At 51.6% G+C, this 57,456-nt stretch carries 55 protein-coding genes (2 of these 55 running past the window's edge); 6 read left to right on the top strand and 49 right to left on the bottom strand.

Annotated elements, in window-relative coordinates:
* The 13 genes from rnr to rpoN all read right to left on the bottom strand — a co-directional run.
* Positions 1–459 carry the 5' end (the start) of a ribonuclease R gene (gene rnr / locus HCN83_RS06110; protein ID WP_168005484.1) on the bottom strand. 1,857 nt of this gene lie to the left of the window's left edge, so the window shows 459 of its 2,316 coding nt (coding positions 1–459); the start codon lies at positions 457–459; its stop codon lies off the left edge, out of view.
* Between the two features lie 40 nt (positions 460–499).
* Positions 500–1,246 (bottom strand): alpha/beta hydrolase, encoded by a 747-nt coding sequence (locus HCN83_RS06105; protein WP_168005483.1) that lies wholly within the window; start codon positions 1,244–1,246, stop codon positions 500–502.
* Entirely contained in the window at positions 1,212–1,976 is a 765-nt protein-coding gene (locus HCN83_RS06100; RefSeq protein ID WP_168005482.1) for an alpha/beta hydrolase, read from the bottom strand. Before HCN83_RS06100 ends, HCN83_RS06105 begins: the two co-directional genes overlap by 35 nt.
* Before the next feature lie 134 nt (positions 1,977–2,110).
* Positions 2,111–2,341, bottom strand: a complete 231-nt coding sequence (secG, locus tag HCN83_RS06095) for a preprotein translocase subunit SecG (protein WP_168005481.1) — start codon at positions 2,339–2,341, stop codon at positions 2,111–2,113.
* Positions 2,342–2,438: 97 nt separating this feature from the next.
* A complete protein-coding gene (locus HCN83_RS06090) occupies positions 2,439–3,482 on the bottom strand; it encodes a Gfo/Idh/MocA family protein (protein ID WP_168005480.1) in 1,044 nt (347 codons plus the stop codon).
* A 532-nt stretch (positions 3,483–4,014) separates the two neighbouring features.
* Complete coding sequence (gene eno / locus HCN83_RS06085; RefSeq protein ID WP_168005479.1) at positions 4,015–5,298, bottom strand: phosphopyruvate hydratase; 1,284 nt, start codon at positions 5,296–5,298, stop codon at positions 4,015–4,017.
* Positions 5,299–5,406: 108 nt separating this feature from the next.
* Entirely contained in the window at positions 5,407–6,942 is a 1,536-nt protein-coding gene (gene gpmI, locus HCN83_RS06080; protein WP_168005478.1) for a 2,3-bisphosphoglycerate-independent phosphoglycerate mutase, read from the bottom strand.
* The gene (gene tpiA, locus HCN83_RS06075) at positions 6,935–7,693 is read right to left on the bottom strand and encodes a triose-phosphate isomerase (protein ID WP_168005476.1); all 759 of its coding nucleotides are present in this window, start codon (positions 7,691–7,693) and stop codon (positions 6,935–6,937) included. The genes gpmI and tpiA overlap by 8 nt, the downstream gene beginning before the upstream one ends.
* 24 nt (positions 7,694–7,717) lie before the next feature.
* Positions 7,718–8,902, bottom strand: a complete 1,185-nt coding sequence (locus HCN83_RS06070; RefSeq protein ID WP_168005474.1) for a phosphoglycerate kinase — start codon at positions 8,900–8,902, stop codon at positions 7,718–7,720.
* Positions 8,903–9,154: 252 nt separating this feature from the next.
* The gene (gap, locus tag HCN83_RS06065; protein WP_168005473.1) at positions 9,155–10,162 is read right to left on the bottom strand and encodes a type I glyceraldehyde-3-phosphate dehydrogenase; all 1,008 of its coding nucleotides are present in this window, start codon (positions 10,160–10,162) and stop codon (positions 9,155–9,157) included.
* 78 nt (positions 10,163–10,240) lie between these two features.
* On the bottom strand, positions 10,241–11,266 hold the full coding sequence (locus HCN83_RS06060; protein WP_168005472.1) for a sugar-binding transcriptional regulator: 1,026 nt from the start codon (positions 11,264–11,266) through the stop codon (positions 10,241–10,243).
* Positions 11,267–11,419: 153 nt separating this feature from the next.
* Positions 11,420–11,659, bottom strand: a complete 240-nt coding sequence (locus tag HCN83_RS06055) for a glutaredoxin family protein (RefSeq protein WP_168005471.1) — start codon at positions 11,657–11,659, stop codon at positions 11,420–11,422.
* 21 nt (positions 11,660–11,680) lie between these two features.
* Positions 11,681–12,985, bottom strand: coding sequence for an RNA polymerase factor sigma-54 (gene rpoN / locus HCN83_RS06050; protein WP_246238115.1), 1,305 nt, complete (start codon positions 12,983–12,985; stop codon positions 11,681–11,683).
* Positions 12,986–13,197: 212 nt separating this feature from the next.
* Between rpoN and clpP the strand changes: the two genes are divergently transcribed.
* Positions 13,198–13,788, top strand: a complete 591-nt coding sequence (clpP, locus tag HCN83_RS06045; protein ID WP_168005469.1) for an ATP-dependent Clp endopeptidase proteolytic subunit ClpP — start codon at positions 13,198–13,200, stop codon at positions 13,786–13,788.
* 739 nt (positions 13,789–14,527) lie between these two features.
* Here clpP and HCN83_RS06040 read toward each other — a convergent pair.
* The 7 genes from HCN83_RS06040 to HCN83_RS06010 form a co-directional block, all read right to left on the bottom strand.
* Positions 14,528–14,785, bottom strand: a complete 258-nt coding sequence (locus tag HCN83_RS06040) for an HPr family phosphocarrier protein (protein ID WP_168005468.1) — start codon at positions 14,783–14,785, stop codon at positions 14,528–14,530.
* A gap of 75 nt (positions 14,786–14,860) precedes the next feature.
* Positions 14,861–15,802: a DNA-binding protein WhiA gene (gene whiA / locus HCN83_RS06035; protein ID WP_168005467.1), complete on the bottom strand. Its 942-nt coding sequence runs from the start codon at positions 15,800–15,802 to the stop codon at positions 14,861–14,863.
* Positions 15,803–15,828: 26 nt separating this feature from the next.
* Entirely contained in the window at positions 15,829–16,773 is a 945-nt protein-coding gene (locus tag HCN83_RS06030; RefSeq protein WP_168005466.1) for a gluconeogenesis factor YvcK family protein, read from the bottom strand.
* A complete protein-coding gene (rapZ, locus tag HCN83_RS06025; protein WP_425483590.1) occupies positions 16,770–17,657 on the bottom strand; it encodes an RNase adapter RapZ in 888 nt (295 codons plus the stop codon). Before rapZ ends, HCN83_RS06030 begins: the two co-directional genes overlap by 4 nt.
* 21 nt (positions 17,658–17,678) lie before the next feature.
* Complete coding sequence (locus tag HCN83_RS06020; protein WP_168005463.1) at positions 17,679–18,149, bottom strand: NUDIX domain-containing protein; 471 nt, start codon at positions 18,147–18,149, stop codon at positions 17,679–17,681.
* Between the two features lie 223 nt (positions 18,150–18,372).
* On the bottom strand, positions 18,373–19,332 hold the full coding sequence (gene trxB, locus HCN83_RS06015) for a thioredoxin-disulfide reductase (RefSeq protein WP_168005461.1): 960 nt from the start codon (positions 19,330–19,332) through the stop codon (positions 18,373–18,375).
* 137 nt (positions 19,333–19,469) lie between these two features.
* Positions 19,470–20,468, bottom strand: a complete 999-nt coding sequence (locus tag HCN83_RS06010) for a tetratricopeptide repeat protein (RefSeq protein ID WP_168005459.1) — start codon at positions 20,466–20,468, stop codon at positions 19,470–19,472.
* A gap of 216 nt (positions 20,469–20,684) precedes the next feature.
* On the opposite strand from HCN83_RS06010, the gene HCN83_RS06005 reads away from it, so the two are divergent.
* The 3 genes from HCN83_RS06005 (at position 20,685) to HCN83_RS05995 (ending at position 23,347) form a co-directional block, all read left to right on the top strand.
* Entirely contained in the window at positions 20,685–21,236 is a 552-nt protein-coding gene (locus tag HCN83_RS06005) for a methyltransferase family protein (RefSeq protein ID WP_168005457.1), read from the top strand.
* Between the two features lie 98 nt (positions 21,237–21,334).
* Entirely contained in the window at positions 21,335–22,846 is a 1,512-nt protein-coding gene (locus HCN83_RS06000; protein ID WP_168005455.1) for a phytoene desaturase family protein, read from the top strand.
* Positions 22,847–23,107: 261 nt separating this feature from the next.
* Positions 23,108–23,347: a hypothetical protein gene (locus tag HCN83_RS05995; RefSeq protein ID WP_168005453.1), complete on the top strand. Its 240-nt coding sequence runs from the start codon at positions 23,108–23,110 to the stop codon at positions 23,345–23,347.
* A 248-nt stretch (positions 23,348–23,595) separates the two neighbouring features.
* Here HCN83_RS05995 and HCN83_RS05990 read toward each other — a convergent pair whose 3' ends face one another.
* From HCN83_RS05990 to secA, 29 genes are all read right to left on the bottom strand, one after another.
* On the bottom strand, positions 23,596–24,387 hold the full coding sequence (locus tag HCN83_RS05990; RefSeq protein ID WP_168005451.1) for an ion transporter: 792 nt from the start codon (positions 24,385–24,387) through the stop codon (positions 23,596–23,598).
* A gap of 374 nt (positions 24,388–24,761) precedes the next feature.
* Positions 24,762–25,397 carry a bifunctional phosphoribosyl-AMP cyclohydrolase/phosphoribosyl-ATP diphosphatase HisIE gene (gene hisIE / locus HCN83_RS05985; RefSeq protein ID WP_168005450.1) on the bottom strand — a complete coding sequence of 212 codons (636 nt, stop codon included), beginning with the start codon at positions 25,395–25,397 and terminating at the stop codon, positions 24,762–24,764.
* The gene (hisF, locus tag HCN83_RS05980) at positions 25,394–26,152 is read right to left on the bottom strand and encodes an imidazole glycerol phosphate synthase subunit HisF (protein WP_168005449.1); all 759 of its coding nucleotides are present in this window, start codon (positions 26,150–26,152) and stop codon (positions 25,394–25,396) included. Before hisF ends, hisIE begins: the two co-directional genes overlap by 4 nt.
* A 2-nt stretch (positions 26,153–26,154) precedes the next feature.
* Entirely contained in the window at positions 26,155–26,886 is a 732-nt protein-coding gene (hisA, locus tag HCN83_RS05975; RefSeq protein WP_168005448.1) for a 1-(5-phosphoribosyl)-5-[(5-phosphoribosylamino)methylideneamino]imidazole-4-carboxamide isomerase, read from the bottom strand.
* Positions 26,879–27,505, bottom strand: coding sequence for an imidazole glycerol phosphate synthase subunit HisH (gene hisH, locus HCN83_RS05970; protein WP_168005447.1), 627 nt, complete (start codon positions 27,503–27,505; stop codon positions 26,879–26,881). The genes hisA and hisH overlap by 8 nt, the downstream gene beginning before the upstream one ends.
* On the bottom strand, positions 27,502–28,092 hold the full coding sequence (gene hisB / locus HCN83_RS05965) for an imidazoleglycerol-phosphate dehydratase HisB (protein ID WP_168005446.1): 591 nt from the start codon (positions 28,090–28,092) through the stop codon (positions 27,502–27,504). Before hisB ends, hisH begins: the two co-directional genes overlap by 4 nt.
* A complete protein-coding gene (hisD, locus tag HCN83_RS05960) occupies positions 28,089–29,369 on the bottom strand; it encodes a histidinol dehydrogenase (RefSeq protein WP_168005445.1) in 1,281 nt (426 codons plus the stop codon). The genes hisB and hisD overlap by 4 nt, the downstream gene beginning before the upstream one ends.
* Positions 29,366–30,013 (bottom strand): ATP phosphoribosyltransferase, encoded by a 648-nt coding sequence (gene hisG, locus HCN83_RS05955; RefSeq protein WP_168005444.1) that lies wholly within the window; start codon positions 30,011–30,013, stop codon positions 29,366–29,368. The genes hisD and hisG overlap by 4 nt, the downstream gene beginning before the upstream one ends.
* Entirely contained in the window at positions 30,010–31,200 is a 1,191-nt protein-coding gene (locus HCN83_RS05950) for an ATP phosphoribosyltransferase regulatory subunit (protein ID WP_168005443.1), read from the bottom strand. The genes hisG and HCN83_RS05950 overlap by 4 nt, the downstream gene beginning before the upstream one ends.
* A gap of 187 nt (positions 31,201–31,387) precedes the next feature.
* A complete protein-coding gene (locus HCN83_RS05945) occupies positions 31,388–31,909 on the bottom strand; it encodes an acyltransferase (RefSeq protein WP_168005442.1) in 522 nt (173 codons plus the stop codon).
* A gap of 13 nt (positions 31,910–31,922) precedes the next feature.
* The gene (ppaX, locus tag HCN83_RS05940) at positions 31,923–32,573 is read right to left on the bottom strand and encodes a pyrophosphatase PpaX (RefSeq protein WP_168005441.1); all 651 of its coding nucleotides are present in this window, start codon (positions 32,571–32,573) and stop codon (positions 31,923–31,925) included.
* 15 nt (positions 32,574–32,588) lie between these two features.
* Positions 32,589–33,548, bottom strand: a complete 960-nt coding sequence (locus HCN83_RS05935; RefSeq protein ID WP_168005439.1) for a nucleoside recognition domain-containing protein — start codon at positions 33,546–33,548, stop codon at positions 32,589–32,591.
* Positions 33,549–33,579: 31 nt separating this feature from the next.
* Positions 33,580–34,368, bottom strand: a complete 789-nt coding sequence (gene lgt / locus HCN83_RS05930) for a prolipoprotein diacylglyceryl transferase (protein ID WP_168005591.1) — start codon at positions 34,366–34,368, stop codon at positions 33,580–33,582.
* Between the two features lie 42 nt (positions 34,369–34,410).
* Positions 34,411–35,349: an HPr(Ser) kinase/phosphatase gene (gene hprK, locus HCN83_RS05925; protein WP_168005437.1), complete on the bottom strand. Its 939-nt coding sequence runs from the start codon at positions 35,347–35,349 to the stop codon at positions 34,411–34,413.
* Positions 35,337–35,459, bottom strand: a complete 123-nt coding sequence (locus HCN83_RS18585) for a hypothetical protein (RefSeq protein WP_281351693.1) — start codon at positions 35,457–35,459, stop codon at positions 35,337–35,339. The genes hprK and HCN83_RS18585 overlap by 13 nt, the downstream gene beginning before the upstream one ends.
* A 26-nt stretch (positions 35,460–35,485) precedes the next feature.
* Positions 35,486–35,842, bottom strand: coding sequence for a phage holin family protein (locus HCN83_RS05920; protein WP_168005435.1), 357 nt, complete (start codon positions 35,840–35,842; stop codon positions 35,486–35,488).
* A complete protein-coding gene (locus HCN83_RS05915; RefSeq protein WP_168005434.1) occupies positions 35,839–36,039 on the bottom strand; it encodes a PspC domain-containing protein in 201 nt (66 codons plus the stop codon). Before HCN83_RS05915 ends, HCN83_RS05920 begins: the two co-directional genes overlap by 4 nt.
* Before the next feature lie 15 nt (positions 36,040–36,054).
* Entirely contained in the window at positions 36,055–37,167 is a 1,113-nt protein-coding gene (locus HCN83_RS05910; RefSeq protein WP_168005433.1) for a DUF4097 family beta strand repeat-containing protein, read from the bottom strand.
* Between the two features lie 144 nt (positions 37,168–37,311).
* On the bottom strand, positions 37,312–40,179 hold the full coding sequence (gene uvrA / locus HCN83_RS05905) for an excinuclease ABC subunit UvrA (protein ID WP_168005432.1): 2,868 nt from the start codon (positions 40,177–40,179) through the stop codon (positions 37,312–37,314).
* Positions 40,180–40,186: 7 nt separating this feature from the next.
* Positions 40,187–42,181, bottom strand: a complete 1,995-nt coding sequence (uvrB, locus tag HCN83_RS05900) for an excinuclease ABC subunit UvrB (RefSeq protein WP_168005431.1) — start codon at positions 42,179–42,181, stop codon at positions 40,187–40,189.
* 197 nt (positions 42,182–42,378) lie between these two features.
* The gene (locus HCN83_RS05895; protein WP_168005430.1) at positions 42,379–43,653 is read right to left on the bottom strand and encodes a PDZ domain-containing protein; all 1,275 of its coding nucleotides are present in this window, start codon (positions 43,651–43,653) and stop codon (positions 42,379–42,381) included.
* Positions 43,654–43,893: 240 nt separating this feature from the next.
* Complete coding sequence (locus tag HCN83_RS05890) at positions 43,894–45,402, bottom strand: S41 family peptidase (protein ID WP_168005429.1); 1,509 nt, start codon at positions 45,400–45,402, stop codon at positions 43,894–43,896.
* Positions 45,403–46,416: 1,014 nt separating this feature from the next.
* A complete protein-coding gene (locus HCN83_RS05885) occupies positions 46,417–47,991 on the bottom strand; it encodes a peptidoglycan DD-metalloendopeptidase family protein (RefSeq protein WP_168005428.1) in 1,575 nt (524 codons plus the stop codon).
* Between the two features lie 34 nt (positions 47,992–48,025).
* Positions 48,026–48,919 (bottom strand): permease-like cell division protein FtsX, encoded by an 894-nt coding sequence (gene ftsX / locus HCN83_RS05880; RefSeq protein WP_168005427.1) that lies wholly within the window; start codon positions 48,917–48,919, stop codon positions 48,026–48,028.
* Complete coding sequence (gene ftsE, locus HCN83_RS05875) at positions 48,909–49,595, bottom strand: cell division ATP-binding protein FtsE (protein ID WP_168005426.1); 687 nt, start codon at positions 49,593–49,595, stop codon at positions 48,909–48,911. The genes ftsX and ftsE overlap by 11 nt, the downstream gene beginning before the upstream one ends.
* Before the next feature lie 238 nt (positions 49,596–49,833).
* A complete protein-coding gene (locus HCN83_RS05870; protein ID WP_168005424.1) occupies positions 49,834–50,205 on the bottom strand; it encodes a c-type cytochrome in 372 nt (123 codons plus the stop codon).
* A gap of 79 nt (positions 50,206–50,284) precedes the next feature.
* Entirely contained in the window at positions 50,285–51,181 is an 897-nt protein-coding gene (locus tag HCN83_RS05865) for a YitT family protein (protein ID WP_205774514.1), read from the bottom strand.
* Between the two features lie 200 nt (positions 51,182–51,381).
* Positions 51,382–52,483, bottom strand: a protein-coding gene (gene prfB / locus HCN83_RS05860; RefSeq protein ID WP_168005422.1) for a peptide chain release factor 2 whose coding sequence is annotated in 2 segments (ribosomal slippage) — positions 51,382–52,410 and positions 52,412–52,483 — 1,101 coding nt in all. Because the reading frame shifts where the segments join, the coding sequence is not laid out codon by codon here.
* Positions 52,484–52,537: 54 nt separating this feature from the next.
* Entirely contained in the window at positions 52,538–55,078 is a 2,541-nt protein-coding gene (gene secA / locus HCN83_RS05855; RefSeq protein WP_168005420.1) for a preprotein translocase subunit SecA, read from the bottom strand.
* 224 nt (positions 55,079–55,302) lie between these two features.
* On the opposite strand from secA, the gene glcT reads away from it, so the two are divergent.
* Positions 55,303–56,151 carry a glucose PTS transporter transcription antiterminator GlcT gene (glcT, locus tag HCN83_RS05850; protein WP_168005418.1) on the top strand — a complete coding sequence of 283 codons (849 nt, stop codon included), beginning with the start codon at positions 55,303–55,305 and terminating at the stop codon, positions 56,149–56,151.
* 176 nt (positions 56,152–56,327) lie between these two features.
* Positions 56,328–57,456, top strand: partial view of a glucose-specific PTS transporter subunit IIBC gene (ptsG, locus tag HCN83_RS05845; RefSeq protein WP_168005416.1) — the 5' portion only. It continues 899 nt past the right edge of the window; the window shows 1,129 of its 2,028 coding nt (coding positions 1–1,129); the start codon lies at positions 56,328–56,330; its stop codon lies off the right edge, out of view.

Below are 57,456 nucleotides of genomic sequence, written 5' to 3'. Positions count from 1 at the left end.
ATCCGGCACTACAAATCCAAAGCCTTTCTGTTCCTGATACGTGCCGACAGTCTGAGTTGTCCCGCGGCGTAAAATACGCACGATCGTGCCTTCCTGGCGGTCTCCTCCAGATTCCGACTGAACGCGGACGAGCACTTCGTCGCTGTTCATCGCCCCGTTCATTTCACGCGGAGCGACGTAAATGTCATCGCCTTCGCCTTCCGTCTTTATAAACGCAAAGCCTTTCGGATGCATGATGACACTGCCCCGCTGCAAATTCATCCGCTCCGGCAGTCCGTAACGGTTTGTTCTCGTGCGCACGAGGTGTCCTTCTTCTTCCAGCTCATTCAGCAGTTTCACCGCTTCTTTAAACCGGTCAGCTTCTTCAAGCTGAAGTATTTCTTCTAATTCTTTCATTCCAAGCGGCTTATCCGCCTGCTTAATTTCGTCCAAAATGAGGTCTTTTGTTATATCCTGCATTATTGGTCTCCTTTCATGATGCGAGACCACTCATGAGTTATTATTCTGTCCAGTCCAGCGATTCAAGGAACGCGTAGATGTCTTCATGCAGCTGGTCTCGTTCTTTATCGAGTGTAATAACGTGGCCTGATTCTTCATACCACTTCAGTTCTTTATGGTCTGTCTCCACCGTTTCGTAGATGATGCTGGCACTGTTAATGTCAATCATTCTGTCTTTCTTGCCCTGAGCAACAAATGTTGGCGTGTAAATCTGATCGAGGTTTTCTTTTACTTCCTGATTTAAGCCTCTCAGCTTTTGAATCGTCTCTGTCTGTGTCCCGTCAAACGCCTTCATTTCTGCTTCAATTTCCTCTTCCGGCTTCTGCTCATTCTGCTTATACTTGCGGGCGTATTCTTCCACGCCTTTGAACATTTTTTCTTCACTTTGAATTTCCACCGGTGAGCACATTGTAAAAAGACCTTTTAACGGCACCGTATAGCCGAGCTTTAATGAATAAACGCCTCCGAGAGACAACCCGCCTGCTGCGATTTCTTCGTAGCCGTCATCTTTCAGCTTCTGATAGGCCGCCTGCACATCTTCCCACCAGTCTTCAGGTCCGGATTGTACCAGCTCTTCTGGTGGGACACCGTGGCCGGTCATATGCGGTGCATAGCACGTGTAGCCGCGCTTGTTCAGGTAGCGTCCGAGCATGCGGGTGTCTGCTGAATTTCCGGTAAAGCCGTGCAGCAGCAGCACCGCCCTCGGTCCGCCTTTAAACATGAATGGTTTCGGTTGAGCGATCTTCATCATCAGTCTTTATACTCCTTCTGTCTTCCGTTCCTGCAAGCTCAGGACTGTTCAGGAAATGTCCGAGCTTATTTAAAAATGCCTCTTTTTGATCGCCAAACCAGATATAATGCTTAGCATCTTCAAAAAAGAATATTTCCTTATCTTCTGAACGGATATTTTCATAAATATAGTCAGCACTTCTTGCCGGTACGAGCCCGTCCTTCTCTCCCTGGACGATGAGCGTCGGCACCGTAATATCAGCCAGCGCATGGCGCAGCTTTTTAACAAGACGTGCAAATTCCAGAGTGGCTGTTGCCGGGGTCCGCTTTATTTTATCACGGTAAAAATGGTATATGTCGTTTCCGTCAAGTTCTCCCTTAATGCCTTCCATCACCCAGCCTTTTACATCTTCCGCGATTTGGCGCGGGTTCAAGTAAAAGACGGCTGATGAGACGAGTACGAGCTTATCAATCGGATAATGGGCTGCAAGGTAGCCTGCAATCACACCGCCCATGGAAAAACCAATGACATATACTTTGTCACACCTGTTTATCAGTTCTTCCAGTGCTACCTTTGCTTTGTAGATCCACTCGCGATGGTCCGCTTCTTTCAGACCGTTTTTCGTTCCGTCGTGGCCGGGGAGTTCCGGGGTGTATACGAGCCAGTTATTCTGCCTCATATACTGTTGTATGTCCTCAACTTCCTGAGGTGTTCCGGTAAATCCATGGATAATCAGACAGCCTATCATAATGCGTCACCTTCCCGGGTTCGTCGTTTCCTGCTGTTATGAGCAGTTATTCCCGAAAAAAGGCTCTGTTAACCCGGGCCCCACAAAAAAAGAGGCCGTCCGGTTCAATTCCGGAACAGCCTCTGTCCTTGCGTTTACATAAAATAACCGAGCCAGAGAGCAAACACGAAGAAAAGAATACCAAGCACAACCGTTGCACGGCTGAGCACTGCTTCCAATCCTCTTGCTTTCTGCTTGCCGACCATCTGCTCGGCACCGCCTGAAATAGCTCCTGACAAACCGGCGCTGCGGCCTGACTGAAGCAAAACGACTGCGATGAGCAGAATCGATGTAATGACTAACGCCACTGACAGAAGTTGTTCCACGGAATACACCCCTTGTTAAACGTACATGAATACCTTTTGAAAATATAACACGAACTGCCGATTCACGCAAGAGCTTACGCAAACTGCCGCAAACCGTTCACCGGAATGAAACTGCCTTTCCCGTGGCTGCTGACTCATATAAGGCGTCCACGAGCTGCTGGACATAGGTGCCCTGATTCGGCGGGGCAGGAGCAGCTTTTTTATCGAGTACGTCCAGAACGTGCGTGAGCTGCCGGTCGTAAGCATCCCGGTCTTCCATTTTATCAAGAAATACCGGTGTCGTATCGAGCAACGCACCGTATTTTTCCCCATACATCCGGAATGGCGACGTATCCGCTCCTCCTTCATCCCCAAAAAAGGAAACGTTCAGCCGCTCCTGTTCAGCCGTATTCGCCGCGTAGGATGTTTCCAGCACGAGCGAACTGCCGTTTTCAAACCGGATCATGCCCGAGGCGAAATCTTCGACACTGAACGTATGTGGATCCCAGTCTCCAAGCAGTCCGACACCCGGTTTCCTCCCGAGCCGCTGGTGCGTCACGCCCATCACTTCCACTGGCTTTGGAAAGCCGCTGATGTACGCGGCAAGGTCGAGCATGTGAACCCCAACGTCAATCAGCGGGCCGCCGCCCTGCTTTTCCTTATCCGTAAATGAGCCCCAGCCGGGAATACCGCGCCGCCTGACCGCCTGTACGTTCATATGATAAATATCGCCAAGCTCGCCGCTGTCGACAGCCTTTTTCAAGACGATTGTTTCCAGCTGAAATCGGTGGTGAAACCCGTACATCAGATGACGATCCGCGTCTGACGCGGCTTTTTCCATCAGCGACGCCTCGGCAGCATTCATAGCCGGCGGCTTCTCACAAAACACGTGAACTCCTGCTTCAAACGCTCTCCTTACGGACGCTGCATGGTACGCGTTTGGAACGCAGATCAAGACGAGGTCGAGCTGTTCATTTGCATACATCTCTGCTTCTGACGTATATACTCCGGGAATATGAAAGCGCTCGGCCGCTTTCTGAGCTGTTTCATGCGTTCGTGATGTGACAGCGGCGATTTCCGCTCTTCCGTCCTTTAACAGCGCCGGAATATGAGCGGTTGTGGCAATCATGCCCGGGCCTACAATACCGATACGATAAGTCATGAAGATCCTCCGTTTCTTTCAGGTGCGGAACCTGAGACAGTCTTTCCAGTACCATTCGCTGTCTGAGATGGAAATTCCTCTTTCTGTGTAACTAGCTGTCATCTTTCGTTCTTGAGAAGCGCATCGTGCGGATGAAGTGACCTCCGCATTGATGTGGTGACGAGCCTCCTTGATAAATATTCCCGGCACTAATTTAACACGTTTTTCTCTATCATAAACAACGATAACATTCGGTCTGAGGATCAAACGTGAAGCGTCGAGAACGAAACAATTTTTGCTGTTTTACAAGAGGATGGCACATCAATATGTACAAAAAAAGATGAACGCTTTTTGGAAAAAGGGAGAATGACAAAGTACGAGGCCGAAAGCGTCCAGAATTAGGGGGCCAGAACGTTTCAAGCCAAAAGTTGAACACTTTCATTTCACCCGGTCAAATCCAGCTTCTGCAGATGGCGTCCGTCCACCTCTACCTCGGCATCCGACAGAAAAAACGCCGCCCCAGGTCACTCTGGAGCGGCGTTTCATATCATACTTATTTGTTTAGATTGTAGAATGCTGTTTTACCAGCGTATTTGCCGACGTACTGCAGCTCGTCCTCAATGCGGAGAAGCTGGTTGTACTTCGCCACGCGGTCTGTACGAGAAGGAGCACCCGTTTTGATCTGACCAGCGTTTGTCGCAACTGCGATGTCCGCGATCGTTGCATCTTCTGTTTCACCGGAACGGTGAGAGATAACGTTCGTGTAGCCGGCGCGCTTCGCCATTTCGATCGCTTCGAACGTTTCAGAAAGCGTACCAATCTGGTTTACTTTGATCAGAATGGAGTTGCCGATGCCTTCTTCAATACCGCGGGAGAGCTTTTCCGTGTTCGTTACGAACAGGTCGTCCCCTACAAGCTGAACTTTATCGCCGAGACGCTCAGTCAGCTTCTTGAAGCCGTCCCAGTCGTTCTCATCCAGTCCGTCTTCGATGGAAATGATCGGATACTTGTCGCAAAGCTCTGCGTAGAACTCTACCATTTCTTCAGACGTTTTTACAACGCCTTCACCTTTCAGGTTATACTTGCCGTCTTCGTAGATTTCAGAAGCAGCGACATCCATTGCAAGCTGAATTTCTTCACCCGGCTTGTAGCCTGCTTTTTCGATCGCTTCAATGATCGTAGACAGTGCTTCTTCGTTGGAGCCGAGGTCAGGAGCGAATCCGCCTTCGTCCCCTACAGCTGTGTTGTAGCCTTTGGAGCTCAGTACCTTCTTCAGGTTGTGGAAGATTTCCGCACCCATCTGCAGCGCTTCGGAGAACGTGCCAGCGCCGACCGGCATAATCATGAATTCCTGAATGTCGACGTTATTGTCAGCGTGCTCGCCGCCGTTCAGAATGTTCATCATTGGCGTCGGCAGCGTCTTCGCATTGAATCCACCGAGGTACACGTAAAGCGGTACGCCGAGTGCGTCAGCTGCTGCGTGTGCAGCTGCCATGGATACACCAAGAATCGCGTTTGCGCCAAGTTTTTCTTTATTTGGCGTGCCGTCGAGATCGATCATCAACTGGTCGATGCCGAGCTGATCGAGAACGTCAAAGCCGACGAGTTCCGGAGCGATCTCATCGTTGACGTTATCGACTGCCTTCGTAACGCCTTTGCCCATCCACGTGTCGCCGCCGTCACGGAGCTCTACTGCTTCGTATTCACCAGTGGACGCGCCGCTTGGAACGATTGCACGGCCAAATGCACCGCTTTCTGTGTGTACTTCTACTTCTACTGTCGGGTTCCCGCGGGAATCGAGAACTTGTCGTGCATATACATCTGTAATAATAGTCATCGTTGTATTCTCTCCTTTTATTAGATGTTGATGAAAGATTTGCTGCCGGCGTCCGCCCTGATCAGGACAAGGTGAAGCAGAGCGGTCCGCCTGCCGTTCTGACACAGCTTACTTTTTAATCAGGCTCTTGCCTGTCATTTCTTCAGGCTGATTAATCTCAAGCAGTTCGACCATCGTCGGTGCCAAATCGCCAAGAATGCCGTCTTCGCGAAGCGTCACGTTTTTATCCGTCACGATCACCGGCACTGGGTTCGTTGTGTGAGCGGTCATCGGAGACCCGTCTTCCATTTCCAGAACGTCCGCGTTGCCGTGATCGGCGGTGATAATCGTTTTTCCGCCTTTTTCTTCGATCAGATCTACAATTTTGCCGAGACACTCATCAACGGCTTCCACTGCCTTGATGGTCGGTTCAAGCTTGCCGGAATGACCGACCATGTCCGGGTTGGCAAAATTGAGGATGATCATATCGTGCTTATCGCTGCGGATTTCTTCGAGCAGCGCGTCGGTTACTTCGTACGCACTCATCTCAGGCTGCAGATCATACGTAGCTACTTTTGGCGAATCGATCAGCACTCGCTCTTCGCCGGGGTATTCCTTTTCACGGCCGCCGCTGAAAAAGAACGTCACGTGCGGATACTTTTCCGTTTCCGCGATGCGAAGCTGCTTTAAGCCGGCGTCAGAGACCGTTTCCCCGAGCACGTTTTTCATGCTCGTCGGCTTGAACGCTACCTTGCCCTGAATGGACTCGCTGAACTGCGTCAGGCAGACGTAATGAACGTTTTTCGGAAAGCGTTCACCGAGATCAAAGTCGTCGAAGTCGTTTTTCGTAAACACTTCTGACAGCTGAATCGCACGGTCCGGACGGAAGTTGAAGAAAATGATCGCGTCGTTGTCCTGAATCGTGCCGACCGGCGTTTCGCCGTCTTCTGTAATAACAGAAGGAAGGAAAAACTCATCGTGTACCTCTTTTTCATAAGAGGCTTCAATCGCTTCCTGTGTGCTCGAAAACGTTTCACCTTCACCATACACCATGGCCCGGTAGCTTTTTTCCACACGGTCCCAGCGCTTATCCCGGTCCATAGCATAGTAGCGCCCCTGAATGGTGGCCAGCTGCCCGGTGCCGAGCTCTTTCATTTTTTCTTCCAGCTCCTGCAGGTACTTAAGCGCCGTCGTTGGGCCGACGTCACGGCCGTCCAGGAATGCATGAACGTACACTTTCTCTACCTTTTCACGGTGGGCCATCTCAAGCAGTGCATACAGGTGCTTAATATGGCTGTGAATACCGCCGTCAGACACGAGGCCGTACAAATGCAGAGCAGTTCCGTTTTTCTTCACGTGATCCATCGCTTCCTGGAACTCTTCATTGTCAAAGAAGGAACCGTCTTCAATGGACAGGTTCACGCGCGTCAGACTCTGGTAAACGACGCGTCCGGCACCGATGTTCAGGTGGCCGACTTCCGAGTTGCCCATCTGCCCTTCCGGAAGTCCGACTGCTAAACCGCTTGCCTGCAGTGTTGCATGCGGATAGCTGTTCCAGTAGCGGTCAAAGTTCGGCGTATTCGCCTGGGCGACCGCATTCCCTTTCGTTTCGTCCCGGAGGGCAAAGCCGTCCAGAATAATCAATGCTTTTGGTGCTTTACTCATTTCCAGCCTCCACAAGTTTCAAGAAAGAATCTGCTTCCAGGCTTGCTCCACCGACGAGCGCGCCGTCGATATCCTGCTGGCCGAGAAGGTCTTCGATATTTGCAGGCTTTACACTGCCGCCGTACTGAATCTGCACAGCGTCTGCTGTATCAGCAGAAAACGTATTGGACAATACTTCACGTATCACGCCGCACGTTTCGTTGGCATCTTCAGATGAAGCCGTTTTGCCTGTTCCGATCGCCCATACTGGTTCGTAGGCAACGACTGTTTTCTGAACGTCTGATTCAGAGAGACCTTCCAGTGCGCCCTTCACCTGCGTCGTCACAACGTCGTTCGTCTTGTTGGCTTCGCGCTCCTCAAGCGTTTCTCCGACACAGATAATCGGCGTCAGACCGTGGCTGAGAGCAGCTTTTACCTTCTTATTCACAGACTCATCCGTTTCGCCGAACATGTCGCGGCGCTCCGAATGCCCAATGACCACGTACTCTACGCCCAGATCCTTAAGAGCTGCAGGACTTGTTTCTCCAGTGAACGCACCGTTGTCTTCAAAGTGCATGTTCTGAGCGGCAATTTTCAGGTCAGTGCCTTGTGCTTCCTGTACGAGTGCGTCCAGAAACAGGTCCGGTGAGCAGACGATCGCCTCGACCTTGGATGCCGATGGAATGCTGTTCTTTACTTCCTGTACGAATGAAACAGCTTCTGATTTTGTTTTGTTCATCTTCCAGTTTCCTGCAATAATCGGTTTACGCATTGAGACATTCCTCCTGAATTAAGCTTATTTGTCGTTCAGTGCTGCAACACCAGGCAGTTCTTTTCCTTCAATGAACTCGAGAGAAGCGCCGCCGCCTGTGGACATATGATCCATTTTTTCTGCGTAGCCGAATTTCTCGACTGCAGCGGCAGAGTCTCCTCCTCCGATGACTGTATACGTGTCCTCAGCGTCCGCAAGTGCTTCTGCAACGCCGATCGTGCCTTTTGCGAACGAATCAAGCTCAAATACACCCATCGGCCCGTTCCAAATGACAAGCTTGGAGTTCTTAATGACATCAGCGTACGCTTTAATCGTTTCCGGGCCGATGTCGAGTGCTTCCCAGTCTGCCGGAATATCGTCGATGGAAACGACTTTTTTGTTCGCATCTTCACCAAAGTCATCCGCTACCATGACATCCTGCGGCATGTAGAACTTGACGCCCTTTTCTTCCGCTTTTTGCATAAACTGCTTTGCCAGATCAATTTTATCTTCTTCCAGCAGGGATTTACCAATTTCTTTGCCTTGCGCCTTTACGAACGTATACGCAAGTCCTCCGCCAATAATGAGGTTATCTACTTTATCAAGCAGATTGTCGATAACACCGATTTTGTCTTTCACTTTTGCTCCGCCGATGATGGCTGTAAACGGCCGTTCCGGCGATTCAAGTGCTTTTCCGAGAACGTCAAGCTCCTTCTCCATGAGAAGTCCTGCAACAGCAGGCAGATGCTCGGCAATTCCTGCGGTGGAAGCATGGGCGCGGTGGGCTGCACCGAACGCGTCATTGACGTAGATATCAGCAAGCTCCGCGAACTGCTTTGCGAGACCGCCGTCGTTTTTCTCTTCTCCAGCTTCAAAACGCACGTTTTCAAGCAGCACGATGCCGCCTTCGTCAATATGTTCCACCGCCTGCTTCGGCTCCTCACCGTAAACGGCATCCGTTTTGACTACTTCCCGCTCCAGAAGGTCACTCAAACGTTTCGCTACCGGGTCAAGCCGCAGCTCCTCAACCGCCTCTCCTTTCGGACGTCCGAGGTGGCTTGCCAGAATCACTTTCGCTCCCTGGTCAGCCAGCATCTTGATCGTTGGCAGAGCCGCCCGGATTCGCGTATCATCGGTTACTTCCCCGTCCTTCATCGGAACGTTAAAGTCCACCCGGCAGAATACACGTTTTCCTTTAACATCGATGTCACGCACAGATTGCTTGTTCATCGCATATAACCTCCTTCAGTCTTATGTGACAGGCAGCGCGAAAAAAGCGTGTCAGCTTACATTTCGCTGCCTCCGAGAAAAGTCCTGCTTTTCAGAAAGCTTTTCTTATATTCCCTTTTGCAGTCAGGCGAGACATACAACATACCGCGAGCGGTGCCGCAGTAAGCTTCGTTTACGCCATGAAAAAAGGAGGCAGGACACGGGCCCGCCTCCTAAAGGGTGTTTCAGGATGGTGTTTACTGCATAAGCAGATTAAAGTCCTTTGGATACGACGTACTCGACGAGGTTGATTACCTGCTGAGAGTAGCCTGTCTCGTTATCATACCAGGAGATTACTTTAACCATGTTGTCTTCCATAACCATTGTAGAGAGGCCGTCGATTGTAGACGCATACGTGTTGCCGTTGTAGTCCTTGGATACGAGCGGCTCTTCGCTGTAGCCGAGGATGCCTTTCAGTTCACCTTCAGCAGCTTCTTTAAACGCGTTGTTTACGTCGTCTGCTGTTACGTTCTTGTCGAGCTCTGCAACGAGGTCAACGAGAGATACGTTTGGTGTCGGTACACGCATTGCACCGCCGTTAAGCTTGCCTTTCAGTTCAGGCAGAACGAGCGCTACTGCTTTTGCAGCTCCAGTAGATGTTGGAATGATGCTCTCTGCTGCTGCACGTGCACGACGGTAGTCTTTGTGCGGCAGATCCAGAATGTTCTGGTCATTCGTGTACGAGTGAACCGTTGTCATCATACCGCGCTTCAGACCGAACTTGTCATTCAGTACTTTTGCGAATGGCGCCAGGCAGTTTGTTGTGCAGGACGCGTTGGAGATGACGTGGTGCTTTTCAGGATCATACTTATCTTCGTTTACACCGACAACGAATGTTGCATCTTCACCTGAAGCAGGTGCAGAGATAACAACTTTCTTTGCGCCAGCTTCAATGTGCTTAGCAGCAGCGTCGCGTGATGTGAAGATACCAGTAGATTCTACTACTACTTCTACACCAAGCTCGCCCCACTTCAGCTGAGCCGGATCCTTTTCAGAGGTAACGATAATTTCCTTGCCGTCAACGACGAGGTTATCGCCTTTTGCAGAAACTTCAACATCAAGCTTTCCGTGTACGGAATCGTACTGCAGCAGGTGTGCCAGCATGTCAGCGTCTGTCAGGTCGTTTACAGCTACTACTTCCACTTCAGGGCTCTCAAGCGCCTGACGGAATACAACTCGCCCGATACGTCCAAACCCGTTAATACCAATCTTCGTTGCCATGATAAAATTCCTCCTTAAAGTAGGTAAAATATAGTTCAAGGCTTCCCCTTGAAATCCCGTAGTCATCTCCTCCGGTGATCAGCCGCGGTTTAATATCCGCCTTGCTGCTCCTTCATCGGTGACGAGCACCTGTCCAGGCGCCCGCTTCATACAGGCTTCGATCGCATCTGCTTTAGAGGAACCGCCGGCCACTGCAATGATTGCAGGGATCGTCGTCAGTTCTTCCAGCTGCAGGCCGATCGTCGTTACTTTGTGAACGATTCCGCCGTCTGCGTCAAAATAATATCCGAACGCTTCTGCTACTGCATTTCCGTCTTCAAGCTTCTTCAGAACATCCGGCGCTGTATCACGGCGTTCCGCCATTGTTCTGGCATCGCCGATTCCGTGCACCACCATCGTGGCTGCGTGAATCAGCTTCAGCACCGACTGAACGTTTGGTTCGCTGATCAGGGAATCAAACGCCTCCTGACTCAGCTGGTCCGGAACGTGCAGCAGCCGGTAGGAGCCCATTGCCTTTCTGGCCATCGTGGAGCAGATTGTATTCGCCTGATTCTCCACCTGTTCACCGAGTCCGCCTCTGGCCGGAACGAAAAGAGCTTCCTTTAAGTCCGCATCGGGCACGAGCATTTCAGCAACGGCAGCGATCGATGTTCCGCCTGTAACAGCAATCACGTTGTTATCAGGCAGCAGCTTTCGCTTCATCACGCTTACCGCTGAGCGGCCAAGCTCTTTTTTCACCCAGCTGAATTCATCGCTGTCACCGGGAACGACGTGTACTTCTTCGACATCGAGACGCTTTTGCAGCTCCTCTTCAATCGTTCTCGTATCAAACACTTCTTTCATAACAGCTTCCAGCTGGCCAAGCAGCATCTGTCCTTCTTCTGTCAGCAGCATTCCTGTCGTATGAAACTCGACGAGCCCCTGATCCTTTAAAAAGGTAACCTCGGCACGCAGCACACGTTCCGACATTTCCAGACTTGCAGCCAGCGTGCGCCGGCCGATCGGCTGCATGAGCCGGATATAGCGGAGCACCCGGTAACGGAGCCCCATGACTTCGACCAGATCAGGAAGCAGTTTCTTCTGCAGATCAAGCAGCATATTCATGCGGATTCTCCTTTTACCCAGACATGCGGGACATATGTAGTCCCTAGTAGACAAATTATGTCCCACCAAGGTGTAAAAAAATCACCTTTCGAAAAGGCGTAAGAATACTCCCGCTTACGCCTTAATTGTAGCAGTATCCTTACGTATGCGCAACTAGGAAGTTTTCAGTATCGACAGCAGTTCGCCGTAGCTGACAATCCCCTCCTGAAGCACAGTACCTTCTGCAGTCTCTATAACCGGTATGCGCAGCTGATAAACTTCCAGCCATTCATCCTTCTCATAAATATCACGCTTTTCCCAGCGGATATTCGTTCCCTGAACCGCCATCTCAAGCTTTTCCTCCGCTTCCTCACAAAGCGGACAATTTTCTTTCGTATAAAAGTACAGGTTCATTTCAATCCTCCAATCTGTCCGCTACGACTCATAACGTTTCCGTTTTGAAGAAGATGGAACGTGCATCTCTTCGCGGTACTTCGCCACCGTACGACGCTTCAGTTCAATTCCATGCTCGTCAGCGAGCAGCTCCGACAGCTTCTGATCCGACAGCGGCTTTCGTTTATTTTCTCCATCAATCATTTTTTTCAGATAAATCTTCGCACGGTCCGCCGACTGATCCGCACCGCTTTCCGTCACAACACCGGATTTAAAGAAATACTTCAGCTCATACAGCCCTCTCGGAGTCTGCACATACTTTTTCGTTGCCGCACGTGAAACGGTCGACTCATGAATGTCGAGCTTTTCGGCGATCATTTTGAGCGTCAGCGGCTTCAGATGCTCCGGGCCTTGCTCCAGGAACGCACGCTGATGTTCGATGACGGCCTTTGTTACGCGCAGAATCGTATCCTGCCGCTGGGCGATGCTCCGCTGAATCCAGAGAAACTGCTCCTGCTTCTGCTTCAGATAGGAATGAACCTCCTGCTCATCCTGCCGGTACAGCTGTTCATAGCTTTTGTTTACTCTCATCACCGGAAGTGCATCATTGTTCAGCTGCACGAGCCACTCTCCGTCCTTCTTCACAACTGTTGCGTCAGGGGCGATATACTCGGCGGGTTCCTGATGAAAAGCAGCTCCCGGCTTCGGGTTCAGCGTAACGATGAAATCCGCGGCCGACTGGACGTCAGCTGCTGTCACTTCTTCCTCCTTGGCAATCTGCTTAAACTGCCTTGATGCCAGCCGGTCCAGATGCCTGTCGACGACCGCTTCTGCGAGCCTGTCGCGCACCGGCATCCGTTCGAGCTGAAGCAGCAGGCATTCACGGAGAGAACCTGCTCCGACACCTGCCGGCTCAAGCGACTGCAGAATACGGAGGCAGCTTGCTGCCAGCTCTTCCGGTTCATTCAGTTCCTCGGCAAATTCCGCAGCGCTCCCGGTGAGGTAGCCGTTCTCGTCAACTGACAACGCTAAATAGGATGCCACCGCATATTCCTTCGGGGTAAGCTGTTGTTCACGCAGCTGACTGAGCAGGTAGTCCTGCAGACCCTCTTCCCCGGCCGCCACAAAATCGAGAGCGGACACATCGTTTCCCTGATAGCTGCCCGTGCGGTTAAATTCTTTTTCCGAGCCGCTCAGTTCAAGTTCGATGAGCGGATTTTCCAGCTGCTGTTCCTGTAAATAATCATGAAGGTCCTGCACGGAATACTGCAGCATCGTAATCGCCTGTCGCAGTTCGTTCGTCATAACTAGCTTCATCGACTGCTGCTGGATCATCCTGAAATCCATATTCACCGTGCATTCCTCCTTCGCTTTACTCTGCCGTCTATTTTATCACAGTCGTGTTTGAGTTTCCCCATGAACGGTAATGGAAAGTAATGATATACTGAATTGGATGGACGGCTCAAATTGTTTGACCTTAATTGACCTTAAAGGTAAGATGGGTACATACGGAAGAACAAGCGTCCCGTAGTATCTTTATTTCTAAAGGAGGAATTGTAATGAATCTAGTACCTACAGTTATTGAACAAACGAACCGCGGGGAACGCGCCTACGATATTTACTCCCGCCTTCTCAAGGACCGCATTATCATGCTCGGCTCCGGGATCGATGACAACGTTGCGAACTCCATCGTGAGTCAGCTGCTGTTCCTGACGGCAGATGATCCGGATAAAGACATCTCTCTTTACATTAACAGCCCGGGCGGATCGATTACGGCCGGAATGGCGATTTACGATACGATGCAGTTTATTAAGCCAAACGTGCAGACAATCTGCATCGGCATGGCCGCATCCATGGGAGCATTTCTCCTTGCGGCAGGTGCCAAAGGCAAGCGTTACGCGCTGCCGAACAGCGAGGTCATGATTCACCAGCCGCTCGGCGGCACACAGGGACAGGCGTCCGACATTGAAATTCACGCGAAGCGAATCGTGCGTATGCGCGAGAAGCTGAATGAAATTCTTGCGGAGCGCACCGGCCAGGATATCGCAACGATCAGCCGCGATACGGACCGCGACAACTTCATGAGCGCCGTAGAAGCAAAAGAATACGGATTGATCGATGAAGTGATGGATAAATCACAAAAAGTATAACGTTGACGCTGCCTCCTTAACAGGGGGCAGCTTTTTTTATAAAGCTACCCTGGAAATAGCTCGTTCAACCAACGTACAATAAGCTGTTCCACTCTTGGCGAAGGCTTACCCAAGGACTTGTTCCCGACTACTATTGGCGAAAGAGCGTGTCGCCAACATGGATTCTCGCACTGTGCTCATCCTATGGGTGTCCTCGCCTTCGTTCCACTGCGTTCGTGATGTTCCTCTTTCATGGTGCAGGTTGTCATGGCAGGAGTCTCTCTGTTAAAGCCTGGTGTTGAAATGAAAAACGTATACCTGTGGCTCATCTTTCTTCGCTTGCTGCGGATAAATCCTGCAGCTAGCCCTTCCTTTCGTTCGCGATGATCATCACGCTGTCTTTTTTCGCAGGCGTTTTGAAACATCGCCTTGTCTACCATTTTCCGGACCGGAAAATGAAAGAAAGAAATAATCGATGTCTTTTCTTCCCCAAAGCAAGAACGAAGCAGAAGCCGACAGACGTCTGTGAGCCGGGAAGATCCCGCAGTACAGCGAGGAAGCCGAGGAGCTCATCCGAGGCAAGCCTGCCGATTTGAAGTGACGTGTCCTTCTACCAACAATGAATAGCAACAGAGCCTTTTATAAAAGACCAGCTCTCTTCCTTTGTCCCGCCTGCCCTATATGCAGACCACTCCTCGGCTTGCCGGGCAGCAACACCTTTTCAAACCAAAAAAACCGCCCGGCTGGACGGCTTTCTGATCTACTCTTCTTTTTCGACAAATGAACTTAGCGCACTGAGCGCCTCTTCTTCGTCCGGGCCGTCGGCTTTAATGGTAATATCCTTGTTCGCCCCTACCGCAATGCTCATAATCCCCATGATACTTTTAGCGTTGACGTTTTTTCCGTCTTTTTCAATAAAAATATCGGCATGAAATTTATTTGCTTCCTGCACGAACAGCGCAGCCGGTCTGGCCTGCAGGCCGGTTTTTCGTTTTACTGTCACATTTTTTTCAATCATTGGCTGATTCCTCCTTCGATTCGTATCCGGGTTGTTAAAAACGCTTTCATCGCGAGGTAAGAAAGAGGCGGGGGACTAAACTTTTTCCCCCGCGCGAAGCTTGTTGGCAAATTCTTCGATCTTTCGGAGCCGGTGATTAATGCCGGACTTGCTGACAGAACCGCCTCTCAGCATTTCCCCAAGTTCCTTCAGAGAAATATCCTGGTGTTCAATCCGGAGTTCGGCCACTTCTCTCAATTTATCCGGAAGAGCTTCGAGGCCGATTTCATCACGGATAAACCGGATGTTTTCCACCTGGCGCATGGCAGCTCCCACCGTTTTGTTCAAATTCGCTGTTTCACAATTGACGAGCCGGTTTACCGAATTACGCATATCCTTCATAATCCGTGTATCCTCAAACCGCAGCAGCGCCTGATGAGCACCGATAACGTTCAGAAAGTCACTGATTTTCTCTCCTTCTTTCAAATAGAGAACAAAGCCTTTTTTACGCTCAATCATTTTAGCCGGCAGATAAAATTCCTGCATCAGCTCCATCAGCGATCGGGTATGCTCTTCATAAAAGGAGAAAATCTCCAGATGATAGGAGGCTGTATCCGGATGGTTGACCGACCCGCCGGCGAGAAAAGCTCCGCGCAGATAAGATCGTTTACAACACGTTTCCGAGATCAGCTCCCGGTCGATCGTTCTCGTGAAGCTGAACGTTTCGTCTACGATTTTCAGCGACTCGAGCAGCCGGCGTGCATCTTTTGAAATACGGACGACGTAAACGTTGTTTTTCTTAAGCCGCATCTTTCTGCGGACGAGAAGCTCTACGTGAACGTCGAAGATTTTTTTGAGCAGCGTGTAAATCCGTCTTGCGATTGCCGCATTTTCTGTCTGAATATCGAGTGACATCTGCATATTCCGAAGCGACACAGCTCCATTCATACGTACGAGCGCCGCCAGCTCCGCCTTGGAGCAGCATACCTCAGACTCGAGCTGCGTTAATTCTTTTTTGGTCTGCGATGCAAATGACATGCTTCATCCCTCCCCTCGGGAAGTCTCTACAGCAGGGATAAAAGCCGCTGGGAGACCTTCATTGCATCATGGCGCAGCAGGCTGCCCGATATTGTCAGCAGCCTGTCGGAAATGATGGTAACATCCATGTCCTTCAGCCTGTTTTCATCAACAGCGACGTGCGATGCGCCTTCTTCATTATATTTTTCCGCAAACGCCTCGGGAATTTCCTGTGTATTTAATAATACCGCATCTACAACGTTTGTGCCAACATGAGCATGTATCGCTTCAACGTGATCTGCAACGGAATATCCGTCTGTTTCGCCTGGCTGGGTCATCACGTTACAGATGTACACCTTTGGCACATCGGATCGGATGAGTGCTTCTTTCATGCCGGGCACGAGCAGATTCGGAATAATACTCGTATACAGGCTTCCCGGTCCCAGCACAATTAAATCTGCCTGCTCGATCGCATAGACCGCTTCGGCCATGGGACGGGGCCATTCCGGCTCCAGGTACACCTTTTTGATCGGCTTGCCGACAGTCGGAATATTTGATTCTCCGCGGCAGACGGTGCCGTCCATGTACTCTGCGATGAGCGTTAAGTGTTCATTCGATGCCGGGATGACTTTTCCTTTCACATTGAGCACGCGGCTGATTTCCTGAACTCCCTGGGCAAAATCGCCGGTAATGCTGCTCATACCTGCAAGGAGCAGATTTCCGAGTGAATGGCCGGTCAACCCGGCACCGTTCGTAAAGCGGTGCTGAAAGAGCTCCTCAACGAGCGGCTCCACCTCGGAAAGCGCAACGAGCACGTTCCGGACATCTCCCGGCGGCGGTATATTTAACTCTTCACGGAGTCTTCCCGAGCTTCCGCCGTCATCGGCTACCGTTACAATGGCTGAAATATCGACGGGAAATGTTTTTAAGCCGCGCAGCAGGACGGACAGGCCGGTGCCTCCTCCGATTACGCAGACGTTAGCCCGTTTCATTTCTCGCGACGTCCTTTTTCCACATCACGGTGCGACACATAGGTTTGGTAATCGAGTTCGGTAAGCCTCTTTTGAAAATACTCTGCCAGCGTAACGGACCGGTGCTTGCCTCCGGTACAGCCGATTGCAATCACCAGCTGGCTTTTCCCTTCCCGCTTATAGTGCGGCAGCATATACTGCAGCAGATCATCCAGTTTTTCGACGAATTTTTTCGTCTCATCCCATTTCAGCACGTAGTCCGACACTTCTTTATCGAGCCCGGTGAGCGGCCGCATGTGATCAATGTAATGCGGGTTAGGCAGAAAGCGCACGTCGAACACGAGATCGGCATCGATCGGCAGGCCGTGCTTGAAACCAAAAGACAGCACGTTAACCTGAAACGTATCCTTCTCTTCAGACGAAAACTGCTGTAAAATCCGCTCCCGCAGCTGCAGCGGCTTCAGTCCGGTCGTATCGAGAATCACCTGCGCCGCTCCTTTTAGTTCATCCAGAAGCTCCCGTTCTGCATGAATACCGTTGAGCGGGGACGATTGTTCAGATAAGGGATGGGAACGGCGAGTTTCTTTGTAGCGCTTTACAAGTGTTTCATCATCTGCGTCCAGGTAGAGAATTTTCGGTGTCACCTTGGATTCGGTTCCAAGCCGATTCATCGTTTCAAACAGCTGATCAAAAAATTCACGGGCCCGCAGATCGATCACGAGCGCCGCTTTCTGCATTTTTCCAGCCGAACTGTCGACGAGATCGATAAATTTCGGAATCAGCGCCGGCGGCAGGTTATCGACACAAAAGTACCCCATATCCTCAAAGCTCTGCACGGCAACCGTTTTTCCTGCACCGGACATTCCGGTGATGATGACCAGTTCCAGTTCATTATGTTTAGCCACGTCTTCCATTCCCTTCTGCCTCTAAAGTCGTCTCCCATTCAATTCGAACACTGTCTCCTGGAGTTCCCGGTGGTGATTGTAAATCAGCGTTCCGTAAAGTATGCCCGGTTCATTCAGTACAGCGCTGACTGCTTTGCGGTCCGCTTCATCCATCGGGATATCATCCAGCCCCGAAACCGGAATCCAGTCGAGCTCCCCTTCCGGTGACCGGCTGCGCAGCGTACCGCTGAACCCTTTCGCATAAAACAAAAACATAGTTCGTTTTTCCATATAGCTCTCGCCATCGGTAACAAGATGCGTCAATATACCGCGCAGCTCCGGACGTCTGATCGTCAGCCCGGTTTCTTCATACACTTCACGGGCAGCTGCTTCCGGCGCCAGTTCTTCATGCTCCATCTTCCCACCCGGCACGTACCACCAGCCGCGCTTTGGCTTTTTAATCATGAGAAGCCGTCCTTCATACTCAATCATGCAATTCGTAATCCGCTGCAACGTCCCCACCTCCGAAACTTCCTAAGCTGTTTCCAGTATACTACAAAATCCGGATGGATTAAAAAAGCAATCACAGCGGACAAAAAGCGGTCTGAACAAAAAAAGGGCACGGACTGCGGTCGTCCGTGCCAAAAAACAATATAAAAGGGGGTCAATTACAATCCCAAGTATAACGAATCATTGTTGCACCTTGATTACAGCTCAATTAAAGAGTCGTTACGATTTACACCGACTCTTTTTCTGCCTGCAGCTCTTCCATTAAATTCTCAATGTAGTGCTGGGCTGATTGTGCTGCAATACTGCCGTCCCCTGTTGCTGTTACAATCTGACGGAGCATTTTGTCGCGGATGTCTCCCGCTGCAAAAATCCCCGGAATGTCCGTCTGCATATCGCCGTCTGTGACGACATATCCCTCTTTATTCGTGATGCCCAGATCGATAAACGGTTTATTCAGAGGCAGCATGCCGATGTAAACGAACACGCCGTCTGTTTTATATTCTTTTTCTGACCCGTCTTTTTTGTCAATCAGCGTCACGCTGCCGACTTTCCCGTTTTCTTCATGAATTTCCTTTAAGACGTGGCTCCAGATGAAATCAATTTTTTCGTTATTAAAGGCACGGTCCTGAAGAATTTTCTGTGCGCGCAGCTCGTCGCGGCGGTGTACAACAGTGACCTTGCTCGCAAAGCGGGTCAGGTAAACCGCTTCTTCTACAGCGGAGTCTCCACCGCCGATAACAAAGAGCTCTTTCTCCTTAAAGAAAGCTCCGTCACATACTGCGCAGTAGGATACACCGCGTCCGCCGAGCTCTTCTTCACCCGGAACGCCGATTTTTTTGTACTCCGCACCAGTAGAAATGATGATGGAACGCGTTTTAATCTCCCCGTTTCCGAGAACGATCGTTTTGTACTCGCGTCCGTTCTTGATTTCCTGTACATCGCCGTACTTGTATTCTGCGCCGAACTTCGTTGCGTGCTCAAACATTTTGTTGGACAGATCCGGTCCGAGAATATGGTCGTAGCCCGGGTAGTTTTCCACTTCTTCCGTATTCGCCATCTGGCCGCCCGGCATACCGCGTTCCAGCATAACAGTGGACAGATTTGCACGGGACGTATAGACGGCAGCCGTCATACCGGCAGGTCCTGCACCGATAATCACTACATCATAAATCGTTTCTTCACTCATTGTTTCACTCTCCTATACGTAATAAATTCCCCTGGCATACTGATGAACTGTCTTCATCCTAAAGAATTTGCAGATGCGTGTCCACTTATCTGCTCATATACCCCCACAGGCATTGAAAATGTGATCATAACAAGGTTTTAATACGTCCAATCCTTAATCCAGGCATCTGCCTCTGCAGAACGAAGCTTCATGAACCGCTCCCGTTTTTCCGGCTGCATCGAAGCTGCCTGCTCCCACAGCCTGGAGGCACGTCCTTCGTAGCCGGCATATTTCGCAGCCGCCGCAAGCTGATGGAGATAAACCGCCCGCTCCACCGGTACGGATTCGCGCAGAAGGTGATACGCCCGCCGGAAAATACCAGCCGCAAACAACACCTTTGCCAGCACATAGCGCTCCCAGCGATCCATTGGATATAGCCCGGAAAGGTCGGCTTCCAGCTCCTCTTTCGTCCGGTTCCCCTGCATGAGCGCACCGAGCTCCAACAGGCAGCGTGCGCTCGTATCAGCTCCTTCTTTTTGCATTAAATTGTTCAGAATCTCAGCTGCCTCATCGAACTTTCCCTGACGAATCTGCGCTTCTGCAAGCACCCCGTACATGAACCAGCATCGGCTCTGTTCAGCTGTGAAGCGGGCAGCTTCTTCCTCTGCTTGTTCGAACTGTCCTTCATGCAGCAGCATAACAGCGTGTGTGGAAAACGGATCTGTCCGGTGCAGATCGGTATGTTCCTGGCCCAGTTCGACCTTCAGTAAATAGTGCAGAGCGTCTGCATCCTCCCGAAAGTCTCCGGTACAGTCCAGTTCCATGTACATCTCCAGATACTCTTTCGCTTCTTCAAATTCACCGCTGTGAGCCAGGTTGTTTGCCAGGAAAAAGTAGCTCTCGCTCATCGACGGATCTACATCTTCAATAATCTGCCGCAGCCACCGGTTGGAAGACGCATAGTCCCCTTCTTCAGCGAGCAGAATCGCCAGCTGGCATAGAAATACGGGTTCTTCCGGGTCCATGTCAACGGCACGCTTGATCAGATGAATGGATTTGGCCGTCTGTTTATTTTGATATGCTTCGATACCCTTTTTATAAAAAAAACTACCATCCCTCATGAAAGGGATGACTTGTGCATTTCTCGTCTGCGTCATGGAGACACGTCCTCCGTTCAGAAATCGGTCATTTTTCTTTAAGAAGTATAACATGCACGGCACAAGCGGACAATGTGATTTTCCACTCTTTCTCGCGGATGGTATTTTTTTCTGAATATTGTTTCAGACAGGTTAGACACGTTGTATAACGGGTATGGAAGGAAAGTGCCGTAAACCGGCTTCCTACATATAACACGCAGAACGGAGCTGGGACGCATGCCGCTTTATGACATTATTTTTACCGCCCTCTCAATTATCTGGGTGCTTGAATTTCTTTTGTTTAAAAGCCGCAGAAATACGGACCGGTCGGAGCGCGGATCGTTTCCGTGGATTATGACAGCAGCTGTTTCTGCTGTCATTTTATCCATTGTGAGCCGCGAAGCCGGTCTGCTTACGTTCGGCGGCACCGGAGTGCTGACGGCCGGACTGATCCTGTACGGCTGTGGAATCGCCCTCCGCTACTGGGGCATTCTCGCACTCGGCAGTCAGTTTACGAGAGGGGTGCAGGTGCGGGAGGGCGATCAGCTCGTCAGCCACGGTCCCTTCAGACTTCTGCGGCACCCGCTTTATACCGGCCTGCTTCTGCTCTTATCAGGGTTTTCCCTGTTTATGACGAGCCTGCCGGGTCTGATTATTGTCCTGTTCGTGTTTCTCCCGCTTCTGATGAGGCGGATCCGCAATGAAGAAGCAGCGCTCACCCGCTCGTTCGGCAGCACGTATACGAAGTGGCTCGAAGGCCGCTATCGGATTCTTCCTTTCATTTATTAAGCACTGGCTGCAGCAGATGGGTACGTCCCCTGTACGGCGGCTTTTGCAGACACCCAGGATTGACAGACGACTATAGTAAACACGGAGGTGCGGGAAAGATGACAGTTAAACAAAAAGCAGTGGTGATCGGGGCCGGACTCGGCGGCCTTTCAGCAGCAATGAGACTTGCCGGTGACGGCTATGACGTCACCGTGCTCGAAAAAAATGAACGGATCGGCGGCAAGCTGAATCAGCGAAGCGGAGAAGGGTTCACGTTTGATACCGGCCCTTCCATTCTGACGATGCCGTGGGTGCTGGAGCAGCTGTTCAACAGCGTGCACCGCAATGTTGATGATTACATGGACATTATCCGCATCGAACCACAATGGAAAACGTTTTTTGAAGACGGGACAACGCTGAACGTATTATCCGATATTCCGGACATGCTGAATGAAATGAAAAAGGTAAAGCCGGACCCGGGCCGCTCCTTCATGAAGTTTCTCAGCTATTCCCAGGACATGTACGACCTCTGTATGAAAAGCTTTTATAAGACGAGCATCACCGGGCTGAAGGATTTAAAGCAGCAGCATACGCTGAAGGAACTGCTTTCCATGGATCCGTTCAATACGGTGGCAGACAGTACAAAGAAGCACTTTGACAATAAATACCTGGAGCAGCTGTTCAACTTTTTCGTCATGTACGTCGGCTCCAATCCGTACCAGTCTCCGGCGATCCTGAACCAGCTCGTATACGTTCAGCTCGGCCTTGGCATTTACTACGTCAAAGGCGGCATGTACAACATTGCACGCGGCATGAAAAACGTGCTCGATGAACTGCGCGTCGACGTGCAGACTGATACCCCGGTTTCACACATCCATCTTGAAAACGAGACAGCTACAGGCGTTGTGACGGAAAACGGCGACTACGTTCCGGCTGATATTGTCGTTTCCAACCTGGAAGTTATTCCGGCATATGAGACGCTCCTTCCGAAAAACAGCAAAACGAAAAAAGAAGTGAAGTCGCTCTCGAAAACATACGAACCAACCGTGTCCGGACTTGTGCTTCTGCTCGGAACCGACCGCGAATTCCCGCAGCTGGAACACCACAACTTCTTCTTCTCGGAAGATCCGGAAAAAGAGTTCAAACAAATCTTTGAAAAGGGAGTGCCGGCAGATGATCCAACGATTTATATTGGGGTTTCTTCTAAAACCGATCCTTCGCAGGCTCCGGAAGGGAAGGAAAACCTCTTCGTTCTCACCCACGTCCCGCCAAAGACCGCGATGAAAAAGCAGGGTGACTGGGACCGCTACAGAGAAGTCGTACTCGACAAGCTGGAGCGGATGGGCCTTACCGGGCTGCGCAGCTCGATCGAATTTGAGTATGAGTTTAATCCGGATACGTTGGAAGAGCTCTACGGCGCAAACGGCGGATCGATTTACGGCATCGCAGCCAACAAAGATACGAACGGCGGATTCAAAATTCCGGCAAGAAGCCAGCTCTACGAGAACCTCTACTTCAGTGGCGGCTCCACTCATCCCGGCGGAGGCGTGCCGATGGTCACCCTCTCCGGACAGCTTACAGCTGATCTGATCAAAGAAGATCAAAAAGCAAAAGCAAAAAAGGCTCAGTAGTCAACTAGAAGGCCGGTACGAGTGATCCTCGTACCGGCCTTCTCAGGTTGTTGAAAAAATCTTTCCACTTATATGTTTATTCGTTTGATTGTATTTCCCCTCTGCTTACCGGCGGAAGCTTGCCGTGGGCTGGCCTTCAGCTATTTCTCAGGGTGACCCTGTATGAAGGGAAGAAAGACACGCAGGATGGCGCGGCTTCACTCGGACACAGGCTTCTCGCGAGAAGCCTTTAAGACCCGGTCCGGCTCCGCTCGTGCGTTGATGCCGTTCGCAGATCTGAACGGCTCTGAATCTTCATGCTGCGCTGATTCCACTGGCGTCTCCGCCGGACACATCGGGAAAACGGCTCTGCTTCTTAGAAAACATCGTCACGACAGGCAGACGCGACGGCTTTTTTTTACGTTTATCATGAATTCTAAGAAGTATGGACATCCCTATTTAACATCGAAACGTCTCATCCGGAAGTTTCTATCTGTAAGGAAGCCAATCGTGAAGACCTAACCAGGCACGTGAAACGCACTGCCGCTGCCTACATCGAAGGGCCTCGACTCCGGGAGGATCAGAACGAGGCGAAGATCCAGCGCTTCCGACAGCAGGAGGAAGCGGTTAGCTGAGCCCGTTCCCTCCGGAAAGCGAGTGTCCGCAGATACAGGCAGATGCAACGTTATTCACCGAAAATGACTTTATCAACACTCAGAGAAGGCCGGTACGAGTGATCCTCGTACCGGCCTTCTTTACGTTCTTTTACATTAGCGCTCTTTGTCCCGGAGCAGTATCTCCTTAATTTCCTGAATATCCTGACGCAGCGCCTCGTTTTCTCTGTAGAGACGGTCCATGTTTTCCTTCTGAGCTTCTTCATCTTCATGACCGAGATAATCGAGAATGACGGCGACGACGAGGTTTAAAATAACCAGTGCGCCAATCACGATAAACGAAACGAAGTAAAACCATGCCCACGGTATTTCAGCAATGACCGGACGGGCTACCTGACTGGCCCACGATTCAAAGGTGACGACCTGAAGCAGCGTGAACAACGATGTATGAAAGCTTCCAAAAAATTCATACGGCAGAACACCGCGGAAAAACGTCGTGCCGATGATCGCATAAATGGAGAAAATTAAGGCTGTCAGGCCAAGAATGCCCGTCAGCGCAGGCAGTGAGCGCATAAGGGAATCAATGATTTTGCGCAGAGCCGGGATAGCCGGAATCATGCGAATGAGACGCAGCACCCGGATCAGACGCAGCACACTGACGAGCGGCGTGTTATAAAACGCGAGACTCAGAGCCACGATCGTAAAATCGAATATGTTCCAGCGCTCGGAAAAATAACCGCGCACGCCAAGACCGATCATTTTTAATACGAGTTCAACGACGAATATCCAGACGATAATCGTATCCAGGAGCAAAAGAAATGAATCTCCCGGCTGGTAGGACTCCGCCACAATGACGAGACCATTTAAGAGAATGATCCCGATAACGACAGGCTGAAACAGCCGGTGCTCGACCAGCCGTCTGATAGTTTCACGAAATGATGACTGCATATATGTATTCCGTCCTTCTTTTTAGAAATAATCACGCTCCTGATTATAGCACGGATGATGCTGTTTGACTCAGCCTTATGATGCTAAAGACAGTACAGCAGGTTATTCAAGCCGTTTCCAGCTTATTTTTATAGAGTGCGGCCTGCCTATGAAGCATCGCTGCTTTCTTCAAGCAGGCCCGCGGTCAAAAGCGACACTAGCCGGCTAAAACGTAGCTCGCCGGCCCGCAACTATAACTCAACGAGGTCCCCCGAAAGCGACAGACACTAACATGAACCTAGCTGCGGTCCATAAACCGACCGCGCCTCAACGCCCCACATAAAAAAGCACTGAAAAAGGGGCAATTCCCTCTTTTTCAGTGCGTTCCAGGCAAATCAGACTCCCTTTTTGCCGCTGTGACGCTCTTCAAGCCGTTTCAGCACATCATCAACGGAAAGCTTCTGTTCCTGAAGCAGCACGAGCCAGTGGTAGAGAAAATCTGCACTTTCCCAGACGAGCTCCTGTTTATCACCGTTTTTGGCAGCGATGATAATTTCGGATGCTTCCTCACCGACTTTCTTAAGAATTTTATCAATTCCTTCTTCAAACAAGTACGTCGTGTAAGAGCCTTCCGGCATCGTCTGTTCCCGCTCCGCCAAGAGCTGCTCCAGCTCCTCAATCACCGCAAAGCGGCTTTTGGCCTGCTTTTCCTCAAGCATACTGTGGGTGAAACAGCTGACTGCACCGGTATGACAGGCGGGCCCTGCTGGTTCGACCAGCACGACGAGAGCATCCTGGTCGCAGTCGAAGCGGACATCGGTGACCCGCTGCGTATTGCCGGAGGTAGCCCCTTTATGCCAAAGCTCCTGACGTGACCGGCTGTAAAACCACGTTTCCCGTGTCTCAAGCGTCTTTTCCAGTGACTCTTTATTCATGTAGGCAAGCGTCAGTACTTCTTTCGTTGCTTGATCCTGAACGATTGCAGGAATTAATCCCTGATCGTCAAACTGTAGGTTTTCAACTGCTGTCATCGGATTGGCAGCCCCTTTTCTTTAAGATACGCTTTCACTTCTGCAACAGACGTTTCGCGGTAGTGAAAAATAGAAGCGGCAAGCGCTGCATCTGCTTTCCCGTTCACAAATACAGACTCAAAATGGGCCGCGTTTCCAGCTCCGCCGGATGCGATCACCGGCACCGATACCGCTTCGCTGACCGCTTTCGTCAGTTCTTCTGCAAAGCCGCTCTTTTCACCGTCCTCGTCCATGCTCGTCAGCAGAATTTCACCGGCTCCGAGACTTACGGCTTCCGTTACCCAGGAAATGACGTCACGCTCAGTCGGCTTCCGGCCTCCGTGCGTGTACACCCGCCATGACTGCAGCTCGTCATCCCATTTGGCATCGACTGCTAACACGATACACTGGCTTCCGAAAAAGTCTGCGCCCTCTTTAATTACCTCCGGACGCATTAATGCCGCTGTGTTTAGCGATACTTTATCAGCGCCGGCACGCAAAATCCGCTTCATGTCCTCGAGCGAATTGATGCCGCCTCCTACGGTGAAAGGGATCGCCAGCTTGCCGGCCACTTCCTGGACCACGTCGACCATCGTTTCTCGTCCTTCATGGGATGCCGAAATATCAAGGAATACGAGCTCATCAGCACCCTGCTCATCATAAAAAGAAGCAAGCTCAACCGGATCACCGGCGTCGCGAAGGTTTACAAACTGCACCCCTTTTACAACTCGGCCTTCCTTTACATCAAGGCAGGGAATAATTCGTTTTGTCAGCATCGTTACGATTCCTCCTTCAGCGCGTCCTCCAGCGTTACAGCATCGGTATAAAGTGCTTTACCGATAATCGCTCCGGAAATGCCGTCTCCGCTTCGTAAAGCGAGCTCCTTGACGTCTTCGATGCTGCTGACGCCGCCGGAAGCGATCACGCGTTTACCGGTTGCCCGTCCAAGTGAAGCAATGGCCTCGACGTTCGGTCCGGACATCATGCCGTCCTTTGAAATGTCCGTCATGATAAACGTTTCAGCCCCGGCTTCTGCCAGACGCTTACCGAGCTCATCCGCCTTCACCTGTGACGTTTCCAGCCAGCCGTGCGTGGCTGCATAGCCGTCCCGGGCATCAATGCCGATTGCAATGCGGCTGCCGTATTTTTGCAGCATGTCTGACGCGAACTCCGGATCGGCAACAGCCGAACTGCCGAGAATCACACGTGCGACGCCGGCTTCCAGATAGCGGACGATGTCTTCTTCCGTGCGGATACCGCCGCCGATCTGAATCTTTGCGTTCAGCTCGGATGCAGCGCGAATCACGTGCGCATCGTTCACCGGCTTTCCTGCTTTCGCTCCGTCCAGGTCCACCATGTGAATCCAGGAAGCGCCTTTTTCAGCGAAGGCAGCTGCCATATCATACGGGGAATCTCCATAAACCGTTTCCTTATCGTAGTCTCCCTGAAGCAGACGGACGCATTTGCCTCCGCGCATGTCGATCGCCGGATAAATCGTAAAATCAGTCAACTTCCACGCCCCCCTTCTGTTCCACAAAATTTTTCAGCATGCTCATGCCGACGCTGCTGCTTTTTTCCGGATGAAACTGTGTTGCCCAGACGGATCCTGACGCTGCGACTGCCGGTACTTCAGCATCCGCGTAGTCGGTTACCGCGACGAGCACATCTTCAGAACCGGCCTCCACGTAGTAGGAATGCACAAAATAAACGTGCCCTTCTTCCACCTGATACAGCACTGGGTGTGCCGGCTGTTTAAACGTCAGCTTGTTCCAGCCCATATGCGGCACTTTCACTCCATTTTCCCGAAAGCGGACCACTTTGCCCGGAAGCAGCCCGAGTCCTTTCGTTGAACCGTTCTCTTCGCTCTCATCAAACAGCAGCTGCATCCCAAGACAGATGCCGAGAAGCGGCTTGCCGTCTTCGGCCCATTTCGTTACAAACGAGTCGAGTCCGCGCTTCTCCAGCTCAGCCATGCCGTCGCGAAAGGAGCCGACGCCGGGAAGAATGAGCATATCCGCTTTTTCCAGTTCAGCCGGATCTTCCGACAAAAACGGGTCATGGCCAATCCGCTCCAGCGCTTTCGTAACGCTGTGCAAATTGCCCATTCCGTAGTCGATGATACCGATCATGACAAACTCCCCTTTGTTGATGGAATTCCTTTTACACGCGGATCAAGCTGAACTGCTTCGTCCAGGGCACGGCCGAGTGCCTTAAATACTGCCTCAATGATATGATGCGCATTTGTTCCGTAGTGCACGTTGACGTGCAGGTTCATGCGCGCCTCGAGTGCGAGCTTCCAGAGAAATTCTTCGATCAGCTCTGTATCAAATGTGCCCAGCTTCTGATGCGGAATCGTTCCTTTCAGCTCGAAGTGCGGCCGGTTGCTTAAGTCAATTACAACGTGGGCAAGCGCATCGTCCATCGGTACAAAGGCAGAGCCGTAGCGGCGGATGCCCCGCTTGTCGCCGAGTGCTTCCTGCAAAGCGGACCCGAGCACGATGCCGATGTCTTCAGTCGTGTGATGATCATCGATTTCGGTATCACCCCGGGCTGTCAGTTTCAAATCGAACAGTCCGTGTCTTGTAAACAGGTCGAGCATATGCGTCATAAACGGGACATCAGTGAGCAGTACAGCCTCTCCGCTCCCATCCAGGTTCAGTTCCAGCTCAATCTGTGTTTCTTTCGTATCACGCTTTCTTCCAGCAGTCCGGCTCATGATCGGTCTCCCTTCTTCATTCGGATTTCAATGGCTCTCGCGTGGGCTTCCAGCTGCTCCAGCCTTGCAAATGCAGCAATTTTAGCGCCGTTTTCTTCCAGCGCCTGTTCGCTGTATGATAAAATACTCGTTTTCTTCGTAAAGTCATCCACGTTCAGCGGACTTGAAAAACGCGCCGTGCCGTTCGTCGGCAGCACGTGGTTCGGTCCGGCAAAGTAGTCGCCTACCGGCTCGGAGCTGTTTTCCCCGAGGAAAATCGCGCCTGCGTGGCGGATCTTCGCCATCACATCCCACGGCTTGGCCGTATGGAGCTCGAGGTGCTCCGGAGCCAGTTCGTTAACTGCAGCGCATGCTTCTTCAAGATCTTTTGCTACATAGATAGCGCCGTGATTGTTAATAGACGGTTCTGCAATCTCTTTTTTCGGGAGCGTCTGCAGCTGCTTTTCTACTTCCTGCTTCGTTTCCTCAGCAAGCTCCCGGCTCGTCGTTACGAGAACAGCGGATGACATCGGATCATGCTCTGCCTGGCTCAGCATATCCGCTGCAATGAAGTCCGCGTGAGCCGACTGATCGGCTAAAATAACAATCTCACTCGGTCCGGCGAGCATGTCAATATCGATATGGCCGAAAACAAGCTGCTTGGCGAGCGTTACAAAGATGTTGCCAGGTCCGGTTACTTTATCGACCGGTGCAATCGTTTCGGTACCAAATGCCAGAGCTGCGACGGCCTGCGCACCGCCGACTTTGTAAATTTCCTTTACCCCAAGCTCGTACGCGACAGCAAGAACGACCGGTGCCAGTTTCCCTTCCGCATCCGGAGGGCTGACCATGACAATCCGTTCCACTCCTGCCACCTGTGCCGGCACGACATTCATAATAATAGAAGAAGGGTAGGCAGCCCGACCGCCCGGCACATAAACGCCTGCTGCATCGAGCGGCAGAATGCGCTGGCCGAGAATCGTTCCGTCCGGCTTCGTCGTGATCCACGCTTCCCGCTTCTGACGCTCGTGAAAATCGCGCACGTTGGCTGCTGCCTCGCGGATGATCTCTCTTGTTTCCTCCGACACGGCTGCCGCTCCCTGCTCCAGCTCGTTCCGGGTCACACGCATGCTGTCGAGTTCAGCACCGTCAAAGCGCTTCGTCAGCTCAGCAACGGCTTCGTCTCCGCGTGTGCGGACGTCCTGCAGAATCTTCTCTACGGTTCTGCGCTGTTCCGACGTTCCTTGATCAATCGAGCGCTTCAGCGACATGCCTTCCGTCAGTGCTTCGAGTTTCATGCTTGTTCCTCCCCGTTGATAACCTCTGCAAGGCGGTCGACCATATCATCGATCCGGTCTGCCTTCGTCCGGTAGCTGACCGGATTAACGATGAAGCGCGAAGTGATGGGAATCATCGTTTCAATTTCCACAAGCCCGTTCTCCTTCAGCGTCTGGCCGGTCGATACGATATCAACGATCCGGTCTGCCAGGCCGACAATCGGCGCGAGCTCAATCGATCCGTTCAGCTTGATGATTTCGACCTGCTCACCCTGTTCGCGGAAATAGTCGGACGTCAGCTTCGGATACTTCGACGCGATTTTCGGTGCGACGTCGAGCTCGGGGCTGTAGTCCGGAAGCGCGGCAACGGCCATGTAGCAGGCACTTATTTTCAAGTCCAGCACTTCGTACACGTCACGCTCTTCTTCGATCATGACGTCCTTTCCGGCTACGCCTACGTCTGCCACGCCGTGTTCAACGTAGGTCGGCACGTCCATTGGTTTTGCGAGGATAAACTGCATGCCGGATTCCGGCACTTCCAAAATGAGGCGGCGGGAGTCATCAAATTCCGGAGGCAGATCGTAGCCTGCTTTGCGGAGAAGTTCGACTGCTTCTTCAAAAATACGACCTTTCGGCATGGCGACTGTTAACAGCTCCTGATTCATCGCTTGACTCCCCCTTCCCCGTTTGATCCGACGTAGTAAGCGGTACGGTCAAACTGCTTGGAATACGCATCGATATTGGCAATTCCGCTGATTTCCTGTATGACGACCGAGCGGCCTTCAGAGCGGAGTCGTTTCGCTTCAGCGAACGCTTCCCTGCGCCGTTCACTGCTGTAAATGACGCAAACATCCTTTTGCACAGACTGCTTTGCCTGGCCGAGCGCTTCTGTCATCCGGTCCACACGCAGTCCAAAACCGGTTGCCGGCTCTTCGTGGTGAAACCGTCCGAGCAGCTGATCATAGCGGCCTCCGCCTCCAAGCGGATAGCCCAGACCTTCACTGTAAGCTTCAAAGACAACTCCCGTATAGTAGCTCATGTGCATAACGAGGTTCAGATCGAGAATGAGACAGTCTTCCACGTCAAAATCAGCAAGCACGTCAAGCAGGTTTTCGAGCTGATCGAGCGCCTTTTGTCCTGCTCTTGATTCCGTGATGCTGCGGGCACGTTCAATAATTGAAGCGTCCCCTTTCAGACGAAGCAGCTCCAGCAGCCTCCGCTTATCCAGTGAGGAAAGCGGGAGCTGTTCAACTGCTTTGCGGAAGCCGACGTAGTTTTTCTCGTATAAATAACGGCGGAACTCCGATGCCCGCTTCTCATTGCCAAGCACTTCTTTGAGCAAGGCATTGACGAAGCCAACGTGCCCGACGGCTACCTGATACGTCGGAATTCCTGCTGCTTTCATCGACGACACCATGAGTGAGATCACTTCCGCATCCGCACTGACAGAATCATCCCCAATCAGCTCGACGCCTGCCTGTTCGAACTCGGCCGGCCGCCCGCCTTCATACTGCTGAGCGCGAAAAACGGCTGCATCATATGTGAGCCGGAGCGGACGTTCCGATGCTTTCATCGTCGAAGCGGCAATTCGTGCGATCGGCGCGGTCATGTCCGGCCGCAGAACAAGCGTATTGCCCTCCTGGTCAAGCAGCTTAAACAGCTGACGGTCGAGAATGGCCGATGCGCTGCCGACCGTTTCATTGAACTCTACCGTCGGTGTTTCCACAAATTCATAGCCCCACTGCGTTACCTCCTGGGTGACGCCGCGTTTGATCTGCTGCTTCAGCTGGTAAAGCTCCGGCAGTGTATCCCGCATCCCCTGCGGCTTTTCAAACATAAACAGCTTCGTCATGTCATCAGTCTTCCTTTCCTGTCTGTATCAATTCGTTCCGGAATCCGGAAATGTCAACGTTTCGTTTACTTTAATGTGCTAACGTGATAGAGCAATAAAGATCTTATGACATATATTACACGCCATCCTTGGCTCCGTCAACCGGAAGGATATCGATAAAAAACGCGGTCTGACAGAGCATCCCCTATCAGTCCCGCGCCTTTAACTCCATTGTTTTTTCTGTATCGCCCGGTCGGATCAGCTGCATCGGATTCCCGCCGACAAACGCACCGGGAGGGACATCTTTATGCACGAGCGTTGCCGCCGAGACAATCGCCCCGTCCCCGATGGTAACGCCGGGCAGAATCGTGCAGTTCGCGCCGATCATGACATTATCTCCGATAACCACATCGCCGAGCCGATATTCGCTGATCAGATATTCATGCGCCAGTATCGTCGTGTTATAGCCGACGACGCTGTTCCGGCCGATGGAAATGCGCTCCGGAAACATAACATCAAACATGACCATCAGTGCAACAGCTGCTTCCGGACCGATTTTAGCGCGCAAAAATGTACGGTACAGCCAGTTTTTCATGGGCAGAAACGGTGTATACCGCGCCGTCTGAATAACGACAAAGTTGCGTACTACTTTCCAGAACGGGACCGTTTTGTAAATGTGCCAGAGCGAGTTGGCAGTTTCCACCGGGTAGCTCGTTGTGTTCCGGGGCATAACGCTCCTCCTCTCAGTCCTTCTCCATGAAGGAGATCAAATCGGTCATCTGATCGAGCATCGTATCCGGTTCAAACCGCTCCAGATGCTCACGGCCTTTAATCGACCAGGAAACGCCGGCTGAGCGGGTGCCGGTATTTTTACCGGCAAGAATATCATGCTCGCTGTCGCCGACCATAATCGCTTCTTCCGGACGGCGCTCCAGCTGCCCAAGCGCTTTTAGCAGCGGCTCCGGATCCGGCTTCCAGTTCGATACGTGATCGAGCGCGATGACAACCGGGAAATACTGCTCCATTTTCATCAGCTTCAACCCTTTCATCGCCGTATCGCTCCGCTTCGTCGTCACTACTGCAAGCGAATACGCCTCCCTGCGCAAGTATTCCAGCGTCTCATGAACGCCCTCATAGCCTTTCACAAGCTCGTCATGATGCGCATGATTAAACGTGCGGTACACACCGATCATCTCTTCTGCATAGTCCGGATTCAGCCTCGTAAACGTTTCCGACAGAGGCGGGCCAATAAATCGTGCGATATCATCCCGGGCGTAGGCTCCCGGAAAATACCGGTCCAACGTATGTTCGAATGAAGCTACTATCAGATCGATCGTATTGATCAGCGTGCCGTCCAGATCAAACAGCACCGTATTCAGCTTTTTCTGATTCATGTCGACTCGTCCCTTCTACCGGTCCGACGACGCAGCGGCAGCCGGTTCTTCTTCCTCCTGCTCCTTTTGCTCAAGCCTGTTCCAGATAAAGGCGACAGCAGCCGTTAACAGAATCGCCGTCACGAGTCTTACGAGCAGCAGCGGCCAGAGCGGAATGCCTAGCGGAGCAAAAATGAGCGTATCTTCAATCACTGCATGGCAGGCCACGAGAAAAATAAATACGAGGTACAAATCTTTTTTCGATACCCCGTCTTCTTTCGCTGCCTGAATCATCACGCCTGCGCCATAGGCAAGGCCGAAAAGCAGACCGGAAGCGAGTGTTGTTGACGTATTCGGCTTCACGCCGAGCAGCTTTGTAAACGGGGTCATCCACCTCGAAAAGACAGGCAGCCACGCCAGATCTTTCATCACCTGCACAAACAGCATGATCGGAATAACGATCGCCGCCAGCTGCAGAATCCCGATGAAAGCTGCTTCCACCCCGTAAAAGAAGATGTCTGCAGTACCGGTGACGTTTTCGGGACCTGCCGGCACAAAGCCGTAGCTCGCCTGCTCCGATCCCCCCTGCCATACGAGGTGTATCACCCATGCAGATACGAGCGCAAGACCAATCCGTACGGCCAACACGACGCTGATCCGCAGACCGACCTGCTTTGCCACGGCAGATTCCACAAACAAATTGTGTGAAAACGAGAGCATCACGGCGAGGATAAACACCTGCTTCACGCTTAAATCCATCGTCAGCATCGCGCCGATCGCCGCGTACAGATTCAGCACATTGCCGAGAACGAGCGGAATTGCTGCCTCCCCCGGGAGACCGATCAGGCCCATCATCGGAGAAAGAACCCGCGTCAGCCAGTCCATGACAACGGTCTGACTTAGCATCGTCACAATCAGCGTGATCGGAAATATGATTTTACCGAGCTTCCACGTCGTTGCAAGGCCGGCGAGCAGTCCTTTCTTCAATGTCTGCATAAGAAAACAAGCATCCTTTCCTTTGTTACGGTCAGTCGTCTAAATAACGTTTCGTGTAGCCTGCTTTACGCCAGTAGATAATCAACGCAATACTACCTGCAATAAGGACGGCAGATAGCACCATCGCGGTTCGGAAGGTTCCGAAAAGCAGCAGATAGTCGGTACGGATTCCTTCTATGAAGAATCGTCCGATTGAGTAATAAATCACGTACGTCAGGAACAGCTCTCCACGGCGCAGGTTAACGCGGCGCAAGTAGAGCAGCAGCGCCACTCCGGCGAGACTCCAGAGAGACTCATACAGAAAAGTCGGATGGTAGTAGCTGCCGTTGATGTACATCTGATCGATAATAAACGTCGGCAGGAACAACGACTCGAGAAACTGACGGGATACTTCCCCGCCATAAACTTCCTGGTTCACGAAGTTGCCCCAGCGTCCCACTGCCTGACCGAGCAGAATACTCGGCGCTGTGATGTCGGCCATTTTCCAGAACGAGACGTTTTTAATCCGGCAGAAGATGTAGCCGGTTAACACAGCTGCGATCAAGCCTCCGTGAATCGCGAGGCCTCCTTCCCAGATAAAGAAGACGCGCACCGGATCCCCCGCAAATTGTTCCCAGCGGAAAATGACGTAGTACAATCTAGCTCCGATAATCGCTGCCGGAAGTGCCCACATGAGCAGATCTGCAAGCAGATCATCCGGCATACCGCGCTTTTTCGCTTCCCGGTTGGCAATCAGATACCCTAAAAAGGCACCGAGGCCGATCAGCAGACCATACCAGTGGACGGAAATCGGCCCGATTTCAAATGCAATAGGATTCATTGGCTGTATCGAATATAGCAACTTGGTCACCTCAACTGTTGATTAGTCATTATCGTGATCGCCTTCTTCAATCACGGTCGCAAGCCGTTCTGAGAACTGTTCAGCGGCGTTGATGCCCATACGCTTCAGACGGAAGTTCATCGCAGCTACCTCAATGATAACCGCCAGGTTCCGCCCGGGCCGGACCGGCACCGTAATTTTCGGAAGATTTGTTTCAAAAATCTGGATGAAATCCTCGTCCAGCCCGAGACGGTCGTACTGCTTCTTTTGATCCCATGCTTCAAGATCAATGGCCAGTCCGAGCCGCTTTTCGTTACGGACGGAGCCAGCCCCAAACAGCGTCATTACGTTAATGATGCCCAGTCCGCGTATTTCAAGCAGGTGGCGGATTAAATCCGGAGAACGTCCGACCAGAACGCCATCCTGCTCTTCGCGGATTTCAACGGAGTCATCCGCCACGAGCCGATGCCCGCGCCGGACGAGGTCCAGCGCTGTTTCACTTTTACCAACGCCGCTCGAACCGGTGATCAGCACGCCGATTCCATAAATATCAATCAGTACGCCGTGCATGGCAGTCATCGGTGCCAGCCTGCTTTCCAGATACGTCGTCAGCTTCGAACTAAGTCTCGTCGTGGAAATTTCCGCTGAGAAAACTGGCACGCCCACCTCGTCCGCAGCTTGCTTCAGCGTATCAGGTGCTTCGATGCCCCTGGAAAGAATGATAGCCGGCGTATCATATGTGCAAAGCCGCTGCATCCGGTCAATCTGGTCCTCCTCCGGCAGCTGTTCGTAAAACGACATCTCTGCTTTACCGAGCAGCTGAATCCGCTTTGCCGGATAGTATGTAAAAAAGCCAGCCATTTCCATGCCCGGTCGCGAAATATCACTCGTCGTAATCGAACGGTACGTAACCGATTCTTCGTCATTCATCAGCGTCAGGTCAAATTCCTCCATCAGTCGATCTGCTGTCACTTCTGCCATGCTGTATCTGCTCCTCTCCTGCTCGCTTCATCTTTATCCATTCTAGCATACCAGAGGAACCCCCGGACGGAAAGCGCCTCTGCCCGCCGCATGAAAAAACGATCCGGCATCAGCCGGACCGCATCACCTGTCTTTTTTACCGCTTTGTGAGCGGGTCGATAATAAAGTTCGAAATGATCGCATTGAGCAGCGCGAAGATCACGGCTGCAAGCAGGCCGTTGAAAAAGCCGTCAATGACAAAGCTGTCGCCCATAAACCATGCCGTCAGCATAAGGGTAATGGCGTTGATCACGAATAGAAACAAGCCGAGCGACAGGATCGTGATTGGGAGCGTAAGCACGACGAGAATCGGTTTCACGATGACATTGACAACCGCGAGGATCAGGCTTGCAATCACGGCTGCTCCGAATCCCGTCAGCTCGATACCGTTGAAAAAATACGCGATGATGAGCAGAACGACTGCGTTTACAATCAGCTGTATGAGCCAGCTCATAGTCCCCTCACATCCCCTTCATTCGGCATCAGAAAGACGCCGATTAAATAAAGTGACACGATAAGCAGGGAAAACGGGAAGAATAGCACAATCGCTGCAATGCGCACGACTGTGGGATCCACACCGAAGTACTTGCCGAGTCCTCCGCATACCCCTGCGAGCTTGCGGTCTTCGATCGTCCGGGATAGCTGTTTCATGCATGACACCTCCGGTTATTTAACGTGAATCGAACCTGTAGTGGATTCGGCCTCAATGTAGAAGTGGCCCTCTCCATCCTTGTTGGCAAGAAACGTCTGACGCTTCTGAGCATAATCCTTTTTCTCTTCAATCACGCTCATATTCGGCAGCTGGCAGTGCAGCCCTCCGACCGTTGTCTTTACGTCTGCTTCTACTTTCACGCCGTCCGGAACTGCCACGTAGACACTTCCCATAACGGTTTTCAAGTATGCCTTTGACTGCGAAGCTTCCGACAAACGGAAATGCAGCGTGCCGTTCACCGACTCCAGATGAAAGTCGCCGCGTCCGGCGTCCACCGTTACCGTCCCGTTCATCGACTTCAGTTCCCCGTCCATCGCATTGAACTGGCGCACGGTAATCGAACCGTTCGTCGTTTCAATTCTCGCTTCTTTCGCATCAATCCGTTCGATCGCTACTTTACTGTTGACGCCGCGGATATCGAGTTTATGAACAGGCAGGCTCCCTGCATTAACACGACCGTTGAAAGCATATATTTTCAGCTTTTCCAGGTCGTTCGTCGGCAGATACACAACCGTGTTCACCTTTATCGATTTTTTACGGACATCAAAGCGAAGCCGGCCGTTTGAAATACTGAACTGAGCTTCACGCAAAAATTCACGCCGGGCTGTTTCTGCATCCTTCACGCGAAATACTTGTACGTCGCACTCAATCCGCACCTGCTTCTCATCGGAAGGCCGAATTTCAATCGCACCGTTTTCGACGTGAATATCCGCTTCTTTAACATAAACGTCACGCTGTTGAAACACATGATCAATTTTCTCAGCTGTACCGAAATTGAAATCGAGATCAAATTCTTTCAGCCGGTGTACGGCATCATCCACAAAACCCGAAAACTTGTTGGCGAAGCTCGTCATTTTCTCTTCCGCACGACGGTAGCTCCAGTCTCCGCTTTCCTGACTCTGTTTTCCTGTCTCCCGCTGTTCTTCCTCAAAAAAGGCTTGTTCCTCCGGCTCCGGCTCTGCCTGCTTTTCGCGCTCATTGATCGTCTCCAGCAGACGCATGCCCTCCTCGGCAGAAATTTTCCCGTCCTCGATCATCTTCAGAATCATTTTCCGTTCTTCCTGCATGATCAAACGCCCCTTTCCATAGTCGGCAGGTTCGGTTTCCCGCCCCTGCCTTCATAATACAGCAGCCTCCACGGAGTTCCCTCCGTCCGGAGGCGTATTCTCCATCGGCATTCGGGTGTATTACGGATCAGCGCCACAGATGTTTCATCTCGCAGTCGCAGGTTCCGCTATTTCGTTCATTCGTTTCCGTTCGCGTTCCAAGATCGGCTTTAAAAACCGGCCGGTATGCGAGGCTTCCACTTCAGCCACTTCTTCCGGCGTTCCTTCAGCAACGAGCTCTCCGCCTCCGTTTCCGCCTTCCGGACCGAGATCAATAACGTGGTCGACCGTTTTAATAACATCAAGGTTGTGCTCAATGACGACGACAGTATCTCCGTTCTCCACGAGGCGCTGCAGCACGTGAAGCAGCTTTTCAATGTCAGCCACGTGCAGGCCGGTAGTCGGTTCATCCAGAATGTAGAACGTCTTTCCCGTTGAGCGGCGGTGCAGCTGGGAAGCGAGCTTAACCCGCTGAGCTTCCCCTCCTGAAAGCGTCGTTGCAGGCTGACCGAGCTTAATATAGCCGAGACCGACGTCCTGCAGCGTCGTCACTTTCCGTTTAATTCGCGGTATATTTTCGAAAAAGTCGACCGCTTCGTCCACCGTCATGTCGAGCACATCAGCAATGTTTTTGCCTTTGTATTTAATTTCAAGCGTTTCACGGTTGTACCGCTTTCCGTGACATTCCTCGCACGGGACGTACACATCCGGGAGAAAGTGCATCTCAATCTTAATGATGCCGTCCCCGCGGCAGGCTTCACAGCGGCCGCCTTTTACGTTAAAGCTGAAGCGCCCCTTTTTATAGCCGCGCACTTTCGCTTCGTTCGTCATCGCAAACACGTCGCGGATATCATCAAACATGCCGGTATACGTAGCCGGATTTGATCGGGGCGTTCTGCCGATCGGCGACTGGTCGATGTCGACCACCTTCTCAAGCTGATCGATCCCTTTCACTTCCTTAACACGGCCGGGCTTCGCTTTTGCTGTTGTCAGCTTTAAGGAGAGCGAACGCTTTAAAATATCGTTGATCAGCGTACTTTTACCAGAACCGGATACACCGGTCACCGCATTCAGCAGGCCGAGCGGAATCGACACGTCTGTGTCCTTCAGGTTATTTTCTGCGGCTCCCTTAATCTGAAGACGGCGCTTCGTCGGCTTGCGTCTTTCCGCCGGCAGTGAAATAAACTTTTCACCGGAAAGATACTTTCCTGTCAGCGATTTTTCGTCTTTCATCACTTCCTCGGGAGTGCCGGTTGAACAAATGCTTCCGCCGTTAACACCTGCTCCGGGTCCGATATCAATCAGATGATCGGCCGCAAGCATCGTATCCTCATCGTGTTCAACAACGATCAGCGTGTTGCCGAGATCCCTCATTCTTTCGAGCGTGCTGATCAGCCGGTGATTATCCCGCTGATGCAGCCCGATGGACGGTTCATCAAGAATGTACAGCACCCCCATCAGCGAAGACCCGATCTGCGTAGCAAGACGGATTCGCTGTGCCTCACCGCCGGAAAGTGTCCCCGCCGAGCGCGACAGCGTCAGATACTCGAGGCCGACGTTCACCAGAAAGCCAAGCCGCTCTTTAATTTCACGGAGAATCATCCTCGCAATCGTCATATCCTTTTCTGAGAGCGTCAGGCTGTCGAAAAACTGATCCGCTTCGGTGATAGACATGTCGGTTACTTCACCAATGTGCCGGCTGTCTATTTTTACCGCAAGCGATTCCTCGCGCAGACGGTTGCCGTCACAGGAAGGGCAGGGTTTCTGAGCCATGTACTGCTCCATCTGCTCGCGTATATAGTCCGAACCGGTTTCCCGGTACCGTCTGGCAACATTTTTCAGCACGCCTTCGAAGTAAATATCCTTCTCGCGGATCCGTCCGAATTCATTCTCGTATCGGAAATGGATTTTTTCGCGGCCGCTTCCTTCGAGGATAATATTTTTTTCCTTTTTTGCGAGTTTTTTAAACGGCTTGTCCATATCTATTCCATAATGACTGCAGACACTTGCAAGCAGGGAAGGGTAATACTGGGAGCTAGTCGGCTTCCATGCCGCAATGGCGTGTTCGTTCAGTGTAAGAGACGGATCGGGAATGATCAGCTCTTCATCCACTTCCAGCTTGTGGCCGAGGCCGTCACAGCTCGAGCACGCACCGAACGGACTGTTAAACGAGAACATCCGCGGTTCCAGCTCGCCAATGGAAAATCCACAGTGCGGACACGCGTGATGCTGGTTGAACAGCAGCTCTTCCTGATCGATCACATCGACAATGACCTGGCCTTCAGCAAAATCCAGCGCCGTTTCCAGGGAATCTGTCAGCCGTGTTTCGATTCCTTCCTTAATCATAATCCGGTCGATGATAACTTCTATATTGTGCTTTTTGTTCTTATCGAGCGTGATCTCTTCTGCTGCCTCCCGCATCTCGCCGTTGACGCGGACTCTGACGTATCCCTGTTTTTTAATGTCTTCGAGAACTTTCGCATGCGTTCCTTTGCGGCCGGACACAACCGGCGCGAGAATCTGCATCTTCGTGCGCTCCTCATATGCCATCAGCTGGTCGGCCATCTGTGTTACTGTCTGGGAAGTGATTTCCACTCCGTGGACCGGACAGATCGGTGTTCCGACTCTTGCAAACAGCAGGCGCAGATAGTCGTAAATTTCAGTAACCGTCCCGACTGTCGACCTTGGGTTTTTTGACGTCGTTTTCTGATCGATAGAAATGGCCGGGCTCAGTCCGTCAATTGAATCAACGTCCGGTTTATCCATCTGACCGAGAAACTGCCGGGCGTAAGCAGAAAGAGATTCCACGTAGCGACGCTGTCCTTCCGCATAGATTGTGTCAAAAGCGAGCGAGGATTTCCCTGACCCTGACAGGCCGGTCATGACGACGAGTTTGTTTCTCGGGATCGTCACGTCGATATCCTTCAGGTTATGGGATCTCGCCCCCTTTACTACAATGTTATCTAAAGCCATGTTAGTCTCATCCTTCCGCTTTCAATTCTAAGATGACGTCACGCAGTTCGGCAGCCCGCTCGAAATCGAGGTCTTTAGCAGCCTGCTTCATTTCAAGCTCCATTCGCTCCACTACTTTTTCGCGTTCTTTTTTCGTCAGTTTTTTATTCGGTGCCTTTTCAAGTGCTTCGTATGTTTCGTCTTCCTCGGCCGCAAATGTCGCCTTGATCAGCTCCGGAATCGCTTTTTGAATCGTCGTAGGTGTGATACCGTATTTATCGTTGTACGCTTTCTGTATCGAACGGCGGCGGGTCGTTTCATCGATCGCCACCTGCATCGAATTCGTCACTTTGTCTGCATACATAATAACGTGCCCGTTTGCGTTACGGGCCGCCCGCCCCATCGTCTGAATCAGCGAACGCTCTGCCCGGAGGAAGCCTTCTTTATCCGCATCCAGAATGGCAACGAGCGATACTTCCGGAATATCGAGACCTTCCCGCAGCAGGTTGATTCCGACGAGCACGTCGAATTCTCCCTGGCGCAGTTCACGAATAATTTCAATCCGTTCCAGCGTCTTAATGTCCGAGTGCAAATACTGCACTTTGACACCGACCTCTTTTAAATAGCTCGTCAGGTCCTCTGACATTTTTTTCGTCAGCGTCGTGATGAGAACTCGTTCACCACGCTCCCTGCGCAGGCGGATTTCCTCAATCAAATCATCAATTTGTCCTTCAATCGGACGGATGTCTATCGTCGGATCGAGCAGCCCCGTCGGCCGGATAATCTGTTCCACCATTTCTTTCGTATGCTCAATTTCATACGGTCCTGGTGTGGCAGAGACGAACACGATCTGCCGGATGTGCTTTTCAAACTCCTCGAACTTGAGCGGCCGGTTATCTTTAGCCGACGGCAGACGGAATCCGTGATCGACAAGCACGTTTTTACGAGCCTGGTCCCCATTGTACATGCCGCGCACCTGCGGCAGCGTCACGTGGGACTCGTCGATAATAATGAGGGAATCTTCCGGAAAATAGTCAAGCAGCGTGTAAGGAGTCGCACCAGCCTCACGGAACGTCAGATGCCGCGAATAGTTCTCGATTCCGGAACAGTACCCGAGCTCCTGCATCATTTCCAGATCGTAGCGTGTGCGCTGTTCCAGACGCTGAGCCTCCAGCAGCTTTCCTCTGTCGTGCATATCTTTTAAGACAGTATCGAGCTCCGCCTCTATGTTTTTCATCGCGCGCTGCAGTTTTTCTTCACGTGTGACGAAGTGGGAGGCCGGAAAGATAGCAGCGTGCTGCCGTTCTCCCAGCACTTCACCTGTCAGGGCGTCCACTTCGGTAATCCGGTCGATCTCATCTCCAAAGAACTCCACTCGTAAACAATGCTCATCGCGGGAAGCAGGAAAAATCTCCACGACGTCTCCGCGCACCCGAAACGTCCCCCGCTGAAAGTCTATATCGTTACGCGTATACTGCACATCGACGAGCTGCCGCAGCAGGTCATTCCGCTCACGCTCATCTCCGGTTCTTAATGACACAACAAGATCCCGGTATTCCTCCGGGGAACCCAGGCCGTAAATGCACGAAACACTGGCCACGATAATAACATCGTCGCGTTCAAACAGTGAACTCGTGGCGGAGTGGCGCAGCTTATCAATTTCGTCATTGATGCTGGCATCTTTTTCGATGAACGTATCCGACTGCGGAATATACGCCTCCGGCTGATAATAGTCATAATAGCTGACAAAATATTCAACCCGGTTTTCCGGGAAAAATTCCTTAAACTCGCTGTACAGCTGTCCTGCAAGTGTTTTATTGTGTGCAATGATCAGCGTTGGTTTTTTTACCCGTTCAATCACGTTGGACATCGTAAACGTTTTCCCTGTTCCGGTCGCTCCTAACAGCGTCTGAAACTTTTCCCCCTGCTCAATGCCTTCTACGAGCTTTTCTATTGCTTGCGGCTGATCGCCTGCAGGCTTGTATTTGGATTCCAGCTTAAATGGATAGGTTTCAACAGCCACGTTGTGTCACCTTGCCTTCCTTCGTTAAACTTTATTCTTCTCAATCTATTACCCGATTTTATCCTGATTCACCCATTATATCACGAAAAGCAGCTTCGTGCGAACATACATTCTGCTCCTGATCTGGAAGCAGTCCGCTCTTGCTTAAACGGCAAAAAACTGTCCCGGAAATGTTCCGGGACAGTCGCACAGCACAGTCAGCTGCTTTTTTCTTCGTGCGTATCTTCCTGCTTTTCTTCGTCATCTGCGGTTTCCCTTCGGTCCTGACGAAGGACTACGAGAGACCGGAGTCCGCGAAGTGATAAATTCGTATTCTCATCATCAGGGATAAACAGGCAGCCGATTAAATAATGATCATTTTCATAGATCGACGCCTGAGCAATCCGTTTTTCGCCGTCCCGGTCCACTACTTCCAGCTTGGCATAAGCAGAGCTTTGCTGCAGCGCTTCGTAAAACGCCGCCTGCGTTTCCACCTGCACACCGTTTGTCTTGACGATCGTTTCACCCGGCAATATGTTCAGCTTTTCAGCGGTCGATCCCGGCAGCACGCCGAGTACCGTCAGCCCATTTTCCCGTGCGGTATAAATGCTTACACTGCTATGGTCTGCCGCTTCAAATGCCCATCCGGCACTCGCCCGTCCGAGCAGAACGACCGCGGCTGCTGCATAGATAAGCACCGGCAGAAAGAAAGAACCTGCAAAGAATGCTCCGGCGAGGAGAGCTGTGACAAATAATCTCGCTCCAACTCGCTCTGAGGCTACGTCCGGATAGACGGACTGCGCCTTCACCTGATAACCGACCAGAAACGGAATCAGCATAAATCCGAACGTTCCTGTCGTCCCGTCCAGCAGCGGCCACCACCCCTGCGAAGCAGCTCCGCCGGCTGGCACGAGCACCACCGCAGGCATCAGCCAGAGGTTAGAGATCGTATGTGCCCCGACCATTTTACCGCGCGGACTTTTCTGCAGCAGCGGAGAAGAAGCAGCCGACGTCCGGAATAAAACGGCTTCCAGCAGCATCAGCGTCACGAGCAGCACGCCCAGGTGAAACATGTTCACTTCCTGAAGCGACGCAAGCATATCGTTCAGCCAGGCAGAGCCGGTGCCTCCCGCAGGTAAAAAGGGCAGAAGCAGCATGGAAACAGCTGCTGTTACCGTAAAACTGTACCAGGAAGCATGGCGGAACGGCAGCTGGAGCAGCCACACTGCTGAAAACAGCAGCAGAAGCGCATAGGACAGCTCAACGCCGGTGACGACAAAAACTACCGCGGCAGTGACCCCGGCGATCAGTGCTTTCGGTACCGGTGACAGCAAAGCGCTGACAACGTCTTGCACCTTCGTATGAAAATGGCGCCTTTCCCGCTTCACCCGCTTAATATGATAGAAAAACAGTCCAAGCACAAATATGTATGTTAACGGATGCAGAAACAGTCTGCCAACCGCCGTCAACGCTTCAAGCAAAACGGATCCCATGATGATTCCCTCCTAAAACAAACCTGTACATTCTATTCTAAAGGAATTATTGGAAAAGAACAGCATTTTTCGATTATCTTTTCTGATCATCTTTCATCAATATCCCCATAGCTTTTAACAACAATAGTCCATTTCATTCGCACAACCGGAAGGGTTCTGTTCTGTTCTTAACGAAACGGGCACGGGTTCAAAAAAAGGAGACTCCGGCAGCGGAACCGGAATCTCCCAATCATTTATTTACTATGCCTGTTCCAGAAGCAGATCGAGCGCTTCCTGATACTGAAGGTCATTCTCCTGATCCTGCACCGATTCGATGATTCGTTCCTGAATCGCATCAGCAGTTTCTTCGTTAATTTCTCCGCTTGCGTCGAGTCCTTCATCTTCCTGGAACGAGCGGACAGCGTCTTCTGTCGTCTCATCAAAGTAGCCGTCTGTCCGGTCGGTATCGTAGCCTAGTCCTGTCAGCATTTCCTGCGCGCTTTCGACATGTTCACTGAACATATCCAGCACGAGCGGTTCTTCCGCATCAATCGGCGTACTGTAGAAGTAATCAGGCTGCTCGACTTCGACTGTCGGACTGACGCCTTCTTCATTGATATCATTTCCATCTGACGTGAGCCAGCGGAACAGCGTCAGCTTCAGCTGACTGCCGTCTTCCATCGGCATCGTCTGCTGAACGGTTCCTTTGCCGAAGGTCGTCGTACCAACGACATCGTAGCCGCCAGCCTCGTGCAGAGCCGCAGCAAGAATCTCGGATGCTGACGCACTGCCTTCATTGATCAATCCAATAATAGGATAGTCTTTTTCCTCTTCTAAATTGGAAACGTGCCGGGTTCTGTCCCCGTCACGGTCTTCGATCTGAACGACCGTTTCTCCACCCGGAATAATCAGGTCCCCGATGTCTTCCACACTTTGCAAGTATCCGCCGGGATTGCCCCGGACATCTATCATCAGACCGTCGATGCCTTCTGATTCAAGCTCCCCGAGTTCCTCTTCAAAGCGTTCTGCTGTGTTTTCAGAGAAGGAACGGATTTCGAGTACTCCTACGCTCAGGCCGTCCTGTTCGACAATGTCTCCGTAGACTGTCTCCACCGGAATCTCATCGCGGACGACGTCTACGTCCATCGGATCTGACATACCGGGGCGGTCAATTGTGAGTGTGACCGTAGTACCTTTTTCTCCGCGTATTTTTAACACGGCATCATAAAGAGAAAGGCCTTCTATATCTTCGCCGTCAATTTCTATAATCTGATCATTCGGACGAAGTCCTGCATCCTCTGCCGGCGAATCGCGGAACGGTGCTACGATCGTAACCCGGCCTTCCGTCATGCTGACTTCTGCTCCGATTCCTTCAAATGACGATTCCAGTGAATTCATGAATTCTTCTGCGGTAGATTCATTCATGAAGTCGGAGAAAGGATCATCCAGCGTTTCAATCATTCCGGAGATGGCCCCTTCGATAAGCTGCTGCTCATCAACATCTTCCAAATATGTGTCGAGAATCATTTCCATCGCACGCTGAATTTGATCGTCGTCCGGTTCAGAACCGTTGCTTTCGGTGTTTTCAGTGCTTTCGGAGCTGCCCTGGCTGCTGCTGTTGTCATCACTTTCGGCAGATGCCTGCTCGGATGTATTTTCCTGCGGTGCCGCTTCCTGATTGTCTGAAACAGACAGATATGCAAACATACCGCCCGCACCGATCAACAGTGCGAGAACAAATACGACCGGCAGAAATATTCGAATGTTCATATTCCCACCCCATTCATAGCGAAAATGTCTTCCCCCTGATCTATCAGGTATTGTCTACAATCATAACAGAATCCACTTAAAAATTGAAAGAAAGCAAAAACCGTTACATAATATTTCACAGCGATGTCCGTTCGGCATAAATGAGACAAACAGGTTTTCCTGCAGATGTATAGATGAGCTTTTTTTAAGCGATGCGACCTCCGCGGCGAAGCACACGCAAAAAACGCCCGGCATAAGAGCCGGGCGTTGCAGACTGCAGACAAAGTCGGTAAAGGTGAATCATGTTGCATCTGCCTGTATCTACGGGCACTCGCTTTCCGGAGGGAACGGGCTCAGCTAATCGCTTCTTCCTTGCGTCGGAAGCGCTGGATCTTCGCCTCGTTCTGATCCTCCCGGAGTCGAGGCCCTTCGATGCCGGCAGCTGGCAGTATGTTTCAACCATCTGTTTATGATTAGTACAATCTTGCTCCATACGGATGGGGTTTTACCTATGGGACGTTTCTATGAACAATAGAGATGCCAGTGCTTCAACGTCTTCACGATGAAAGCAGAAAGGAAAACGTGCCAACCGATTGTGTCATCTTTCGCTAACAAACAGATCCGTTTCACCGATGTGTCCGGCGGGGACGCCTGTGGAATCAGCGCAGCATGAAGATTCAGAGCCGTTCAGATCTGCGAACGGCATCAACGCACGAGCGGAGCCGGACCGGGTCTTAAAGGCTTCTCGCGAGAAGCCTGTGTCCGAGTGAAGCCTCATAGCCGTTCGATTTTGAACGGTATGAAAAGCGCGAGCGGAGCCGGACCGGGTCTTAAAGGCTTCTCGCGAGAAGCCTGTGTCCGAGTGAAGCCGCGCCATCCTGCGTGTCTTTCTTCCCTTCATACAGGGTCACCCTGAGAAATAGCTGAAGGCAAGCCCACGGCAAGCTTCCGCCGGTAAGCGGAGGGGAATACAACCAAACGAATAAACATGTAGGCAGATTGACTTTGTCAACAGCCAGAAACGTATATTATATGTTACGGAAGATACGATGCCGGATTGACAGCTGATGAGCCGCCGGCATAGCCGCCGGGATGAACTTCAAAGTGCAGATGGACACCCGTTGAAACTCCGGTGGTCCCCATCGTAGCAATCACTTCTCCACGGCCGACTCTGTCGCCAGCCGATACGTTCATGGAAGCAAGATGCGCATAAAGCGTTGCATACGTCTGTCCATTGACGACATGCGTCACAACAACGGTATTCCCGTAACCGCCCATCCAACCTGCAGATGATACGGTGCCGCTTTCGGCAGCATAGATATTTGTACCGCCGTCACTTCCGTAGTCGATCCCGCGGTGCGGCCGGACATCTCCGTGCACCGGATGGCGCCGGTTCGGATTAAATCCGGACGTCACACGCCCGTCTGCCGGACGATGGAAAGTTGCCGATCCGGACGATGGCGCGGCTTCCTCAGAAGAAGTGCTTTCCGAAGAATCAGAGCCTGATGAGCTGTTGGAACTGCTCTCAGACGAACTGGAACTTCCCGAGCTGTCCGAGCTGCCTGAGCTGCTTGAACTGCTCGAGCTTCCCGAACTGCTGGAAGAGCTCTCAGAACCGGATGAAGCTATCTGCGTTTCCTCTTCTTCCTCTTCCTGCTGCTGACGTTCTTCTTCTTCACGACGCTCCTGCTCGCGCTGGCGTTCTGCTTCCTCTTCTTCTTCAGCCTGGCGCTGCTCCTCAGCAGCACGCTGGCGTTCCTCTTCTTCGCGCTGGCGCCGCTCTTCTTCCTCACGTGCCAGACGTTCTTCTTCTAAACGTCTCTCTTCTTCAATACGCCGCTGTTCTTCTTCCCACTCTGCAAGCTCCTGCTCTGCGGCTGCTTCCTGAGCGGCAAGAAATTCTGTTTCCTCTTCCAGTGTGAACAGGCTGTCTTCGAGTACAAATCCTCTCTCCGCCAGCTCTTCTAACAAGGAGTCCTTTTCAGCCGTCTGCGTTTCCAGGGATGCCTGCAGAGACTGAAGCTCAGCCATTTGTGTTTCCAGTGTTTCCAGCTGTTCTTCGAGTTCTGCTGTAGCCCGCTCCAGTGTTTCCATGTCTGCTATGTGTTCGTCGAGAATTTCCCTGTCCTGGGAAGCTATGTTATGAAGCGTGGAAACACGTTCCAGCAGATCACCGAAGCTCTGCGCCCCGAGAATGACCTCAATGTAGCGAACGGACCCGCCCGACTGATGCATGGAGCGCACGCGCTCTTTCAGTACGTCATCCCGCTCGTCAATACGGATTTCGGTTTCTTCGATCTCTTCACGGAGATCTTCTGTCCGTTCTGTCGTCGTATCTATTTCGCTCTGCTTGTCATTCATTTGGCCGGACGTTTCACTCATTTGTTCATCCAGATCCCGGATCTCCGTCTGCACTTCTCCGATTTCGCGCTCGACCTCATCCAGTTCTTCTTCTGTTTGTTCTGCTTCCTGCTCTGTATCCTGCTGCTGTTCCCGGTACTCTTCGATCTGTTCCTCCAGCTCATCACCGGTGTTGTCCGCAAAGGCAACACCGGGAGAGAGAAGGAGCAGGCCGGCAGAAAAACCGAGCAGCGTTTTTCGAATCATCATCTGCAATGCCCCTTTTACTAGTAGATTGTATGCGTTATATACGAAGGAATTTTCTTACGCTCATCAGGCTTCCCCATACCCCGACGACTGCTCCGATGACGAGCAGCAGTACGGAAGTCTGCAGAATCAGCGGATTAGCCGGGAGGAAATTAAAGAATTCCAGCCCCGTTGCTGTGCCAATGGAATCATAAAAGCGCTGATAGCCGTAAGTAAGCAGTATGATCGGTATCGCTGCGCCGAAGACACCGAGCAGCAGGCCTTCAATAAAGAACGGCCAGCGTATAAAGCTGTTCGTCGCACCTACAAGCTTCATAATTTGTATTTCTGTCTTACGTGCCATGATCGTCAGCTTAATAGTGTTGGCAATCAGAAAGACGGCTGTAAAAAGAAGACCAACAATCAGCACCAGGCCGACAATTCGCACAAAGTCTGTTGCCGCAAACAGCTGCTCAAAAATATCAGAGCCGTATTCAATATCATCAACGTAGCTTAACGAATCTATTTCCTCAGCTACAAGTTCTGTATCCTGGGGATCCGCAGCCTGTACGACAAATACATCGTTCAGCGGATTTTCATCCCTCAGGTTTTCAAAATAATCTCCCTGTTCGCCGAGACTTTCAATGAAGTTTTCCAGCCCTTCATCTCTCGGAATAAATTCAACATCTTCTACCTGATGAATCGTTCCGATCGATTCCTCGAGCTCTTCCTGTTCCGGCGCTTCTGCTTCACGATCTACGAAGACCCGCACCTCTACATCGCTCTCAAGTGAATCCGCAAAGTGATTGACGTTTAGAATCACCATGAGAAAGGCGCCGACAACGAGCAGCATAACCGTCACCGCACTGACAGAAGCAAACGTCATCCAGCCGTTGCGAACGATGTTTTTTCCGCCTTCTTTAATGTGGCGGCCGACCGTTCTAGCTTTCATAACCGTATGCCCCCCTTACTTCATCACGGGAGATGCGGCCGCCCTCGATGGCGATAACGCGCTTTCGCATATTGTTTACGATGCTGCGGTTGTGTGTCGCCATCACTACCGTCGTGCCGCGCTCGTTGATCTCTTCTAAAATATGCATGATTTCCCATGAGGTATCCGGATCGAGGTTTCCAGTCGGCTCGTCCGCAATCAATACAGCCGGACTGTTCACAATCGCCCTTGCAATCGCTACGCGCTGCTGTTCCCCGCCGGAAAGCTCATGGGGCATAAAGCGTGCTTTATTTTTTAAGCGTACGATATCGAGAACGTTCATTACACGCTTGCGTATATCGTCGCGCCCCGCTTCAATAACCTCCATGGCAAACGCCACGTTTTCAAATACCGTCATCGACGGAAGCAGCTTGAAATCCTGGAACACGACCCCGATGTCACGTCTTAGATAAGGAACATGACGTTCCTTCATCAGCCGCAGGTTCTGGCTGTTAATTAAAATATCGCCCCGCGTCGGCCGTTCTTCCCGGTACATCATTTTTATAAATGTTGATTTTCCAGCGCCACTCGGTCCCACTACATAAACAAACTCGCCTTTTTGTATGTATACCGTCAATCCGTTGACCGCCATGACGCCGTTCGGATACGTTTTCCAGACGTCTTTCATTTCGATCAAAACACATCACTTCCCACTGTATAAAGTCCCGTTTTCCCCTATCACAAAGCACTACGATTGTCGTTCCTTGTCGAATTTCTTGAATTCGTCAACTTCGCTATTATACCATGAAGCATTTTTAAAAAAAGCATCAGGAAGTTTACAATTTCATTTCAAAATACAACAAAAAGAGCATCTGGACGGCATGAATCGTTTCCATCAGATGCTCTCTTCACATATGTGTTTGCTGACTGCCGTATTATCCCTGGTCTTCCACCCATGCTGCTACGTCGTCAGCGTCATCGCCTTCAACGAGATCAGCAGGCATGCTCCCAGGACCTTCCTGAATCGCACTCAGAACTTCATCAAAGGAATAGCCTTCAAGTGCCGGACCCGTTCCGCCTTCCAGTTCGCCGCCGTGACAGGAAGCACAGTTACCTTGATAAAGCTCTTCCCCGTTAGCGAGATCGTACTCACCGTCGTCGCCGCCGTTGTTATCAGCAGCTTCTTCGTTCGTGTTATTGGCGTTGTTGTCTGCCGGGTCATTGGCAGGCTCGTTATCTCCACCGTTATCTCCGCAAGCTGCAAGCAGCAGGGAAGCAGCAAAGAGACCTGCAACCATTTTCTTCATACATTCCCCTCCTCGAATTAAAAAATACCTAAAAGAACTGGCAGGATATAGAAATCCCGTCTTAACCATTATAACCGATTCAGCGTCTTTTGAAACCTTCTCCGAGAACTTCAGACGTATCACTCACGATTACGAACGCACTGGGATCGATAGTCCGTACGAGCTGCTTCAGTTTCGTCACTTCATTGCGACCGACGACACATAAGAGCACAGGACGATCGTGGTTTGTATAACCGCCGTATCCAGCGAGCTTCGTTACGCCCCGGTCGACCTGTGTCAAGAGCCCCTGCTTTACCTCTTCTTCATATTCAGAGATGATCATAACCATCTTCGAATAGCCGAAACCGATCTGCACGATGTCGATGGTTTTCCCTGTAATAAACAGTGCAATCAGCGCATAGAGCGCAAACTCAAATCCAAAAATAAACGCGGATGACGTGACGACGAGCCCGTCCATCACAAAGACGCACGCCCCAAGCGACATCCCGGTATATTTATTGATAATTTGAGCCGCAAGGTCCGTTCCTCCGGTCGATGAATTCGACCGGAACACGATGCCAAGTCCGACACCGACGCCTACGCCGCCCATAATCGACGCAAGCAGCGGATCTGTCGTAACCGGTTCCCAGTTTCTCGTCAAATAAACGACGTACGGCAGAAACAGCGTGCCGATCAGCGTTTTTCCTCCATAAAAAAGGCTGCCGCTGATGCTTCCGCCAAGCAGCAGGACACCTGCAATAAAGAGTGGAATGTTAAAGGCCCACTGTGTATATGCCGGTTCAAAGCCGAATACGTGCAGAAACAAGGTCGAAATACCAGCTACGCCGCCGGACGCAATCTGATTCGGCAGCAGAAATAAGTTAAACGCAATCGCGACGATTGCCGCCCCGACCAGTACGTGGCCAATCTCGAACACCGCCCGTGTAAACGGAGTTCCCGGCCTGGCTGTACCGCGCCGGTTCATTTTTTTCATCATATGTATACGCCCCCGTCAGCAAAATCCTTCCGTAGTATATCACCAGTGGAAATGCTTGTAAACGCGGCTCCGCTAACGCTTTAACACGTTATAGCAGCGCCTTTTATCCGGAAAATAGTTTGCCTCACTCGCTTATCAAAAATGTTTCTGCGCACGCAAAAAAGCACCGGAACGATCTGCTCCGGTGCTCTCATGCTTGCTTATTGAATACGTGAGCGCAGGTAAGAGTCGATGAACTGCGTCAGATCACCGTCCATAACAGCCTGCGTGTTGCCTGTTTCCGAATCCGTCCGATGGTCCTTCACCATGTTGTACGGGTGAAAAACGTAGGAGCGGATTTGACTGCCCCAGCCGATTTCAGACTGCTCGCCGCGGATTTCTTCTGCTTCCGCGCGCTGACGGTCAAGCTCCTGCTGATAGAGCTTTGCTTTCAGCATTTTGATCGCTTTTTCCCGGTTCTTAATCTGCGAGCGTTCGGACTGACAGCTCACGACCGTATTCGTCGGAATGTGCGTCATCCGCACGGCAGAATCCGTCGTGTTCACGTGCTGACCGCCGGCACCGCTTGATCGGAAAGTGTCTACGCGAATATCTTCCGGTGAAAGGTCAATTTCCACGTTATCGTCCAGCTCCGGCATAATATCACACGACACGAATGACGTGTGGCGTCTGCCGGAAGAATCAAATGGTGAAATACGCACGAGCCGGTGCACGCCTTTCTCTGCCTTCAGGTAGCCAAAGGCGTTATGCCCTTTTATCAGGAGCGTGACGCTTTTCACGCCGGCCTCATCACCCGGCAGATAGTCGAGCGTTTCCACCTGAAAGCCTTGCGCTTCGGCCCAGCGGGTGTACATGCGAAGCAGCATCGATGCCCAGTCCTGAGATTCTGTTCCGCCGGCACCAGGGTGCAGCTCAAGAATCGCATTGTTAGCGTCATGCGGCTCCGATAACAGCAGCTGCAGTTCAAACTTCTGCAGCTCACGTTCCACTGCTTTTACGTCATCGACAAGCTCCGCCTTCAGTTCTTCATCACTTTCTTCTTTTACAAGCTCATACGATACGTCCATGTTATCCAGTTTTTCTTCCAGATCGCGGTACGTTTCCGTCATTGCCTTCAGCGCATTGTTTTCTGCGATGACCTTTTGCGCTTCCTCCTGGTTATCCCAAAAGGACGGATCAGCCATTCGTTCTTCCAGTTCTGCTACGCGGGTCTCCTTTTCTTCGAGGTCAAAGAGACCCCCTGAAGTCCGCCAGCGTACCGGCCATATTTTCAAGCTTCTGTCTGATTTCTGCCATTTCCATCGTATATCACTCCATTAATTATTCCCGTCACGGCGAAAGCCGGCGGGGTGCCGGCTATTCTTCTTTTCCGTGGCAATTTTTATACTTTTTACCGGATCCGCACGGGCAGGGATCGTTGCGTCCAACCGTATCACCTTTTACGTACGGCTGGGTTTTCCCCTGTTCCTGCTGTTGCTGCTGTTGCTGCTGTTCACCCGGCGTGCGGTGAACTGCTTTTCCTTCTGCTACCTGCTGACGCTGCAGATTCGACTGAATCTGGGCTTTCATGATATAACGGGACACTTCTTCTTCAATAGAAGCAACCATCGTCTCAAACATCTCAAAGCCTTCAAACTTATATTCGCGCAGCGGATCGTTCTGCGCGTAGGCACGCAGATGGATCCCCTGGCGCAGCTGGTCCATCTGGTCGATGTGCGCCGTCCACTTCTGATCGACGGTGCGAAGCAGAATGACCCGCTCGAATTCGCGCATCTGCTCCGGCGTAAACTCTTCTTCACGCGCATCGTAGTCTTTCTGGACCCGTTCGACAATCAGCTCGGTCATCTCTTCCGGATCGAGGTTTTTCAGCTCGTCTTCCGAAACTTCCGAAGAAGCAAAGACGGTCATGTTCATATACTCTGCCAGTCCGGCAAGATTCCAGTCTTCCGGCACCTCATCTTCCGGCGTATACGAATTCACGACACGCTCGACGGTATTGTGGAGCATATCTTCCACAACCGGGCGCAGGTTATCAGAATCGAGCACTTCATTACGCTGCTCATAAATCACATCGCGCTGCTCACGCATGACATCGTCATACTGCAGCAGCTGCTTCCGCGCATCAAAGTTGTTACCCTCTACACGCTTCTGCGCCTGCTCGACCGCTTTTGTAATGATCTTGCTTTCGATCGGCTGATCTTCTTCCATTCCGAGCCGCTCCATCATTTTACTCATGTTCTCAGATCCGAAGCGGCGCATCAGCGAATCCTCAAGCGACAGGAAGAAAAGGGACATACCAGGGTCTCCCTGACGACCCGCTCGTCCGCGCAGCTGGTTGTCGATCCGGCGGGACTCGTGCCGCTCGGTACCGAGAACGAACAATCCGCCGAGATCCGATACGCCCTGACCAAGCTTAATGTCAGTACCGCGGCCTGCCATGTTCGTTGCGATCGTAACGGCATGCTTCTGACCGGCATTTTCAATGATTTCCGCTTCACGAGCGTGGTTTTTCGCATTCAGCACGTTGTGCGGAATCCGTTTTTTCTTCAGCAGCTGGGAAATCAGCTCCGAATTATCCACGCTGACCGTACCGACGAGCACCGGCTGGCCTGCCTTATGAAGCTCTTCAATTTTCTCTACAATCGCACGCTGCTTGCTCGCAAGCGATTTGTAAATCAAATCGGATTTATCGATCCGGACGATATCTTTATTCGTCGGCACCGCATAAACGTTCATGTTATAGATGTTCTGGAATTCCTCTTCTTCCGTTTTTGCTGTACCGGTCATCCCGGACAGCTTCTTGTACATACGGAAATAGTTCTGGAACGTAATGGACGCCATCGTCATGCTTTCACGCTTGATTTTGACGCCTTCCTTTGCTTCGATTGCCTGGTGCAGCCCGTCACTAAAGCGGCGGCCTTTCATCAGTCGTCCGGTAAACTGGTCCACGATCGCAACCTGATCGTCTTCCACGACGTAATCTTCATCACGGATCATCACTTTATGTGCTTTCAGCGCCTGGTTAATGTGATGGTTCAGCTGCACGTGATCGGAATCGAACAGATTGTCGATATTAAAGATTCGTTCTGCCTTTGCGACACCGTTCTCGGTCAGCTGGACAGACTTCGTTTTCTCATCGAGCGTGAAATCATCGTCGAGTTTGAGCATTTTCACGAACTGGTTCGCCGTGCTGTAAAGTTCAGACGTGCGGTTCGCAGCACCTGAGATGATGAGCGGTGTCCGCGCTTCGTCGATCAGAATCGAGTCGACCTCATCGACGATTGCAAAATGAAGGTCGCGCTGCACCATATCCCGCTTGTATGTCACCATGTTATCGCGCAGATAGTCAAAGCCGAATTCGTTGTTCGTTCCGTACGTAACGTCTGCTGCATAGGCCTCGCGCTTCTCTTCCTTCGTCATACCGGACGCGTTCAGTCCGACTGTCAGGCCGAGGTAGTTATACAGCTTGCCCATTTCTTCCGCGTCACGACGAGCGAGATAGTCGTTGACGGTTACGACGTGAACGCCTTTTTCCGAGAGCGCGTTCAAATAAACCGGGAGGGTCGCGACGAGCGTTTTACCTTCCCCGGTTTTCATCTCTGAAATATCGCCGCGGTGGAGGACGATACCACCGATCAGCTGCACGCGGAAATGCGTCATGCCAAACACACGCGTGGACGCTTCACGCACGACTGCAAATGCTTCCGGAAGCAGATCATCAATCGCTTCTCCGTCGGCAAGGCGCTTCTTAAACTCCACTGTTTTTCCGCGCAGCTCATTCTCGCTCAGCTGCTTTATTTTTTCTCCGTATTCGTCAATCTCGGCCACAAGCTTATCCAGCTTTTTCAGATGACGGGCATCTGAGTCGCCGATCACTTTTTTGAGTAATCCAATCATCGGGCATTGCTCCCTTTCTGCTAAATTCCTTCCCTGCACAAAAAAGCCGTGCCGGGCAGGATCCGCTGTTACACGCTGCTATTCATTTTATCAGGTTGCTGATAAGCTTACAAGGAGCGGCAAAACGCCGAAGAAGCTGCAGGTTGATTCCTGAAAACGGATACGACTATAATAGGAACACTAACGTCACAGCAATATACCTTTAGAAGGAAGGAGGGAGCCTGATGCTGGCGGTGAAAAAAGTATTGAACAACAACGTCGTCATCGCCTCCCATCCGGATCACGAGGAGGTTGTGCTGATCGGCAAAGGACTTGGATTCGGCCGGAACCCAGGCGATGAGATCGCCGGCAGCCAGGCGGAAAAGTTCTTCGTGCTTCGGAACGAAACGGAACGTGAGCAGTATAAACAGCTGCTGACGTATATTGATGAAGACTTTATCGGACTGATGGAAGAAGAAATTTCCGGTCTCGAGGAAGCGTTCTCCTCGCGACTGAATGAGCACATCCACGTCGGGCTGACGGATCACCTGTATTTTGCCGTCAAACGGCTTCAGGAGGGCCACGGACTTACCAACCCGTTTCTGAAAGAAACTGAGCTCGCCTATCCGAAGGAATACCAGGCAGCGACTGCGATGGCAGAGCGAGTCGGGAACAGACTCGGCCTCCGCCTTCCGGAAGGTGAAATCGGATTTATCACGCTTCATATCCACAGTGCGCTGACGAACCGTGATTTATCGGTTGTAAACAGACATACGCAGCTCGTCAGCGAACTCGTCCGCCGGATTGAGACGTTTCTCGGCTTCGAGCTTGACCGACAGGATGTCAACTACCTGAGGCTCGTCAGGCATCTGCATCACGCGATCGAACGGGTGGAAACAGAAACGTATACAGAAAATCAGGATCCGCTGTTAAACGTGTTGCAAACGGAGTATCCGCTTTGCTATAATTTGAGCTGGAAACTGATGAAAGTCATGCAGCAGCGCCTGAACAAACACGTACCGGATGCGGAAGCCGTTTATTTAACGCTCCACATTCAGCGGATTTCCGGCGCGCAGCCTAATTCCATACGCTGATCGGCTTTTTCCGTGTTACTGGTGATGCAGGCATGAGAGAAAAGGACGACTGAAACACGTCGACAGGAGAGGACTATCTTCTGGCGGGGGTTCGGTTCCTTTTTTCTCATGCCTTTTTTGCGTTCAGCTGCATGCTTTCTATGGTTTATTATTCTTTTTTCAGGAGGTATTCTGCTATGTTTAAACGTTTTTTTGGCCAGCTGCAGCGAATCGGTAAATCGCTTATGCTGCCGGTTGCCATTCTTCCGGCCGCAGGTCTGCTGCTGGCGTTCGGTAACGCGATGCGCAATCCGAACATGATCAGCCTGATGCCGTTTCTGGAGAGCGATTTTTTCATCAGTCTTGCAACGATGATGGAAAATGCCGGCGGAATCGTTTTTGACAACCTCGCCTTAATCTTTGCGCTCGGGGTCGCCGTCGGTCTCGCCAACGGGGCCGGTGTAGCCGCTCTCGCTGCTCTCGTCGGTTTCCTTGTGATGAACGTGACGATGGGCGTCATGGGCGGTCTGACTGTTGAAGGCGTCCTGCAGTCAGAAGACCCGGCACACGCGCTCGTACTCGGTATTCCGACGCTGCAGACCGGGGTGTTCGGCGGTATTATCATGGGTGCTCTTGCTGCCTGGGCTTATAACCGCTACTACACGATCGAACTGCCCGCGTTTCTCGGCTTCTTTGCCGGCAAGCGATTCGTTCCGATTGTAACCGCATTTGCTTCATTCTTTGTCGGGATCGCATTGTTCTTTATTTGGCCGCCGATTCAGGAAGGGATGAACTCGGCTTCGCAGTTTTTAATGGAAGAAGCAATGACGGTCGCCGTCTTTTTCTTCGGCTTCATAAAGCGTCTGCTCATTCCGTTCGGTCTGCATCACATTTTCCATGCGCCGTTCTGGTTTGAATTCGGACAGTACACGAACGCCGCAGGCAACGTCGTCCGCGGTGATATGAACATTTTCTTTGCGCAGCTTCAGGATCAGACAGAACTTACTGCCGGACACTTTATGGCCGGGGAATTTCCGATTATGATGTTCGGCCTGCCTGCTGCGGCACTTGCGATGTACCACCAGGCGCGTCCGGAAAACAAGAAAGTTGTCGGCGGCCTGCTCGGTTCAGCTGCTCTGACTTCCTTTTTAACCGGGATTACAGAACCGATTGAATTTTCGTTCCTGTTTCTAAGCCCGCTGCTTTTCTTTATCCATGCGGTGCTTGACGGGATATCGTTTGTGATTCTTTACTGGCTGAACATCAATATGGGCTACACCTTCTCCGGAGGAGCAATCGACTTCTTCCTGTTCGGCGTCGTGCCGG

The sequence above is a fragment of the Alkalicoccus luteus genome (assembly GCF_012034335.1).
Lineage (GTDB): Bacteria > Bacillota > Bacilli > Bacillales > Salisediminibacteriaceae > Alkalicoccus > Alkalicoccus luteus_A.
The sequence above is the reverse complement of the archived record's forward strand: the minus strand, read 5'-3'. Positions and strand labels throughout refer to the sequence as shown.

What these genes read in the sequence shown, in the direction of transcription:
- HCN83_RS06105 (WP_168005483.1), bottom strand. Translation starts at nt 1,246, where the DNA reads ATGAAGATCGCTCAACCGAAACCATTCATGTTTAAAGGCGGACCGAGG.
- HCN83_RS06100 (WP_168005482.1), bottom strand. Translation starts at nt 1,976, where the DNA reads ATGATAGGCTGTCTGATTATCCATGGATTTACCGGAACACCTCAGGAA.
- HCN83_RS06090 (WP_168005480.1), bottom strand. Translation starts at nt 3,482, where the DNA reads ATGACTTATCGTATCGGTATTGTAGGCCCGGGCATGATTGCCACAACC.
- eno (WP_168005479.1), bottom strand. Translation starts at nt 5,298, where the DNA reads ATGACTATTATTACAGATGTATATGCACGACAAGTTCTCGATTCCCGC.
- gpmI (WP_168005478.1), bottom strand. Translation starts at nt 6,942, where the DNA reads ATGAGTAAAGCACCAAAAGCATTGATTATTCTGGACGGCTTTGCCCTC.
- tpiA (WP_168005476.1), bottom strand. Translation starts at nt 7,693, where the DNA reads ATGCGTAAACCGATTATTGCAGGAAACTGGAAGATGAACAAAACAAAA.
- HCN83_RS06070 (WP_168005474.1), bottom strand. Translation starts at nt 8,902, where the DNA reads ATGAACAAGCAATCTGTGCGTGACATCGATGTTAAAGGAAAACGTGTA.
- gap (WP_168005473.1), bottom strand. Translation starts at nt 10,162, where the DNA reads ATGGCAACGAAGATTGGTATTAACGGGTTTGGACGTATCGGGCGAGTT.
- HCN83_RS06060 (WP_168005472.1), bottom strand. Translation starts at nt 11,266, where the DNA reads ATGAATATGCTGCTTGATCTGCAGAAGAAACTGCTTCCTGATCTGGTC.
- HCN83_RS06055 (WP_168005471.1), bottom strand. Translation starts at nt 11,659, where the DNA reads ATGAACCTGTACTTTTATACGAAAGAAAATTGTCCGCTTTGTGAGGAA.
- rpoN (WP_246238115.1), bottom strand. Translation starts at nt 12,985, where the DNA reads ATGGATTTCAGGATGATCCAGCAGCAGTCGATGAAGCTAGTTATGACG.
- clpP (WP_168005469.1), top strand. Translation starts at nt 13,198, where the DNA reads ATGAATCTAGTACCTACAGTTATTGAACAAACGAACCGCGGGGAACGC.
- HCN83_RS06040 (WP_168005468.1), bottom strand. Translation starts at nt 14,785, where the DNA reads ATGATTGAAAAAAATGTGACAGTAAAACGAAAAACCGGCCTGCAGGCC.
- whiA (WP_168005467.1), bottom strand. Translation starts at nt 15,802, where the DNA reads ATGTCATTTGCATCGCAGACCAAAAAAGAATTAACGCAGCTCGAGTCT.
- HCN83_RS06030 (WP_168005466.1), bottom strand. Translation starts at nt 16,773, where the DNA reads ATGAAACGGGCTAACGTCTGCGTAATCGGAGGAGGCACCGGCCTGTCC.
- trxB (WP_168005461.1), bottom strand. Translation starts at nt 19,332, where the DNA reads ATGAGTGAAGAAACGATTTATGATGTAGTGATTATCGGTGCAGGACCT.
- HCN83_RS06010 (WP_168005459.1), bottom strand. Translation starts at nt 20,468, where the DNA reads ATGACGCAGACGAGAAATGCACAAGTCATCCCTTTCATGAGGGATGGT.
- HCN83_RS06005 (WP_168005457.1), top strand. Translation starts at nt 20,685, where the DNA reads ATGCCGCTTTATGACATTATTTTTACCGCCCTCTCAATTATCTGGGTG.
- HCN83_RS06000 (WP_168005455.1), top strand. Translation starts at nt 21,335, where the DNA reads ATGACAGTTAAACAAAAAGCAGTGGTGATCGGGGCCGGACTCGGCGGC.
- HCN83_RS05995 (WP_168005453.1), top strand. Translation starts at nt 23,108, where the DNA reads ATGCCGTTCGCAGATCTGAACGGCTCTGAATCTTCATGCTGCGCTGAT.
- HCN83_RS05990 (WP_168005451.1), bottom strand. Translation starts at nt 24,387, where the DNA reads ATGCAGTCATCATTTCGTGAAACTATCAGACGGCTGGTCGAGCACCGG.
- hisIE (WP_168005450.1), bottom strand. Translation starts at nt 25,397, where the DNA reads ATGACAGCAGTTGAAAACCTACAGTTTGACGATCAGGGATTAATTCCT.
- hisF (WP_168005449.1), bottom strand. Translation starts at nt 26,152, where the DNA reads ATGCTGACAAAACGAATTATTCCCTGCCTTGATGTAAAGGAAGGCCGA.
- hisH (WP_168005447.1), bottom strand. Translation starts at nt 27,505, where the DNA reads ATGATCGGTATCATCGACTACGGAATGGGCAATTTGCACAGCGTTACG.
- hisB (WP_168005446.1), bottom strand. Translation starts at nt 28,092, where the DNA reads ATGAGCCGGACTGCTGGAAGAAAGCGTGATACGAAAGAAACACAGATT.
- hisD (WP_168005445.1), bottom strand. Translation starts at nt 29,369, where the DNA reads ATGAAACTCGAAGCACTGACGGAAGGCATGTCGCTGAAGCGCTCGATT.
- hisG (WP_168005444.1), bottom strand. Translation starts at nt 30,013, where the DNA reads ATGAATCAGGAGCTGTTAACAGTCGCCATGCCGAAAGGTCGTATTTTT.
- HCN83_RS05950 (WP_168005443.1), bottom strand. Translation starts at nt 31,200, where the DNA reads ATGACGAAGCTGTTTATGTTTGAAAAGCCGCAGGGGATGCGGGATACA.
- HCN83_RS05945 (WP_168005442.1), bottom strand. Translation starts at nt 31,909, where the DNA reads ATGCCCCGGAACACAACGAGCTACCCGGTGGAAACTGCCAACTCGCTC.
- ppaX (WP_168005441.1), bottom strand. Translation starts at nt 32,573, where the DNA reads ATGAATCAGAAAAAGCTGAATACGGTGCTGTTTGATCTGGACGGCACG.
- HCN83_RS05935 (WP_168005439.1), bottom strand. Translation starts at nt 33,548, where the DNA reads ATGCAGACATTGAAGAAAGGACTGCTCGCCGGCCTTGCAACGACGTGG.
- lgt (WP_168005591.1), bottom strand. Translation starts at nt 34,368, where the DNA reads ATGAATCCTATTGCATTTGAAATCGGGCCGATTTCCGTCCACTGGTAT.
- hprK (WP_168005437.1), bottom strand. Translation starts at nt 35,349, where the DNA reads ATGGCAGAAGTGACAGCAGATCGACTGATGGAGGAATTTGACCTGACG.
- HCN83_RS18585 (WP_281351693.1), bottom strand. Translation starts at nt 35,459, where the DNA reads ATGCCGGATCGTTTTTTCATGCGGCGGGCAGAGGCGCTTTCCGTCCGG.
- HCN83_RS05920 (WP_168005435.1), bottom strand. Translation starts at nt 35,842, where the DNA reads ATGAGCTGGCTCATACAGCTGATTGTAAACGCAGTCGTTCTGCTCATC.
- HCN83_RS05915 (WP_168005434.1), bottom strand. Translation starts at nt 36,039, where the DNA reads ATGAAACAGCTATCCCGGACGATCGAAGACCGCAAGCTCGCAGGGGTA.
- HCN83_RS05910 (WP_168005433.1), bottom strand. Translation starts at nt 37,167, where the DNA reads ATGCAGGAAGAACGGAAAATGATTCTGAAGATGATCGAGGACGGGAAA.
- uvrA (WP_168005432.1), bottom strand. Translation starts at nt 40,179, where the DNA reads ATGGCTTTAGATAACATTGTAGTAAAGGGGGCGAGATCCCATAACCTG.
- HCN83_RS05895 (WP_168005430.1), bottom strand. Translation starts at nt 43,653, where the DNA reads ATGGGATCCGTTTTGCTTGAAGCGTTGACGGCGGTTGGCAGACTGTTT.
- HCN83_RS05890 (WP_168005429.1), bottom strand. Translation starts at nt 45,402, where the DNA reads ATGAACATTCGAATATTTCTGCCGGTCGTATTTGTTCTCGCACTGTTG.
- HCN83_RS05885 (WP_168005428.1), bottom strand. Translation starts at nt 47,991, where the DNA reads ATGATGATTCGAAAAACGCTGCTCGGTTTTTCTGCCGGCCTGCTCCTT.
- ftsX (WP_168005427.1), bottom strand. Translation starts at nt 48,919, where the DNA reads ATGAAAGCTAGAACGGTCGGCCGCCACATTAAAGAAGGCGGAAAAAAC.
- HCN83_RS05870 (WP_168005424.1), bottom strand. Translation starts at nt 50,205, where the DNA reads ATGAAGAAAATGGTTGCAGGTCTCTTTGCTGCTTCCCTGCTGCTTGCA.
- HCN83_RS05865 (WP_205774514.1), bottom strand. Translation starts at nt 51,181, where the DNA reads ATGATGAAAAAAATGAACCGGCGCGGTACAGCCAGGCCGGGAACTCCG.
- secA (WP_168005420.1), bottom strand. Translation starts at nt 55,078, where the DNA reads ATGATTGGATTACTCAAAAAAGTGATCGGCGACTCAGATGCCCGTCAT.
- glcT (WP_168005418.1), top strand. Translation starts at nt 55,303, where the DNA reads ATGCTGGCGGTGAAAAAAGTATTGAACAACAACGTCGTCATCGCCTCC.